The sequence below is a fragment of the Pseudomonas sp. 8(2025) genome (assembly GCF_052665325.1).
This window is the reverse complement of sequence record NZ_JBQOIE010000003.1, coordinates 1-53,431: the sequence shown is the minus strand read 5'-3', so window position 1 is coordinate 53,431 and position 53,431 is coordinate 1. Positions and strand designations below refer to the sequence as shown.

The window sequence follows — 53,431 nt, the reverse complement described above, 5'->3', positions numbered from 1 at the left end:
CGCCATCGCGATCAAGTCGAGGCCGGAGCTACAACGACGCTACGAGGGGATCAGTACAAGGAGTTGCAAGCGTACCGGCAAGCGCTTCGAGACTGGCCGCAGTCGTCGGACTTCCCTGATGTTCAGCACCGCCCTGCAGCACCGCCCTGGATCGCTGAGCAGGTCCAGTAAACGCCCCGCATTGACGGGGCGTTTTCATTTCTAATCTAGAGTTTTTTCTATGCCTATTACAGAACAGCAATTGCTGCAGATCCTTCCCAACGCCCGCCGCCAAGCGGGCGTTTTTGTTCCTGCCCTCAACGCGACCATGAGCAAATACGCAATCGTCACCCGATTGCGTATGGCGGCGTTCCTAGCGCAGATCGGCCATGAGTCCGGTCAACTGCAATACGTGCGCGAGCTGGGCACCGACCAGTACCTGAGCAAATACGACACCGGCAACCTGGCCAAGCGCTTGGGCAATACTCCCGAAGCGGATGGCGACGGCCAAAAGTACCGGGGCAGGGGCCTGATTCAAGTTACCGGCCGGGCAAACTATGAAGCGTGCAGTGAAGCGCTGTTCGGCGACTCGCGACTGCTCAACACCCCCGAGCTGCTAGAAAACCCAGTCTATGCCGCGCTGTCTGCGGGTTGGTTTTGGCAGCGGGCGGCGTTGAACACGCTGGCCGATAAGGGCGACTTCCTCACCATCACCAAGCGCATCAACGGCGGCACCAACGGCCTGGCGGATCGCGAGGCGCTGTATCAGCGCGCATTGAAGGTGCTGGCATGAAGGCCTCGGGCTGGTTGTTGCCAGCCCTGGCCCTGGTGCTGGGGCTCGCCTTAGGCGGCTGGGCGGCCTGGTCCTGGCAGGCGAACGCCTACGGCAAGGCCCTGGCCGAACAGGCCAAAGCGTACAGCACGGACCGGGAGCAGGCCGCTACGGCTGTGATCAACTGGCAGGGCGAGCAGCAAGACGCTCGCCGGGAGCTGGAGGATCGCCTGCAGGTGAATGATGAAACCCACTACAAGGAATTGCGTGATGAACAAACGAAACAGGCTCGCCTGCGTGGTCAGTTGGCTACTGCTGATGTCCGGCTGTCAGTCCTACTCAACGCCACCGCCTCGGGTGGTAGCGGTGGGGTGTCAGCCACCGCCGGCACCTGCGGCATGGTTCATGGAGGAACGCGAGCCGAACTTGACCCAGCGGCTGCTCAACGAATTGTCACCATCACCAGTGACGGTGATCAAGGAATAATCGCTCTGGCAGCTTGTCAGGATTACGTGAGGGGAGTCTTTATAACGAAGTGAAGATGACTAAATTAGAAAACCGCCTGAAAGGCGGCTTTCTATGTTTATTTCTTTTTTGGGGGGGCTTTTGAGTCTTTCGGCGAGTCGTTATTTTCGCTCGATGCTCGTTTCCGCCTTCCGGTAATGAAGGCTATGATTATGCCGCTGAAGCCCACAGCGCCTATAGCGCTGGCAGCAATCTCCCGCCCTTCGAGTGCGAGGTATACAACTGCTGCAATCACCGCAAAAGAAATCAATAAGGCAAACAACTGGCCGACAAGCACCTCTACGACATACCAAGTCGAAAGCTTCTCATCGATAGACATCGCTCTATTTTCGATGCCCTGCCGATGCCCTGTCTGACTTGTTGTCCACCGAACAATTTCTTCTGCTAGTCCAGGAACAACATCATTGTATTCGCGTAGAAGCGAAGGAGGGGGCAGCGGCCCCTGGAAGGCCGTAGTGACGACACCGGTTGTTCGGTGCTTCTGTTCGCGCTCGACTGTGCCTGTACGCGGCTCGCTGCGAGTATCAGGCTTGTTGGGCACTACGGTCTTTGGCTTTGTCGACAAGCTTACGTCCCTGTTCCGCTGCTTTATAGAAATCACGACCAATAGTCTGCACATCCTCTTGCAGAGCTTCATAGTCAGTTCGTGCTAACTCGGATCCTTGGCCACGGTAGTGGCTATAACCTTGTGCTGGGCAAAGCACCAAAACGGACCCGATGCCTGAGAGAATATTCTTGAGCATTCGATTCACATTATTAGTCCAGTGTCAGGAAAAAGGCGCGCAGACTCTACAGGTTTCCTTGGGTTTACGCAATAAATAAGACGGCTTTGAGTCATTTTCGTTCAGTTCCTTTGAAAGTGAGTTGACAAGCGCGTCAACCCAACAATGGCATGGTGTCGGGGGTCTGTACAGTGTAGTTATACACATGCTGTATGTATATACAGTATTTGTGAGGCTCTGCAATCTCTCATTACTGGGAGGGGGCTGTCGTTGGGGGGGGCCATACATGGCTGGTCGGCGGCAAAGTCGTGGGCGCCTCGACATTTAAAGGGGGAATATGGTTGTTGCGTTGGTTCCTCTCAGCGTAGCTTTTCGCGGACGCCAGCGGGTATCTGCCGCCGAAGGTCCTCGTTCGCCCGGTCCTTGCTCCTGACTATCAGTTCAAAGTCGCTGACCTTTTTTCGCAACAGTGCAGCTTCTCCGGCCTTTTCACGCAGGCGGGCCAGGGCCTCGTCGCGGTCTTTCTCTGTCTGCGCCTGCATGTTGACCAGCTTGTAGATGTTCTCCCGGGCTGCGCGCAGCTGCAGGTTCAGCTCTGCCACTTCATTTTCCAGCAGCAAGATGTGCTGTTTGCAGGTTTCCAGGGGCGTGGGGATGCCCAGCCAATCGGCTGTGTCGTCTTCAGTGAGCACGGTATTACCTCGAATTCAAAGCTGTATGTGCATACAGTAATCGAGGCAGGGAATGGCCGCGATTTTAGGCGACGAACTGTTGTTGTTTGGCGTGTTGGGCGGCCCTGAAGACGTTGCGAAAAGCTGTCTAAAACCTTCGATAGCCATCCTTGTTTTGCTAGTCAAAATCTGACCTAAAGATAGCAAAGGTTTTAGACGATATTTCGTTTAACTTATTGTTTTATAATGAATTATTTCGTCGTCTTCTGATACTGCTGCATCATCGGCGTGTGGGAGGACAGATCGGAGGTATTTTTACTCATCGGTATTCAGGCGGATTCGTTGAATGGGTGAAGCAAAGGAGCGCTGGGCTCGGCTTTTTGCAGATGGCGGCAAGGTTACCATGGGTGCCCCGGCCTCGCAGGCACCAAGGCGCTCCTGTGGTTGTCCGGTAAATGCATTACATATATGCAAATCAGCATTTGTCATTGCGCAAAAGATCAAGCAATATGCGTTCTATGCAAATACGCAACGTTTCTACCGTCTTAAGAGAGCTGCTGGATCGTGACGGAATCTCCCCCACGGAGCTTCACCGTCGCACCGGTGTGCCTCAATCCACCCTCTCGCGGATTCTCAGCGGGAAGATCGTCGATCCTTCGGATAAGCACATCTCGCGGATCGCCGAATACTTCCAGGTGAGCACCGACCAGTTGCGTGGGCGCGTGGATATCGCGCCTGCCCGGGCTGCTGCGTCCCGTGACGAGATTCATTCGGAACTCAAGGACATAAGCCTGTGGGACGACGATACCCCTGTCGATGACGACGAGGTGTCGGTTCCCTTTCTGCGCGAGGTTGAATTGGCTGCTGGATCAGGAAGATTCGTCATCGAGGAAAGCGAGCGCGCCAGCCTGCGGTTCGGCAAGCGCAGCCTGCGGCACAACGGCGTGCAGTTCGACCAGGCCAAGTGCGTCACGGTGCGTGGCAACAGCATGTTGCCGGTGCTGCGGGACGGCGCCACGGTGGGCGTCAATGCCGGCAAATGCGCAATTGGCGACATCGTTGATGGCGACCTCTACGCGATCAACCACAACGGCCAATTGCGGGTGAAGCAGCTGTATCGCCTACCTACAGGGATCCGCCTGCGCAGCTTCAACCGCGATGAACATCCGGATGAGGACTACAGCTTCCAGGAGATCCAGGAAGAGCAGATCAGCATCCTCGGTCACGTCTTCTGGTGGGGCATGTACGCCCGCTAAGCCAGCCCTCTTGAACAAAGCCCGCCCTTGAGCGGGCTTTTTTTGCCCGCGAAAAATCCCCAGCCCTTTGTTCATGCGCCTTCCATGCATTCCAGCAAATCCTGTGCATAAATAAATGCATTTACGCATTGACTGCATATGCATGAATGCATAATATGAGCCTCAAGCCGCGAAACAGCGGCTGCAAAGACGCTCTTTAGTGGCAAAGCAAAGGCAGCGATGAACCGGCCTCGACGGTTCAGAGGGTTGGCAACTGGCCCGGGTGTGCAGCGTAAAGCACCAGAAGCAGTTATCCGGCGGACAGGGTCGCGGTCGGAGGAACAATTTGAATGGGTCCGTACCGCACCAGTAGTGCCGAAAGACCAAGGTTTGCATTACTGAAAAGCCCGGGCGACCGGGCTTTTTGGAATGCCTGCCTAACGTGGGCCACCAACAGACAGGGACCCTTTGAAACATCGTTATCAGCCTTCTATCAACCGGCCATTTCGCTGGCCCCAATCCGCACGGGAGACGTGAATGACAAACGAGCAACAAGCGTTGCTGGACATGCCGATCTGGCTGGTCATCGTCCTGGCCCTGGTCGGTGGCGTTTCCGGCGAAATGTGGCGCGCCGACAAGGAGGGCGCCCGTGGCTGGTCGCTGTTGCGGCGCCTGGCGCTGCGCTCCGGGGCCTGCGTGGTCTGTGGGGTCTCGGCGATCATGCTGCTGTATGCCGCCGGCGTGTCGATCTGGACCGCCTGCGCCTTCGGTTGCCTGACCGCCATGGCCGGCGCCGACGTCGCCATCGGCCTTTATGAGCGCTGGGCGGCCAAGCGCATCGGGGTATGCGAACCGCCTTCCCGGGATTCCCATTCGGACCAGCCTTGACTCACCGGGCGGCTACCGCCCTCAACACGGTCGTGCGCCCCGGGCTTTCGCCGCCGGGGCCGCTTCGGCCTGATTCTGGAAGCAGACAATGAGCGTACTGACGCAGCTACCCGAGGCCATCACCTCCACGATCAAGTCGGCCATGCCGCATCTGCATAGGGTCGAGGCATTTCCCGAGACCGTTGATGGCTCCGCCGAGACAGCGATCTACTTTGCAATCACCGGCATGGACCCGGGAGCTGATCCGGGCGACGGCCGTAGTTGCCTGCAGGCGACCTTCGAGGCCCGGGTGCGGGTTGACCCGAGCCTTGCGCAAGCCTCCTTGCAGGCGGTCGTTCTGGCAGCGCAGCTCATGGACCTGCTGCGTTGCCAGTACTGGAATCTTGATTCTGTCGATAGTGCGAAGGCGGTGTGGGCCAAACCAGCCGGCACGGCCGTGGATTCGGCGCCGAAAACCGAGTGGACCGTGCAATGGCAGCAGTCCATCTACCTGGGCCAGGAACAATGGCCCTGGCCCGATCAACCCCCGGGAACACTGGTATTGGGTTTCAGTCCCGACACCGGCCCCGGTCACGAGGGGCACTATCAGGCGCCGGAGCAGATGTCGTGAATTACGTCACCGCAACTCACGACCGAATGCTTTCTGGCCTGATCCTGCCTTGCGCTGTGGTCGGCGTGGACCTTGCCGCGGGCAGACTGCGGGTATCCGATGGCGCGGGCTGGACCAGCGCCTGGGTTCGCTGGCACAGCCAGGCCGCCGGCAAGGCCCGGCACTGGCGGGCGCCGAGCCTGGGGGAGCAGGGCGTACTGATCAGCCCCAGTGGCGAGCCGGCGCAGGGCACCTTCGTTCCCGGCCTGTATGGCGATGCCGGTGCCCAGCCGGATAACCGCGAGCACGTCGAGGTCTGGCGCTTCGATGATGGCGGCTCGCTGGTCTACGACTGGCAGGCCAAGAGCTACAGCATCTCCCTGCCCAGCGGCACGATGACGATTCAGGTCGGCACCAGTTCGGTCGTGGTGACGGACAGCAGCATTACCGGCAACGCCGACAGCATCACCCTGACGGGGGCAATCACCTTGAATGGCGAGGTGAAAATCAACGGTGCGAGCTTGAAGCACAACGGGGTGAATGTCGGCTCGACCCACATCCATCCGGGCGTGATGCCCGGCCCCGGAGCAACCGCTCCACCGCAGTGACGTCTTGGCGATCAACGCCGGCCACCCAACCTACAACCCCGATAAACCCGATCAATCTGCCGAATGCGGATTTTTTGTACCCGGAGAAAAGCATGGCAATCCCGAAAAAAAAGGCCGGCCGCACGGCCAACAGTGGCGCTGCGGTCTTTCGCGACACCCTCTACACCTCGCGCATTCTGATCCTGGCGGATGGCCGCGCGCTGTCGGTGGCCCAGGGCGAGGTATCGGTACCGGTCAGCGACACCCTCGCCCGAGACTACCTGGAGCAGCACCCGGACTTTCAGTTGCAGGAGTAACACGATGATCGGAATGGATCGCCGTACCGGCTTGCCGCTGTCCGGCATCGAGCATTTGCGGCAGTCCATCGAGGACATCCTGACCACGCCCTTGGGCAGCCGGCGGATGCTTCCTGAATACGGCAGCAACCTGCGCCGTTATGTCGACTTGCCGGTGACCGGTGGCTGGAAAAGCGCGGTTCAGGCAGAAGTCGCCCGGGCGCTGTTGCGCTGGGAGCCCCGCTTGAAGCTGGAGCGGGTAAAGGTTGTAGCGGTGGTGGAGGGCCAGGTCAGTTTCCAACTGACGGGCCGCTACCTGGGTAATGACGCGGTTTTGGAGGTGACGGCATGAGCATGCTGGATTTATCGGCACTGCCGGCGCCGCAGGTGCTGGAAACCCTGGATTTTGAAGCGCTGTATCAGGGCAAGCTGGCGACCTTTCGCCGCTACATGGGCGACAACTGGACGGCCAATCTGGAAAGCGATCCGGTCACCAAGCAACTGGAGCTGTCGGCCTACGGCGACATGCTGTTGCGGGCCCGGGTCAACGATGCGGCCAAGGCGCTGCTGCTGGCCCATGCCCAAGGCACGGACCTGGATCAGTTGGCCGCCAACGTCAACCTGCAGCGCCTGGTGATCCAGGCCGGTGACCCGCAAGCGGTACCGCCTGTGGCGCAGGTCAAGGAAGCCGACGACGCACTGCGTGAGCGTGTCCAACTGGCCTACGAAGGCCTGACCACCGCCGGGCCGCGCAACAGCTACATCCTGCATGCCCGCAATGCCTCGGCCCGGGTGGCGGACGCCGAGGCCGAAAGCCCGTCACCGGCCTGCGTCACGGTTACGGTGCTGAGCCTGGAAGGTGACGGCGCAGCGGCGCCGGAACTGCTGGCGACGGTCGCCGCGGCCCTCAATGATGAGGACGTGCGACCGCTAGGCGATCGGGTCACGGTGAACAGCGCCCAGATACTGCCGTATCGCATCGACGCGGTGCTGCACATGAAAGGGCCGGGCCCGGAAAGCGATGCCGCCCTGGCAGAGGCCGAGCGCAAGCTGGCCGCCTGGGTCAACCCACGCCGGCGCCTGGGCATCGAAGTGGCGCGTTCAGCCGTCGATGCCCAGCTGCATGTGGCCGGCGTGGCCCGGGTTGAACTGCGGGGTTGGCAGGACATAGTCCCGAGCAAGGCCCAGGCCGCGTATTGCACCGGCTACAGCGTTACCTTGGGGAGCTGATATGACCAGCCTGCTGCCAAGCAACAGCACACTCTTGGAACGCGCCCTGGAGGCGACCAACAGCAGCGACACCGCCACCATGTTGCGCACCCTGTACAACCCCTCGACCTGCCCGGTGCACCTGCTGCCACAGCTGGCCTGGGCCTGGTCGGTGGATCGCTGGGACCCGCGCTGGAGCGAGACGGTCAAGCGCAATGCCATTCGCGCCTCGTTCTTCATCCATGCCCGCAAGGGCACCATCGGCGCTTTGCGCCGTGTGGTGGAACCGCTGGGCTACCTGATTGAAGTGGTCGAGTGGTGGCAGATGGCTCCCCAAGGCGAGCCAGCCACCTTTGCCCTGAAAGTCGGGGTGCTGGATACCGGCATCACCGAACAGATGTACCAGGAGCTGACCCGGCTGATCGATGACGCCAGGCCGGTGAGCCGGCACATGACGGGCCTTGCCATCAGCCTGGAAACCTCCGGTGTCATCGGTTACGGCGCTTATGTGGACCAGGGTGAAGTACTCGACGTTTACCCCCCGACCCCTCGCGATATTGAAGTGATCGGCCGTTACGGCCAGGTCATGTGCATTGATGAAACAGACACCCTGGATGTGTACTCATGATCGATTCCAACAGTCAGTTCTTCGCCATCCTCACTGCGGTGGGCGAGGCGAAACAGGCCAACGCCACTGCCCTGGGCACGCCCTGGACCTTCAAGGAAATGGCGATTGGCGATGCCAACGGCACCGACCCCATCCCGAACAGAACCCAGACCAAGCTGATCAACGAATGGCGACGCGCCCCGGTCAATCAGGTGCGTACTGATCCGGCCAACCCCAACATCATCATCACCGAACAGGTGATTCCGCCTGATGTCGGCGGGCGCTGGATCCGTGAAATCGGCCTGCTCGACGCAGACGGCGACCTGGTGGCGGTGGCCAACTGCGCACCAAGCTTCAAGCCCCTGCTGGCCCAGGGTACCGGCAAGACCCAGGTCATCCGCATGAACTTCATCGTCGCCAACACTGCGCAGATCGTGTTGAAGATCGACCCGGCGGTGGTGCTGGCGACTCGTCAATATGTGGATGACTCCCTGGTGGCAGCCCTTCCGGCGGATAAGAAAGCGGGAACTTTTCATCAGGTCACGATTGATAAGCGGGGCGTAGTTGTCAGCGGGGGTAACCCGATAACCCTAGCTGGGTATGGCATCACCGATGCCTTCACCAAGCCCGAAACCACTTCAGCCATTCAGCAAGCAATCGCGAATTTGGTGGCAGCATCACCTGCATCACTCGACACGTTGAAAGAGTTGGCTGATGCGCTTGGCAACGATCCAAACTTTGCCACCACGATGACCAACGCCCTGGCCGGAAAGGCTGCGAAGTCCACCACCCTTGGCGGCTATGGCATCACCGATGCCTTCACCAAGCCCGAAACCACTTCGGCCATTCAGCAGGCAATAGCGAGTTTGGTGGCATCGTCACCTGCTGCATTAGACACGCTGAAAGAGTTAGCTGATGCGCTTGGCAACGATCCGAACTTCGCCACGACGATGACCAATGCTCTGGCCAGAAAAGCCGATTTGTCTGCGGTATCTCAAGCCACGGAAAACAGTCGAGGAACCGCCAGAGTTGCATCGCAAGATGCCGTCAACGCCGGAACTGACGATGAATCTTTTGTCACGTCGAAAAAACTACGGTGGGGAATTGCGGTGAGCTTGTCGCCGAATGGCTATGTTGCATTCCCGCCATGGCTCGGCGGCTTTTTACTGCAATGGGGGTATGTGTCTGAGAGTCAGCACGCAACTGATTATCGAGCTTTCACGATTCCTTTTCCTCAAACGTGCCATGGCATTGTGATGGGGTTGGAGGCCTCAACTGCGGGGGGATTCAGTGCCAACTTCGGTGTAGTTACTCAGATTATTGATCGGACAAAATTTTTGTGGGATGCAGGCGGCTCTTGGGGCGGTGGCGGTTTTGCTTTTTATTTTGCATGGGGGAAATAGAAATGGGAGATCGTTACTATCTTGAGGTCGCCGAGGATTCCCGGGTGTTGTTTCGTTTTGACAAAGTTGTCAATCGGGGCTCAATTCCCGACAGTGCAAAACCTGTCAGTCCTGAGGTGTTCGCAAAAACTCTAGAGCGTAGAGACGGGGTGCCGTATCTCTTGGAAGATGGCTCGATTGAGTTCAAATCGTTGGATGGCATGTTGCCTAAAGAGCGGCAGGCGCGTACTGAGCGCGCTTGGCGAGACAACGAACTATTGCGCGCTGGTGGGCTGCGTGACCGCCATCGTGATGAGGAGGAAATAGGAATTGCGTCGACGTTGTCCGATGATCAGTACTTAGAGTTACTTCGCTACATACAGGCGCTACGTGCTTGGCCCCAGTCAGAGTACTTCCCTCTGATTGAGCGCCGCCCGGCAGCTCCATCCTGGATCGCCGAACAAACCCGATAAACGCCCCGCACCGCCGGGGCATTTTCTTTCCCCCTTCCCACTAATCAATCATCCCTACGAGCCCCCTTCACCCGGGGCTTTTTCATGTCTGGAGTTTATCCATGAGTGGTTTTTTCCACGGCGTTACTGTCACCAACGTCGACACCGGCGCACGCACCATCTCGCTGCCCACGTCTTCGATCATCGGCCTGGTGGATACCTTCACCGAAGGCCCTGACTTCAGCGCCAAGGCCAACGACCTGCTGCTGATCACCAACGAGCGTGAGGCTATCGCGGCCTGGGGCCCGGATGCGGCCATCACCAAGGCCTGCCAGGCCATCTACCAGCGGGCCAAGGCGGTGATCGTCGCTTGCGGCGTGGCCAAGGTGGCGGATGCGGCCGAGCAGACCTCAGCTATCATCGGCGGGGTGCTGGCCGACGGCAAGCGTACCGGCCTGCAAGCCTTGCTGGATGGCAAGAGCCGTTTCAACGCCCAGCCGCGGTTGCTGGTGACCCCCAAGCACAGTTCGACCCAGGCGGTCGGTACTGCGCTGGTGGCCCTGGCCGACAAGCTGCGTGGCCTGGCGATCATTGATGGCCCCAACAGCACCGACGAAGCGGCCATGGCGTATGCCAAGCACTTCGGCGCCAAGCGCGCCTACATGGTCGACCCGGGCATTCAGTACTGGGACAACGGCGCCAGCGCCACCGTCGATGCGCCGGCTTCGGCCTGGGTCGCGGGCCTGTTTGCCTGGACCGACAACGAGTACGGCTTCTGGGCCTCGCCGTCGAACAAGGAGTTTGTCGGCATCACCGGCACTGCGCGTGCCATCGAGTTCCTGGACGGCGATGAAACCTGCCGCGCCAACCTGCTGAACAACGCCAACATCACCACCATCATTCGTGATGAAGGTTTCCGCCTGTGGGGCAACCGCACGCTCTCCAGCGATCCGAAGTGGGCCTTTGTCACCCGGGTACGGACCATGGACATCGTCATGGACGCGATCCTCTACGGCCACAAATGGGCAGTGGACCGCTCGATCACCGCGACCTACGTCAAGGACGTCACCGAGGGCCTGCAGGCGTTCATGCGTGATCTGAAGAACCAGGGCGCGATCATCAACTTCGAGGTCTACGCCGACACCGAACTCAACACCGCCAGCCAGCTGGAGCAGGGCAAGGTGTACTGGAACATCCGCTTCACCGACGTGCCACCGGCCGAAAACCCCAACTTCCGCGTCGAGGTCACCAACCAGTGGCTGACCGAAGTCCTCGAACACACCGCTTAAGGAGCAGCAGCAATGGCAATGATTCCCGAAACCCTGGCGAACATGAACCTGTTCGTCGATGGCATCAGCTTTCAAGGCGACGTGCCGAGCCTGACCCTGCCCAAGTTGACCCTCAAGACCGAGGAACATCGGGTCGGCGGCATGGATGTGCCCGTCGAGCTGGACATGGGCATGGAGAAGCAGGAAGCCGGCTTCACCACCACCGGTGTGCGCCGCGAGTCGCTGAAGATGTTCGGCCTGGCCGATGGCAGCGGTTTCAACGGCGTGTTCCGTGGCGCCTTCAAGGGCCTCAAGGGCAAGGTCACGCCGGTGATCGTGACCCTGCGCGGCTTGCTCAAGGAAGTCGACATGGGCGATTGGAAATCCGGCGACAAGGCCGAGGTCAAGCACAACGTGGCCCTGACCTACTACAAGCTGGAAGCCGATGGTCGCTTGATCTACGAGATCGATGCCCTGGGCATGAAGCGCGTGATCAACGGCGTCGACCAACTGGCCGCGCAACGTTCTGCCCTGGGCCTGTAAGGAAAAAACATGTCTCAAGCAATCGACAAGACCCCGTCCTGGATGACCCTGAGCAGCGACAGCGTGGTGCTGGCGCTGAGCAAACCGGTGGAGATGAATGGCGTGGTCTGCGACAAGGTCACCTTGCGCGCCCCTACCGTGCGTGATGTGCGTGCGGCCAACTCCGGAGCTGCCGGCGATGATGAACAGCGCGAACTGATGCTGTTTGCCAGCCTGGCGCAAATCAGTGCCAAGGATCTGGAGGGCATGGCGCTCAAGGACTATCAGCGCCTGCAGGCCGGCTATTTTCGCCTGGTGCAAGACGACGAGCTTTGACCCTGCGGTGATGAAGATGGCGGCGAAGCGGCTCGCCAGCGAGCTGCATTTCGCCGCCGAGGAAATCATGACCATGAGGTTTTCCGACATGGTCTGGTGGCTCACGGATTGAGCCCGTCACCCAAGGAGCAGGAGAAGCAGATGGCGAACAAGCTGGAATCAGGGCTGGTGGTGGTGGGTACCGCCCTCAGTTCGACGTGGGACGCCGCCTTCAAGACGGTGGAAGGCCGGATCAAGCAACTGGAGCAGCAGGGCAGCAAGGCCAGGGTACTGGAAAAGACCATTGGCCAGACCCTGCGCCTGCAGGATGAATGGAAAAAGGCCCATGACACCGGTGCTGCTTCTGCCGCCGGGCTGTTGCGCCGGTTGGAACAGAGCCGTGATGGCCTGCGCCAGCAAGGTGTGCAGGTACATAAACTGCGTCAGGAATATCAGGCGCTGGGTAAGGTGGCCCGGGGCTCCGCTCTGCAGGCCCGGGGGCACCAGCAGATCGACCAGGGCAAGGCCGACTTCAAGGCGGCGTATGGCTTGGCCAAGGACGGGGTCGGCAAGCTGGCCATTCCGGTCAAGATCAATGCCGACTATCAGGCGCTGATCCGTGACATCGCGATCAAGTCCGGTGTGGCCAATCAACCTCAGGAAGCGCAGCTGAGCCGCAGCGTCGTTCAGACTTCACGGAATACGGGAATGGCCCGCAACGAGGTGGCGGCTCTGGTGGGGCAGATGACTGCCAAGGGCATGTCGCTGGACAAGGCGCAAGGTTACGCGGGGCTTGCGGCCAGGTTCGCGGTGGGGCAGGGCGCGGGTATCGAAGATACGGCGAACCTGATGCGGGCCCTTGAGCTGAAGGCCGGGATCAGCGATCCCAAGGTCATGGAGCAGGCCCTGGAGGCCATCGCCTTGCAGGGGCAGGCGGGCAATTTCGAGGCCGCCGACATGGCGCGCTTGCTCCCGGCGCTGCTCGAGAGCGCGAGCGGGGAGGGGCTCACCGGCATGGATGCGGTGAGCCAGCTGGGCTCGATGCTGCAAGTGCAGATGAACACCGCGGGCGGTGCTGATCAGGCCGCCGGTCAACTGCAGAACTGGATCGAGAAAATCGGTTCCAGTGAGGCGGTCAAGGCTTACGAAGATGCCGGCATTGATTATCAGGCGTCGCTGAACACCGGTATCCAGAAGGGTATGTCGAGCCTGGAGGCGAGCTTTGCCCTGGCCATGCGCTATGTCAGGGCCATCGACCCGGCCAAGGCCGCGAAGATGGCCGAGGCCCAGGCGCAGATCAGCAAGGAAACCGATCCGGCGAAGGCCAAGTCCATGTTCGAGGCTCTGGAAGAGTCCCTGCGTACCGGTGACCTGTTCACCGATATGCAGATCAAGGCGGCCTTGCTGGCTCACACCCAGGGCCGGCAGCAATACGAGCAACTGAAGAAGGACTCGTTGAGTGCTTCGGGGGTTATCGACAAGAACCTGGCCGAGCGTCGGCAAGCCTCCGCCCAGCTGTGGAAGGAAACCGCGCAGGCGGTCGACGGTGGCATGCTTGCCGTGGGGAAGGCCCTGCAACCGGCCACGGATCTGGTGGCCCAAAGCATCACGCTGGTGGTCGGCAAGCTGACCGAACTGGCGGAGAAGGCACCCTCATTGGTACTGGGGGTGACTGCCCTGGGCGCCGCTTATGTCGCGGTGAAAAAGCTGATGGCTGTCTACACCATTGGCAAGGGCCTGCTGAATGTCGCTCGAGGTTCACTGCAGGTTGGCCGCAAAATGGCGAAGCGCTCCTCTGGTGGCACTGCGAGCGGTATCGACTGTTGTGCGCCCATGCTCGATTGCGGCCCGGACAAAAAACGCCGCAAGGGCCGTGGCGGGCGCAAGACGCCCAGGCGCGAGCCTCGTTCGAGGGGCATGGGCAGCAAAGGCTTCAAGAGCCCTTTGACGCCCAGCGGCCTGGAGAGAGTGGCCAGAGGGGCTGCCACCTCTGGTGCCGTAATGAAAGGCGCCGGTTCCCTGGCCAAGGGAGTCGCGCCCTTGCTCAAGGGCGGTGCGATCCTTTCGGTGCTCGGTGCAGGCTTCCAGGTGGCGGACACTTACCTGAATGCCCAGACCCAGGATGAAAAAGCCGAAGGCTACGGCGAGGCGGCGGGCAATCTTGCTGGCGCCGCCGCGGGTGCAGCAGCAGGGGCGGCCATTGGCTCCGTGGTGCCGGTGATCGGCACGGTGATTGGCGGGCTGGTGGGCGGCGCCCTGGGTGCCTGGGGCGGTTCGGCCGCCGGTGGCGCCTTGGGTAAAAAGCTGTTCGGCTCCGACGAGTCGCTCAAGCACTTGCCCGCCGCCGGTCCGCTGATGATGCGCAACGCTGGACAGAACATCCCGCCGGTCATGGGCGATATCGCCAAATCCTTCCAGAAAGGCCAGACGCCCCCGCTGATGGGGCAGGCGGCGCGCTCGATGCTCAGCCCATCGTCGTCTGCTGCGGCGCCGGCCACGATCACCGCGCCGGAGTCGCTCAAACCCCAGGTACCTCCAGTCATCGAGCAGCAGTTCAGCTTCGCGCCCTACTTGTCGATCTCGGTCCAGGGTGATGTGCGCGACCCCGCGCAACTGGCCCGGGAACTGGAACCCCACCTGCGCTGGCAGTTCGACGAGTTCAGCCGCCAGGCTGCCGCTCGCCAGCTGTTCGACGCCGCACACGTTTAAGGAGATCGCATGGCTTACATGGAGCAGCTGCAATCGGGGCTGGGTTCCCTGGTGGCGGCAGCGGAAGCGGGGCGGCGCAGTGCTGATGAAATGCTCGGGCCCATGAACGGTGCCATCAGCGACATCAGCGGCGCCGCCCTGGAGCTTGAAAGCCTGCCCGTTGTCGGGCCGGAGCTGGGCGCCAAACTGCAACGCACGATGCGCAGTATCGGTGCGGCGCAGTCGGTGGTGGGGGAAGTCGCGGCCAAGTACAGCCAGGCAGTGACCGTGGCCGGGCAGATGCAGCAGCGTCTTGGCGCCCTGCAGGAACAGGTGGCCAAGGCCGGCGCGGCAATCAATCGGATCGGCGGGCAGATCAGTCCTTCCCTGGGCAACATCTTCCCGACCGCCGCATTTGCCGAACAGACCACTCCGGCGGCCGAGGCGGTGAAGCCCTTCGCGCACCTGTTGATCCTGCAACCGCTCGGGGCGGGCGCCCAGCCTTACTACTTCAACGTCGATACCGCAGCCTTCGAGGCGCTGCGCCGGCAGAGCGGATTCCGCTGGGCCGGTCAGGAGCGCTTGAGCCGCAGTGTCGCCCAGCAGGCGGTGGGCCAGGGTGAAGAGCGGATCTCTCTCAAAGGCACGGTGTTTCCCGGGTTCAAGGGCGGCCTGGGGCAGTTGCAGACCTTGCGCAGCATCGGGCGGCGCTTGCAGCCGCTGAGCCTGACCACCGGCTACGGCGAAGTGCTGGGCACCTGGTGCCTGACCAGCATCGAGGAAGATCAGAGCCACCTGCTGGCCGGCGGTATCCCGCGCAAACAAGGTTTTTCATTGGAGTTCGTAAGCTATGGCGACGACTTGCAGAACGTCTGACGGGGATCTGCTCGATACCTTGTGTTACCAGTATTACGGCCACCTCAACGGCTGTGTCGAAGCGGTGCTGGACGCCAACCAGGGGTTGGCCGACGAGGTACAGCCGTTTCGCGCCGGGCTGCTGATCCGGCTGCCGGAGCTACCGGCCCGGGCCGAGGCCAGGGTCCAGCTATGGGATTGAGCCCCAACCCCTTTACCCAACCCCGTCGAGCACGGGGTTGGCTTTTTCTGGAGTACGGCACATGACCCCAGCGTTTCGCATCGTCGCCGATGGCCGGGACATCACCGCGCAGATCAACGACCGCTTGCTGAGCCTGCGCACCACGGACAAGCCCGGCCTGGAGTCGGATGAATTCGAGCTGCGCATCGATGACCGCGACGGCGCCGTGGCGCTGCCCCGGCGCGGCGCGAGCATTGAAGTGTTCCTCGGTTACGCCGGCCAGGAGCTGACTCGCCTGGGGCGCTACACCGTGGACGAAGTGGTGGTGAACGGGCCGCCCGATACGCTCGAGATCCGTGGCAAGGCCAGCGACATGCGCGGCAGTGGCAAGACCACCCGCAGCGGCAGTTGGGAGAACGTTGCGCTGCAGCTCATCGTCCGTGACCTGGCGGCGCGCAATGGATGGCAGCCGGTCTGCCCGCTCGCCATCAAGGTGCCGCGCATCGATCAGCTCAACGAGTCGGATTTCAACTTCATCACCCGCCTGGCCCGGCAATACGACTGCACCGCCAAGGTGGCCGAAGGCAAGCTGCTGGTGTTGCCCCGCCAGGCCGGACAGAGCGCCAGCGGCAAGGCCCTGGGGGTTGTCACCCTCGGGCGTGGCGATGTCAGCCGCTACCAGTTCCGCCTGAGTGACGGCAGCACCCACAAGGCAGTGCAGACCCGGCACCAGGACCCCAGGAGCGGAAAGCTGCGGGTCATCGACCTGGGGAACGATGGCTCGCCGGATGATTCGCCCGCCGTGCACACCGACCGCCACCTCTACCCGAACCAGTCTGCCGCCGAGCAGGCCGCCAAGGCGCGCCTGGCGGCCTTCAACCGCAGCACCGCCAGCCTGCGCCTGGACCTTGCGGGGCGCACCGATCTGTTCGCCGAGCGAATGATCAATGCCCAGGGCTTCAAGGCCGGGCTCGACGGTGACTATCTGGTGGACTCGGTCGAGCAGTTGTTCACCCAGGCCGGATGGACGACCACGGTCCAGTGCAACGGCGGCAAGCAAGGCAAGGCCAAGGCCAAGGGCAAGCCGCCCCAGGCCCGCAAACCCCTCAGGGTCGAGCAGCTTTGAGCCTTGATCACATTTCCCACTGACGAGGCAACCCGCCCACAGGAGTATTCATGAAACCAGGCATCACCCTGGCGATCCGGCATTTTCTCCGGACCTTGATCGTCGGCTGCAGCTTGCTGCTGGCCGCTGCCGCCCATGCGGCACCCTTTGTCCTGGCCTATACCGACGGCCAGGTCGAAGCGTCCTACAGCAATCTGCAGGCGTTCCACCGCAACCTGTCCGCCGTCGGCCTGGGCAGCACCTACGGCCTGACCGTCACCGGCAAGCTGCATCAGGACGGCATGAACGAAACCACGCAGAACATCATCCGCTTTGCCAAGAGCCAATCCCTGCCGCTGTACCCGACTGTTTCCGACTACAACGAAGACATCGGCGCCTTCGACCCGGCTATTTCCCACTCCATCCTCAACGACCGGGCGTTGAGCGCCGGCACCGTCAAGCAGTTGGTCAAGCTGGCCAAAGAGGGCGGATTCGCCGGCATCAACCTGGACTTCGAGAAGGTCGAACCCAGGAATCGCGCCGCGTTTTGCGCCTTCGTCAAGACCCTGGGCAACGCCCTGCATGCCGGCAACAAGAAGCTGATCATCAGCATCCCGCCCAAGCTCAGCGACACCGAGCCGGAGTACCTGCAAGGCTACGACTACAAGGCCCTGGGCGCGGCGGTGGACTACTTCCAGGTGATGACCTACGACCAGGTCGGGCCGGGCTGGAGCAGCGGCGGCTTTCACAATGAAGCCTGGCCCGGCCCCGAATCGGGCTTCGACTGGCAGCAGGCGCTGCTCAGTTACGCCGTTTCCCGAGTCCCGGCGAGCAAGGTCCTGGCGGGGCTGCCCGCATACGGCCAGGACTACAGCATCGGCAACCGGGTGCACTGGTCGGCCTATCAGGAAATCATTACCGAGCACCGGGCAGCCACTCACCGGGATGCCGCTTCTGCGACGCCTTATGCCACCTGGGGCCCGGTCAAGAGCTTCGCCGATGGCGTGGAATGGACCCCGGAACGAGCGCAACCCGTGCTCTGGTACGACGATGCCGCCAGCGTCAAGACCAAGACCGCCCTGGTGACCAGGTTGGGCCTGGGCGGCACCAGCGTCTGGGCCATGGGCTATGAAAATGCCGGGTTCTGGACCGCGCTGCAGTCAGGGCTCAAGGCCAGCAATGAGCTCTTGCCGACCGGGCGGGAGTGACTGGCCGGATGGGCTCTGGAGCTGGCTGCCACAGATTTTGCAGCACGCCTGGGGCCGTGATTCCAGGGCGCTTTTGCGAAACCCGTCTCGACGGGTTTTTTCATGCCCGGCAGAAACAAGCCTCACCGCAGCCTCATCCCGTTCCAGGAGCCTTGTCATGAAACTCACGGCTGTTCTCGATCAGCTACAAGCACAGTGCCCGAGCTTTACCGGGCGCATCATTGTCGGCACCCATGCCGATTCTGCTTCAGGCGTTGGTGCGCCAATGCCAGTCGCCTATCTGGCGCCCAGCAACGATCTGGCCAGTGCCAGCGCCGGGCAGAACATCATTCGCCAGACCATCCGCGACCGCTTCGAGGTGGTCCTGGCGCTTGGCGCCGCCGAGCCTGCAAAAGCGCTGAATCCGCTGCACGACCTGCGCGCCGAACTCTGGCGCGCCCTGGTCGGTTTCAAACCCGGCGCCGAGTACAACCCGATCCAATACGACGGCGGTGAACTGGTGTCGTTCGACGCCACCCGCCTGCTCTACCGCCTGCGCTTTTTCGCCGAGTTCCAGCTGGGGCGCAACCTGTCCGGCCAGCCGGCGGAAACCTGGCATGAACGTGAACTCGACGGCTTGCCGTCCTTTACCGGGGTCACGGTGCGGGTCGATGCCATCGATCCGGCGGACCCCAATCTGCAACGCCCAGGGCCCGATGGGCGCCTGGAGCTGACTTTTTCAGGAGAGCTGAAGCAATGAGCAAACGCATCACCGTGCTGCCGGTCGCCGGCCGCGCCGTACCGGACCCGGAAGCGGGCGATCTGCTGCCCGCTTCCGGCCGTGAAGTGTCGGACAGCGCCTGGTGGCGCCGGCGTCTGGCCGATGGCGATATCACTAGCAAAGCCGTGAAAGCGGCGAAATCTCAAGGAGCCAAATAATGGCGATCGGTTTCAGCAATATCCCGGCGGACATCCGTGTGCCGCTGTTCTACGCCGAGATGGACAATTCGGCGGCCAATAGCGCGTCCTCGGCCATGCGTCGTCTGATCGTCGCCCAGGTCAACGACAACCAGGCCGGCGACGATCTCGGCAAACTGGTGCTGGTGTCCAGCGTGGCCCTGGCCAGGAGCATCGGCGGCCAGGGCTCGATGCTCGCTTCGATGTACGAAACCTGGCGCAAGACCGACCCGGTGGGCGAGATCTGGTGCCTGCCGCTGCACAGCACCGAGGGCAGCGTGGCCAAGGCCGAGCTGAAGATCAGCGGTAGCGCCAGCGCCGCCGGCCTGCTCAACCTGTACGTCGGTGGGGTGCGGGTGCAAGCCTCTATCGTCAGCGGCGCCAGTGCCGCACAAGCGGCCAGCGCCCTGGCCTTGAAGGTCAACGCTGCAGTAGATCTGCCGGTGACCGCCACCGCGGCCGAGGGCACTGTGACCCTGAACGCCAAGTGGACTGGCGATAGCGGCAACGACATCAGCCTGCAACTCAATCGCCTGGGCAAGAGCAATGGCGAAGAAACCCCGGCCGGCCTGACCCTGGTGCTGGGCAAGATGGCCGGCGGCACCGGCGTGCCGGATCAGGTCGCGGCGCTGGCCGCCCTGGGCGACGAGCCGTTCGAGTTTATCTGCATGCCCTGGACCGACACCGCCAGCCTCAATGCCTGGCAAGCGGTGATGGACGACAACACCGGCCGCTGGTCCTGGGCCAAGCAGCTGTTCGGCCATGTCTACAGCGCCAAGCGCGGCACCGTCGGCACCCTGGTAGCGGCCGGCCAGGCACGCAACGACCAGCACATCACCATCCAGGCCCTGGAAACCGGCGTGCCGCAACCGGTGTGGGTCCAGGCCGCCGCCCTGGCGGCGCGGACTTCGGTGTTCATCTCCGCCGATGCCAGCCGCCCGACCCAGAGCGGCAGCCTGCCGGGCGTCGACCCGGCGCCGGCCAGCGAGCGCTTCACCCTCACCGAGCGCCAGTCGCTGCTGAGCTACGGCATCGCCACCGCCTACTACGAAGGCGGCTACATGCGTATTCAGCGGGCGATCACCACCTACCAGAAGAACGCCTACGGCCAGGCCGACAACTCCTACCTGGACAGCGAAACCATGCACCAGTCGGCGTTCATCGTGCGCCGCCTGCAAAGCGTGATCACCAGCAAATACGGGCGCCACAAGCTGGCTGCCGACGGCACTCGTTTCGGCGCCGGCCAGCCGATCGTTACCCCGAGCACCATTCGCGGTGAGCTGATTGCCCAGTACGCCAAGCTGGAGCTGGAGGGCCATGTGGAGAACGCCGAGCTGTTCGCCGAGCACCTGATCGTCGAACGCGATGTGCAGGACCCGAGCCGGGTCAACGTGCTGTTTCCGCCGGACTACATCAACGGCCTGCGGGTATTCGCGCTGCTCAACCAATTCCGCCTGCAGTACGACGCGGCGGCCTGAGCCGGACCTGCATCGCTGCGCTTTTTCAGCCCGCCTTGAGCGGGCTTATTTTTTGGGAGAAACAACATGGGTCAACTGATAGCGGGCACCTGCTACGTCAAAGTGGACGGCGCTCAACTGACCATCAGCGGCGGCTGCGAAGCACCACTGATGGCCGTCAAGCGGGAAACCGTGGTTCCGGGCTTCTACAAGGAAACCGACCTCACGCCGTCGTTCAAAGTCACCGCGCTGCACACCCCGGACTTTCCGCTCAAGCAACTGATCGAAGGCGTCGACATGACCGTCACCTGCGAGTTCGCCAACGGCAAGGTCTACGTACTGGCCGGTGCCTACCTGGTGGACGAGCCTATTGCCAAGGGCGACGACGCCAGCATCGAGCTGAACTTCGAAGGGCAGAAGGGGACCTGGCAATGAGCAACACGGTGAAGCTGCAGGTGCCCATCGAGGCCCACGGCGAGCCCCTGGCCGAACTCAGCCTGCGCCGCCCGACGGTGCAGGAAGTGCGGGCGATCAAGGCGCTGCCCTACAAGATCGACAAGAGCGAAGAGGTCAGCCTCGACATGGACGTCGCGGCCAAATACATCGCGGTCTGCGCCGGCATTCCACCGTCCTCGGTGAACCAGCTCGACCTGGTGGACCTCAACGCCCTGAGCTGGGCGGTGGCGAGTTTTTTCATGAGTGCGGCATCGCAGCCATCGCCGACCTGATCGCTGTCGCCTATGACCTGGCCTGGTTCTGGAAGGTCGACCCCGAACAGATGATGGCCAGGCCACTGGATGTGCTCCGCGAATCCCTGGAGCACGCGCAACGGATCAATGCGATGCAGCAGGTGCAGTGATGGCAGACACACAAACCGTAGAGAAGAAGTCGGTGCTGTTGACCGGCATAGACCAACTGTCACCCAAACTCGTCGCCCTTCAAGGCAAGGTCGACTCGTTCAAGAAAAACCTTGAGCAGACCGGGCTGGGCAAGCTGGATATCAGCGGGCTGTTCAAGGGCGGCAGCCTGATCACCCCGTTTCTGGACGGGATCAAGGCCTGCGATGCGTTCAAGGGCAAGCTGGCCGAAGTCGGCGACTCCAGCGCGCCGGCTGATGCGGCCAAAGACATGAATGTATTCAGTCAGTCGATGGTCAAGGTGTCCTCGGCCATTGATGCCGCCCTGGCGCCGGCGGTGGGGGCGCTGGTGGTCGGTCTGGAGCCCATGCTCAACAGTGTGGGGACGCTGCTCGACGACAACCCCAAGCTGGTTGAGGGGCTGGCGATGGGCGCCATTGCCTTCTCGGCGATGCAAACCGCCGTGACCGGGGCGACCCAGGTGCTCGATCTGATGGGCACGGTGGCCAAGGCCAACCCGGTGATGTTGATTGCCATGGGCATTGCACTGGCCGCCGGGGTGATCATTGCCAACTGGACGCCGATCTCGGCCTTTTTCGTCAGCCTCTGGGAAGGTGTGCAGAGCTTCGCGGCTCAGGCGATGGAGGTGCTCAGTACTCTGTTTGGCTGGACGCCCCTGGGCATGCTGATTGGCAACTGGGGGGCGATCACGGCGTTCTTTGCCGGGCTCTGGGACAGTATCCAGGTGATGACGGCTTCGATCGTCGGCTTCCTCAAGGAGGTGTTCTCCTGGTCGCCTCTGGGACTGATCATCGATAACTGGGCTGGGTTGACGGGGTTATTCGCCTCTATCTGGGAATCCCTCAAGGCCTTGACAGTGCCGGCGATGGCCTTTCTAAAAGGCCTGTTCGACTGGGTGCCGATGGACATGATCTCCAGGAGCTGGGGGGCAGTCACCGGCTTCTTCGCGTCGATCTGGGCGGGGCTGCAACCGGGTATCGACGGGGTCAAGAAAGTCCTGCACACCCTGTTCGACTTTTCCCCGCTGGTGATCCTCTACAACAACTGGGGCGCGGTCACGGGCTTCTTCGGTTCGATCTGGGCCGAGCTGCAACCGGGTATCGACTCGATCAGGAAGACCATTGAAGCCCTGTTCGACTGGTCGCCGATGGAGCTGATCATGACCAACTGGGCCCCCATCGCCGATTGGTTTTCCGGGCTGTGGAGCAAGCTTCAAGAGCTGATGGCGCCGATCAAGGAGCTGTTCGAGGGCGGCTTCGGCGGGCTGATTGCCACTGTCACCGCCAAGGTCGAAGGCTTTACCGAGGCGCAAAAGCAGATCAACGCCGAGGGTAAAGGCGGGCTGGCATCACCCTTTGCCGCAACCCGGGGCAGCTCACTGACCCAGGGCTCCAGTGCGCTGATCCAGCAGAACGCCGCGAACAACCGCACACAACTCGAAGGCGGTTTGACCCTGCGCTTCGAAAACGCCCCGGCTGGCCTGCGTGCCGAACAGGCCAAGACCAATCAACCCGGCCTGAACGTGGCTTCGACCCTGGGCTATCGCTCACTTTCCCTAGGAGGTTCCCATGGCGGATAACTGGCGTGATCGTTTGTTGCCCGCATCCTTTCGCGGCGTGCCCTTCTGGGTCGACCAGGCGAAAACCCCGGTGGGGCAAAAAGGCCAGTTGCACGAGTACCCGCAGCGCGACCAGCCGTTTTTCGAGGGCCTTGGCCAGCAGGCGAAAGTCCATGACCTGACGGCCTTCATCGTCGGCGCCGATTGCCTGGAGCAGCGCGACAGGCTGCTCAAGGCCCTGGAGGAGGGCAGCGGCGAGCTGGTGCATCCGTGGCTTGGACGGATGCAGGTCAAGGTCGGCGAGTGCGAGATGACCCAGAGCCGCCAGGATGGTGGCCTGGTGACCTTCAGCCTGAAGTTCTACCCGGACCAGCCGCTGCGCTTTCCTTCGGCGGTGGTCAACACCCAGCAGCAGGTACTGGTGGCCAGCGATACCTTGCTGGGCTCGGCGGTGCTGCGGTTCGAGTTCGCCACCAACCTGATCAAGCAGGCGCGGATCGGCGTGGATTCGCTGCGCAAGGGATTGACTGAGGTGTACGCGGTCATCGAACACGAGTTCAAGCCGCTGATCGAGTTGTATGGCGACCTCAACACCCTGGTCAAGGCGGTCAAGGAAATACCCAAGGAGCTGAGCACGGAGTTCAAGGGGTTGCTGGAGGATGTACGCGGGCTCAAGGATTTTGCCCGTACCGGCTATCGGCAGATGCTCGCCGATATTTCCCAGCAGGTGGAGGCGGCCAGGCGCATCGATGCGCCCAAGCTGACCACCGGCAAGGACACCACCGCGGCGGCCGAGGCGGTAGCGAACCTGGTCCAGGATGCGTTGCTGGTGCAGATCGCCCGGTTGGTGTCGGCCTTGCCGGTGGCCACCCCGGTGGTCAAGCTCAAGAGCACGCCGCCCCTGGCGCAGCAGGCCAGCCAGCCGGTGCAGCGCCTGGAGGTGCCGGTGGCCGACGATGTACTGGCCCTGCGTGACCAGCTCAACGAAGTGATCTGGCAAGCCGCGCTCAAGGCCGACCCGATGCATTACCAGGCGCTCAACACCCTGCGCCAGCAATTGCAGGGCCACCTCAATGTAGTGGCTTCGTCCGGGGTACGGCTGGTCAGCCTCAGCCCCACAAGCAGCATGCCGGCGCTGGTCCTGGCTTATGAGCGGTTTGCCGATGCGACGCGTGTCGGTGAAGTGGTACAGCGCAACCGGGTGGCCCATCCGGGCTTCCTGCCGCCGGCCGATCTGCAGATTGCGCGGGAGTGACCCATGGACGAACTGGCAAATATCGTCACCCTGACGGTGGACGGGCTGGACTACAGCGGCTGGAAAAGCGTGGAGATCACGGCGGACCTGGAGCGCCAGTTCCGCACCTTCAGCCTCAACATCACCTGGCAATGGCCGGGGCAGGATGGGCAGGTGCGGATCCGCCCGGGCGCTCGCTGCCAGGTGCGCATCGGCTGCGACCTGGTGCTCACCGGGCATGTCTACAAGGCGCCGGTCAGTTATGACGGCAGGCAGATCAGCCTGAGCATCCAGGGCAGCTCCCTGACCCAGGATCTGGTGGATTGCGCGGCCATCAACCGGCCGAGCCAGTGGCGCCAGCAGGATGTGCTGAGCATCGTCCGCGCCCTGGCCGGCTCTTACGGGGTGGGAGTGCGCAGCGAGATTGCACCCACCAGCAAGTTGCACACCCACAGCATTGTGCCGGGGGAGACGGTGTTTGCCTCCATCGACCGCTTGTTGACCTTGTACCGGGTGTTCTCCACCGATGACGCCGACGGCTACCTGCTGCTGGCGGCACCGGGCAGCGGCGGGCGCGCCAGCGATGCCCTGGAGCTGGGCAAGAACATTCTTTCGGCCAATGCAGCGATGGATTTTTCCGCGGTGTTTTCCGAGTATCGGGTGATCGGCCAGCACAAGGGCAGCGACCAGAGCAGCGGTGTTGCGGTCTGCGAGGTGTCCGGCCAGGCCAGCGATGCCCGGGCTTCGCGCAAACGGGTGACGGTGATCAACGAGGCGGCGCAACTGAGTGCGGAACTGGCTCAGCAGCGGGCTGACTGGGAGTGCGGCACCCGCACCGGCAAGGCGCTGACCACTACCTATCAGGTGCAGGGCTGGCGCCAGAGCAATGGTGATTTGTGGCGACACAACACGTTGGTGAGGGTCATCGACCCGGTGCTGGGTTTCGACCAGGACATGCTGATCTCCAAGGTCACCTGGTCGCTGTCCGACCAGGGCTCCATCACCACCTTGCAGGTGGCGCCGCCGCAGACCTTCGATGCCAACCCGACACCCGCAAAAAACTGAAACCTGCGCCCAACCGCAGGAGCCGGCTGGCCGGCGAAGGCACCCGGCACGAAACCGCGCAATCCCTGTTCGCCGGCAAGCCGGCTCTTCTCCCCCCAAGGAACCCAGCATGAGCCTACTGACACGCCTGTTGGCGCGGGGCACCGTGGTGCTCGCCCATTCGGCCAACAAATTGCAATCGCTGCAAATGCGCCTCACCGCCGGCGAGGTCAACGACGACATGGAGCATTTCGAGCCTTACGGTTTTACCAGCAACCCCCTGGCCGGCGCCGAGGGCATCGCCACCTTCCTCGGCGGCGATCGCTCCCATGGAGTGGTGCTGGTGGTGGCCGACCGGCGCTATCGCCTCAAGGCCCTGGCCGCCGGTGAAGTGGCGATCTACACCGACGAGGGCGACAAGATTCACTTCAAGCGCGGGCGGGTCATCGACATCGACACCGCCACCTTGAATATCCGCGCCAGCAGCGGCGTCATCATCGACAGCCCGACCCTGAGCATGAGCGGCAAGATCGTCTCCCAGGGCGATCAGGTCGCCGCCGGCATCAGCCAGATCAACCACGTCCACAGCGGCGTGCAACCCGGCCCGGGGCAGACCGGCGCGCCGGTGGGAGGTTAAGCATGTTCGCCACTTATGACCTGAAGAACGCCCTGACCCGGGCCGTGGAAATCAGCCTGTTCACCTGGCGCCGCGCCGCCGATGACGACGCCCTGGATGACGACCAGCGCTACGGCTGGTGGGGCGACAGTTTTCCCAGCGTGGCCGACGACCGTATCGGCTCGCGGCTGTGGCTGTTGCGCCGGGTCAAGCTGAGCCGGCAGACCCAGCTCGATGCCGAGTTCTATGCCCGCGAGGCCCTGCAGTGGCTGATCGACGATGGCCACTGCAACGCCGTGGAGATCATGACCGAGCGCCTCGATGCCCAGCGCCTGAACCTGCGCACGGTGCTGATCCTGGCCGACGGCGAGCGCCTGGACATCAACCCCATTCACAGTTGGCAGGTGACCTATGCCGTTTGAAACCCCTTCGCTGCCGGTGCTGATTCAGCGCACCCAAAGCGACCTGGCCAGCGATTCGCTGCGCCAGTCCGATGCCCAAGTGCTGGCCCGCACCCTGAGCGGCGCCGCCTTTGGCCTGTATGGCTACCTGGATTGGATCGCCGAGCAGATCCTTCCGGACAAGGCCGATGAGTCGACCCTGGAGCGCATCGCCGCGCTGCGCCTGAACCAGCCGCGCAAGACCGCCCAGGCGGCCAGTGGCAGCGTCAGTTTCAACGCGGCAGCCGGTGCCGTGCTGGATCTCGGCACCCTGTTGCAAAGCAGCGACGGTCGCAGCTACACAGTGACCGCCGCGCGCACCACCAGCGCAGGCCTCAATAGCACCACGATCCAGGCCGTCGACGGCGGTACCCTGGGCAATGCCGATGCCGGCCTGGAGCTGACCGCGGTGCAGCCGGTGCAGGGCATCAGCAACTCGTTCACCGTCCTGGCCCCGGGCCTGAGCGGTGGCGTGGCCCGGGAAAGCCTCGAATCCCTGCGCTCGCGGGTGATCCGTTCCTATCGGATCATTCCCCATGGCGGCTCGGCGGACGACTACGAAACCTGGGCCATGGAGTGCCCGGGCATCACCCGTGCCTGGTGCCGGCGCAATTACCTGGGGCCGGGCACCGTGGGCTTGTTCGTCATGCGTGACGACGACCTGCAGCCGATTCCCAATGCCGAGCAGCTGGCGCGGGTTCTGGCCTATATCGAGCCCTTGCGCCCGGTAACCGCCGAGGTGCATGTGCTGGCGCCAGTGATACAGCCGGTGATCTACCAGGTGCGCCTGACCCCCGACACCAGTGCGGTGCGGGCCGCGGTCGAGGACCAACTGCGCGACCTGCACAGCCGCGAGGCCGGCCTGGGAGAAACCCTGCTCTTGAGCCACATCCGCGAGGCCATCAGCAGCGCCACCGGTGAACAGGATCACCGCCTGCTGGCGCCGCTGGCCGATGTGCCGGCTAGCAGCAACCAACTGCTGGTATTTGGAGGTTGCCAATGGCTGCAATAAGAAGCGCCGCCCAGTACCAGGGCCAGCTGCGCAGCCTGCTACCCAGCGGCCCGGCCTGGGACCCGGAACGGGTGCCGGAGCTTGAACGGGTGTTGCAGGGCATCTCCCAGGAGCTGGCGCGCATCGACGCCCGGGCCGTGGACCTGCAAAACGAAATGGACCCGGCCAGCGTCAGCGAACTGGTGACGGATTGGGAAAAGGTCATGGACCTGCCCGACCCCTGCCTGGGCCTGACCCCGCTGTTCGAAGACCGGCGCCTGGCCGTGCGCCGTCGTCTGTTGGCGGTGGGCAGCCAGCGCGCCGCCTACTTCGTCGAAATCGCCCGCAGCCAGGGCTATCCCAATGCCAGCGTCACTGAGCTGAGTACCCCGCGCATGGGCCGCTCACGCTTTGGTCACGCGCATTTCGGCACCTGGCGGGCGAACTTCATGTGGACCCTCAATACCGGCGGCCGCCTGCAACTGGGCCGGCGCTTCGGCGCCAGCTATTGGGGCGAACGTTTTGGCATGAACCCGGGCAGCGCCCTGGAGTGCCTTATCCATCGCAGTACACCGGCGCATACACAGGTGTACATCAACTATGACTAGAGAGGACAGGAATACGTGGACTATCCGAAAAGTGTTCCCAGCGTAGGGCTGTTGAACGGAAAGTTTGTCGATGAGAACCCGGTTACGGGCCAAGTGGGTTCACTGATTTCTTCTGATTGGGGGAATGCGGTGACCGACGAATTGCTCAACGTGATTCGTGCGGGAGGGGAAGAGCCGGCCGAGGCCGAGCATGACCAGTTGCTGGCGGCGATCAAGGCGATCGTGCGTGATTCGATTCCACCGGAGAAGATCCGCACCACCCTGGCTGAGTACGGGATCACCGATGCCTATACCAAATCGGTGACCTATACCAAGGCGGAGATCGAGGCGCTGCTGAAGAACATGTCGGCCTTGCCGGTGGGGGCCATGGTGCCGTTTCCCAAGGGCACGGTGCCGGCCGGATTCCTGGAGGTGGATGGCAGTGTGCAGAGCGCTGCGACCTATCCGGATCTGGCGGCTTACCTGGGGACTACGTTCAATACCGGGGGTGAGGGGGCGGGTAACTTCCGCTTGCCTGAGTCGCGGGGTGAATTCCTGCGGGGCTGGGATCATGGACGTGGGGTGGATGTTGGGCGGAATCTGAGTGGTTATCAGCTTGATCAGATGCAAGGCCATGTTCACGAGTATCTGTATAAATCGAACCGGTCGGGCGACTCAGCAATTTTTCCTGAGGGGTACGCTGTATCTGCGGCTGGCTCAGGGGCCAACCTTGCGACGTCGGTGCCTGCTGATGCAGTAAATATAAAGTTCATCGGGAAGCCACTCGTCGATGGTACTAACGGGGCACCGCGTACAGGCTCAGAAACCCGTCCCCGAAATTTGGCTGTCATGTGGTGCATCAAAGCCTGGAGTGCACCAGTCAATCAGGGAAGCATTGATGTGGCTGAACTGGCCTTGGAGGTCCAGAAGCAAAAGCCGATAGCGATTATCGGCGGGCATAGGAACTTGAAGGTTTCGGCTTCGGGCCTGAGTGCGCAAGTGAATGTATCAGCCGATCAGTTGATTGTCGGCACCGGTCAACTGGTGCATTCGCTGAGCGGGATTAACTTTAGCTTTAGTGGCCAGGCAGTGGGGGAAAACGGGATAGACGTGGGCGAAATGGCTCCTTCGACCTGGTACAGCGTTTGGGTGATTTGGGGCGGGAGCGCGCCAGCTGGTTTGTTATCGCTGAATGCAACATCTCCCAAGTTGCCGCCCGGCTATACACATAAAGCACGAGTCAGCTGGATTAAAACAGATGCGACGGCCAACAACTATCCGCTGAACTTTATACAAAGTGGTAAGCGTTGCAGTTACAGAGTAACTCCCGGCAGCAATGTACCAGGCAATATTGTTATATCGGCGGGCGTGCAGGGGCACATCAGCACTCCGATCTATGTCCCGATTCCTGTCGCGCCATTTGTGCCCCCTACAGCCGTCACGATACATATGGCGATGACAGGCACCAACAGCACGCAAATGGTTGCGCCCAATGATAGTTATGGCGGCTACACGAACCTTGCTAATCAACCATTGGTGTTTTATGCATCATCCCAACACCTTGCGCAGTACCAGTTACAGCTGGAAGGTCCGAACATCTATCGTGCCGCCCAGTACGCTGGAGATCGTTTGACGTGTTTGGGATGGGAGGACAGTTTATGAGTTTTGCAGTTCGTAATGATGGACAGGGCTGGCGACCAGTTTCGGGTCCTGAGAATGTAGGTGCTGATGAATGGTATTGCGTCGGTATTCCCCCTGATCCGGTTCCGCTACCTCTCACTGAAGAAGAGCTGGCGGCCAGTGAGCGTTCCTATCGGGACAAAGAACTGGCGAGGGGCGTGTGGTTGCGCGATCGTCACCGTGATCAATTGGAAATCGTAATGATCACAACGCTTTCTGCCGAACAATTCACACAGTTACTGGTGTACATGCAGACTCTACGCGAGTGGCCGCAATCGCCGCACTTCCCCGACTCTCAGTACCGCCCTGTCGCGCCATCCTGGGTTACTGAACAAACTGAATAAACGCCCCGTACCGCCGGGGCGTTTTCTTATCCGACCTTCAAACACTGACCATGCCAATAACCGAAGAACAACTGCTGCAAATCATGCCTAACGCCCGCCGCCAAGCGGGCGTTTTTGTTTCTCCACTCAACACCGCCATGGCCAAGCGGCAGATCGATACGCCGAAGCGCCAGGCGGCCTTTCTGGCTCAGATCGGACACGAATCCGGACAGCTGCAATACGTACGCGAACTGGGCAGTGATCAATACCTGAGCAAGTACGACACGGGCCCTCTCGCCGCGCGCCTGGGCAATACCCCCGAGGCGGATGGCGACGGCCAGCGGTATCGCGGGCGCGGGCTGATCCAGATCACCGGGCGCAGCAATTATCGCCAGTGCAGCCTCGGGCTGTTTGGCGATGAGCGCCTGCTGGAGTTGCCGGAGCTGCTGGAGCAAGCGCAATGGGCCGCCGAGTCGGCGGCCTGGTTCTGGGAGCGCGGTGGGCTCAATGCCCTGGCTGATCGCGATGAGTTCAACAGCATTACCCGGCGGATCAATGGGGGCCTGAATGGCTTGCAGGACCGCCTGCAACTCTGGGCCAGGGCGCGGGCGGTGCTGTGTTCGCCGGTGGTGTGAGGGCTGCCGTCTGAAGGTCCTGCGGACCTTTTCGCAGCCTGCGGCAGCGGCTACAGGTTTTTTTGGCAGGCTGGGTGACTCATTTCCTGCCCGCCTCAGGAGGGCTGATGAATATCCGTGGCTGGCTGGCCATCGCTGTGGCGGCCGGGTTGCTTTATGCACTCGGCTACGTCAGCGGTGCCGGCAGTGAGCGCAGTAACAACCAACGCCTCGATGAGGCTCGTCTCAAACAATCCTTTGAACAAGGCCGGGCCCTGGGCACGGTCAGGGAAAAGGTGGTGGTCGAGTACGTCGACCGTATCGTCAAGGTCTATCAGGCGGGCGCCACCATCACCAAGGAGGTTCCTGTCTATGTTTCGAAAGCGGCTGATAGATCCTGCGTTGTGCCTGCTGGTTTTGTCCGGGTGCACGACGCCGGCGCCGCCAACCTGCCTGTGGCCGGAGGCCCCAGCGTCACTGATGGCGCCGCCTCGGGCCTTGCACTCTCTACCGTCGCCGCCAGCGTCGTCGACAACTACAGCGAATGCCACGCCAATGCCGAGCAATTGAAGGCGTTGCAGCGGTGGGTGCGCGAATCCCAGGCTGTGCTGGGGGGCGCTTCGACAGCCGAGCAACGGCACTGAGAGTAAAGGGACACAACGTTGCCCATAAGTACGGGGTAACAGTCAGGACACCATCAAACGGATGTGCCGATGCTAAAAGAGTGCAGATGCGGTCATTGCAAAAGACTTCTCGCCCGAGTGGGTGAGTTTACCGAGCTCCAGATCAAATGCTCCCGATGCGGGACCTTGAATCATGTGAAGGCTACGAGCCTCGAGCAAACGCCTTTGAGCGATATGAATGCGGATTCTCCGCGCACACTCACTTGACCTAATAAGGTGTAAAAAATGGACGCAGTACCAGTTGGTAACCACTTCGTATCGATTTACCCAATTCCCAGCGGTGTAACTACCATCGTTGACCCGGCCTCTAACACTAACGGAGTTATCATTCGCACGGGTTATATCGCCCCTTCGAATGGAGCTGTTGACGTTTATTGTGGCGTCACCGCACCGAAAATTGTTGGTGATAGAACTGTGCCGATTATCTTCTCTGGTAACGGGAACAGCGCCGCTGGATCGCATTCTGAGGTGGTGTTGCCCTATCCGCTCTTTGTTCCAGCAGGCAAGGGCCTGTGGCTCGGTACTTCAGTGCCTGCAACTACTCCGCGTCCGGCAGGTATTGCCCTGACCTGGGACTTGCTGGCTTGAATCAGGCGTAGCGCTTTGAGCCCTGCCTTTGCCTTCGTGGCAAAGGCTTGGGTTGTAAATTTATTGAGAATTTTGGCAAGAGTTCAGGTTTTGGAAGGTTGTTTAGTCGCCCTACGGCTTGTCACTTGCAAGCCACCTCGCCTGGTGTACGGTAAGCACACGCCAGCCCCATCAGGAGAGGATTGTGAAAGAAATCACCCAGCTTGCCGCTGAACTCGGCAGGCGTTTGCAGGTTCTGAATGCCCACGTCACCACCGCAGAGTCCTGCACCGGGGGAGGCATCGCCGAGGCGATCACGCGGATCCCTGGCAGTTCGGCCTGGTTCGAGGCCGGTTATGTCACCTATTCCAATCGCCAGAAGACCCTGCAATTGAATGTGCCGGCCGATTTGTTCAATTCGGTCGGCGCTGTCAGTCGTGAAGTGGTCGAGGCCATGGTCCGGGGGGCACAGGCCAGGAGTCATGCGCATTTTGCCGTGGCGGTCAGCGGTATCGCCGGGCCGGATGGCGGTTCTGCGCAGAAGCCTGTGGGCACTGTGTGGCTGGCCTGGGGGGCGGGAGAGACGCTGACCACCGAGTGCCGGCACTTTCCGGGGAATCGCGATGAGGTCCGCCGACAAACGGTGAAGGCCGCGCTAGAGGGGTTGCTGCAACATGCTGCGGCAGAAATCGCAAATCAGGGGTAGGCGATCCTCGAGCGCTGTGGAATAATACTGGCTACTTATACAGGTGTTGGCCGTCAGGCCTTATTGATTACGTGAGGACTTTAATGGACGACAACAAGAAGAAAGCCTTGGCTGCGGCCCTGGGTCAGATCGAACGTCAATTCGGCAAGGGTGCCGTAATGCGTATGGGCGATCACGACCGTCAGGCGATCCCGGCCATTTCCACCGGCTCTCTGGGTCTGGACATTGCTCTGGGCATTGGCGGTCTGCCAAAAGGCCGTATCGTTGAAATCTACGGCCCTGAGTCGTCCGGTAAAACTACCCTGACTCTGTCGGTTATTGCCCAGGCGCAGAAAGCCGGTGCCACTTGTGCGTTCGTCGATGCCGAGCACGCACTGGATCCGGAATACGCCGGCAAGCTGGGTGTGAATGTTGACGACCTGCTGGTTTCCCAGCCGGACACCGGCGAACAGGCGCTGGAAATCACCGACATGCTGGTGCGTTCCAACGCGGTTGACGTGATCATCGTCGACTCCGTGGCGGCCCTGGTGCCCAAGGCTGAAATCGAAGGTGAAATGGGCGACATGCACGTGGGCCTGCAAGCCCGCCTGATGTCCCAGGCGCTGCGCAAAATCACCGGTAACATCAAGAACGCCAACTGCCTGGTGATCTTCATCAACCAGATCCGCATGAAGATCGGCGTGATGTTCGGTAGCCCGGAAACCACCACCGGTGGTAACGCGCTGAAATTCTACGCTTCGGTCCGTCTGGACATCCGCCGTACCGGCGCGGTGAAGGAAGGCGACGAAGTGGTGGGCAGCGAAACCCGGGTCAAGATCGTAAAGAACAAGGTGGCTCCGCCATTCCGTCAGGCCGAGTTCCAGATTCTTTACGGCAAGGGCATCTACCTCAACGGCGAGATCATCGATCTGGGCGTGCTGCATGGCTTCCTGGAGAAATCCGGTGCCTGGTACAGCTACCAGGGCAACAAGATCGGTCAGGGCAAGGCCAACTCGGCCAAGTTCCTGCAGGACAACCCGGAAATCGGCAACGCACTGGAGAAGCAGATCCGTGAAAAACTGCTGACTGCATCGCCAGACGTCAAAGCCAACCCGGTCAAAGAGACCGAAGACGATATGGCCGACGCTGATATCTGATTGATCCAATGACCGCCGTACTCGATACCCTCGTCGCGGTGCGGCGAACCGCAATGGACCTGCTCGCAAGACGCGAGCACGGTCGTGTCGAGCTGACGCGTAAACTGCGTCAGCGCGGCGCCCCTCCTGAAATGATCGAAGCAGCCCTTGACCGTTTGACGGAAGAGGGCCTGCTGTCCGAATCCCGTTATCTCGAAAGCTTCGTTTCCTACCGTGCCCGATCCGGTTACGGGCCCATGCGTATTCGTGAGGAACTGGGCCAGCGCGGCTTGCAGCGCAGCGATATTGATCTTGCGCTGCGCGAGTGCGGCATCGATTGGCAGGAGCAATTGCGTGACGTCTGGCAGCGCAAGTTTGCTGGGCGGTTTCCTGTAGATGCTCGAGAGCGTGCCAAGCAAGGGCGTTTCCTGAGTTATCGCGGGTATTCCATGGACATGATCAGCCGCTTGTTGAGTGGCCGAGGCATGGACGACTGAAGCCGTACCCGCTGCATAACGCAGCGGGCTAGGGCTGGGGTCAGTTGGCTTTGCTGGTTTCTCGTGCCCGTTGCGTTGTTTGGGGCTGAGGCCTGGCCCAGTTTTCCGGCAGGTTGATGAAGTCGATCAGCTCGCGCAGGCGACCGTTGTCGCGAGCATTGAAGGCGAATGACAGCCGCGCCAGATGGCTGAACTGCACTTCGTCGTGTTCCTCCCCGCTGTAGGCATGCTGTTGAAACTGACCACTCAGGCACAGGTCGGCGAATGCTGTCTGCATCTGCTCCAGCGCCTGCTCATTGAGGTTGTAGTTCATGCGGATGACGAACTGCTGCTTGAGCCAGCGGCTGGAGTGGAAGTTGGCATAGAACTGCTGGATTTCCTGCACCGCTTCTTCAGTGCTGTGCACCAGGCGCACCAGCTTCATGTCACTGGGCAGAATGTAGCGATTGGCTTCCAGTTGGTTGTGGATGAAGTCCAGGGCGCCTTGCCAGAACTGTCCACCCGGCATGTCCAGCAGTACCACGGGTACCAGCGGGCTTTTGCCGGTCTGAATTAGGGTCAGTACTTCCAGGGCTTCATCAAGGGTGCCAAAGCCGCCTGGGCAAAGCACCAGTGCGTCGGCCTCCTTGACGAAGAACAGCTTGCGGGTGAAGAAAAAGTGGAACGACAGCAGGTTCTCCGTACCGCCAACGGTGGGGTTGGCATGCTGCTCGAAAGGCAGGGTGATGTTGAACCCCAAGCTGTGCTCCAGGCCTGCACCATCGTGGGCGGCGGCCATGATGCCCCCGCCGGCCCCGGTAATGACCATCAGATCCGAGCGGGCCAGGGCCGCGCCCAGCTCCTGGGCCATGGCGTATAGCGGGTGTTCACTGGGGGTGCGTGCCGAGCCGAAGACCGTCACTTTGCGTCGGCCCTTGAACTGTTCCAGGACGCGGAAGGCGTGCTCCAGTTCGCGCAGGGCCTGCAGGGTTATCTTGGCATTCCAGCGATTGAGGTCATCCTCGGCCATACGCAGGACGGTGAGCACCATGTCGCGGTAAAGAGGAAGATTCGGGCTGTTGGGGGCTATCTGGTTGAGTTGCGCTTCGACCTGGTTCGTCAGGTCGACACCGTTGCTCTGAAAATGACGACTTAACAGGTCATTCGATTGGTAAGGCATTCAGCTTCTCCTTCTGCACAGAACCTTGCGCACGATCGAGATATTCGAATGTGCCACGACACTGCCTGTGTCGCTGCCTGCTCAGCCCAGCGAATGAGCGAATTTCCGGACCCGATCACAGCTGACAATCGCTGGGCAGTGTTGGGGTCATCCACAGAGGTCCTGCTTTCCTTTATTTGAGAACATTTGCACAGCAAGACGCACAAGGACGGCCTCTTCAACCGTCCGCAAGCCGTTTCGGACATGGCTTGATCATGTGCCCATAAAGTCTTGGCTGGCAACCGCTTGTTCGCGGTTTTCCCCAGGCTGGCACCGCTGGTCAGGAGGGGCGGCAAGGGATGACGGCTCTGATTTACTAAGGTGCAGCGTCTGGCGCAGGAGCAGGGGCCGGAGAGAGGCAAGCGGGTTCTGGGCCATGCAGGACCAGAGCAGGGAGGCAGGGGATGACCATTGTCACGCTGGAGATTGATCCGCAGTTGTATCAGCTGCTGCAAGCCGCTGCCGCTGACCATCAAATAAGCCTGGAGGAAGAGTGCCGGCGCCGATTGGCAGCACAGGAGCGGCCATCGCGATACCTACAGGCCCTGGTCGCCGAACTGCGCGCCGATGATCAGCAGCGGCGCGCCGCTCGTTCGTGATTACTTTTTCTTGGGCGTGCTTTGCGCCGGGCAATCCGACTCCTGAAAGCGCGCCGAGGCCACCGGGCGATTGGTGCGGTTTTCAGTGAACTCGTAACGCATGATGGCGCCTTTGGCCATCAGCTTGCGGTAGTTGGGATTGCGGCAGACGCTTGCCCCAAGCTGCAGGTAGACCGCCTTGGGATTGGCGCGCATCTGCTCGGCATGGCCAGACTGGACGCTGAGGTGGTTGATCAGTTCCTTGCCTTCAACGGTATAGCCCTGGTCGAGAATGTTCTCGTTGATTTCCCGAGGAGTGCCGACGTTGCTTTCCGCAGCGACCTTCTCCAGCATTTTGCCCAGTTCGAATTCTTGCAGGGACGCAGCTTGGGCACCCAGGGGCAGGGCCAGCAGAAGGGCGACGGTAGGAATGGTAAAGCGCAACATGAAACTCTCCTGGTGCAGTGACTGATGCTTCGACCAGCCACTCGACTGTGCGTTCAGTGGCGACGAATTATAGGGGGAGAGGCCGCAGGGCGGTACAGGTTTGAACAGATAGCTCTGATAAACTTGTCCGACTTTTTACCCTCTTGAGTGTTTGTCGTGTTGATTTCTGTTTCTTGCTGGCATGTCCTGCGATGAGTCATGCGGTTTCCCGTTTACGTGATCTGCGGATGGCGCGCGTGGCCAAGCCCTTTTTCGCACGCGGCTCACGGGCTGAACGCTGCCCCCGCTGCCGAGTGATTCCCAGCCATTGCCTGTGTGCCTGGCGACCGAAAGTCGTTGCCCGGTCAGCCATGTGCCTGGTGATGCACGACGTCGAACCGCTCAAGCCGAGCAATACCGGTTGGCTGATTGCCGATGTGATCGGCGACACGACGGCGTTCAGCTGGTCGCGTACTGAGGTCGATCCGCAACTGCTGGCGTTGCTGGCCGACCCGCAGTGGCAGCCTTATATCGTGTTTCCGGGCGAGTTCGTCGCGCCCGAACGGGTGGTCAGCGAAGTCAGGCAGGAGGAGGGCAAGCGGCCGCTGTTCATTCTGCTGGACGCTACCTGGAGCGAGGCGCGCAAGATGTTCCGCAAGAGCCCTTACCTGGAGCACTTGCCGGTTCTCAGCCTGTCCCCGGAGAAGCTCTCGCGCTACAAGCTGCGTCGCTCCAAGCGTGATGATCACTTCTGTACCGCTGAAGTAGCGGCGTTATGCCTGGAACTGGCCGGCGATGAGCAGGTCAGCCAGGTACTGGATGCCTACCTAGATGTGTTCAGCACCCATTACCTGTCAGCGAAGTTCCAGAAGGCCATCGATCCGGATGACGATGTGCATGCCCGGCTCAAGCCCTTTGTGTAGTCGTGCTGGAATGAGGCTTTTGTGGCCATAGCTGGGCTACCAGCATGCCGCTGAGCATCAGCGCGCAGCCGAAGTAGCCGCGGGCCTGCAGCGACTCATCCAGCAACCAGGCCCCGGCAATGGCGGCAAATACCGCTTCCAGGGACAGAATGATTGCCGCGTGAGAGGCGATTGCGTCCTTTTGGGCAATCACCTGCAAGGTGTAGCCGATACCGACGGCCACCACCCCGCCATAGAGAATGGCCGGCCCGGCGCCGACAATCGCTTCCCAGCGAAGCGGTTCCAGGCACAACGCCAGGATCAGGCTGACCACCGCGCAGGTGGCAAATTGCAGGAACGCCAGGCGAATCGGGTCATGACGGCCGGCGAAAACCCCCACCAGAATCACGTGCCCACCCCAGACGAAGGCGCCAATCAACTGCAGCCAGTCTCCCGAGGCAACGTGGAAGCTGTCGCTGACGCTCAGCAGGAACATGCCCACCACCGCCAGCACGGCGCCGAGCCAGGTACCCAGGCCAGTCTTGTGGCCAATCAGCAGCCCCAGAAGCGGCACTACAATGACATAGAGCCCGGTGATGAAACCTGCATTGGTGACGGTGGTGAACATCAGCCCCACCTGTTGCAGATTGATGCCCAGGGCCAGGGCCAGCCCCATGAGTACGCCGCCCAGTAGCAGCCCACGATTGAGCAAGGGTTCGGGCTGACGATCCGTGAGTGTTTTACGCAGCACCAGCGGCAAGAGGCAGAGTGAGCCCAGGGCGAAGCGCAGGCCGGAATAAAGGAAGGGGCCGATATGATTCATACCGGAAGTTTGTGCGACAAACGCCGAGCCCCAGATCACCGCGGTAATCAGCATCAGGACATCGGCACGCAAGGCTTGGCTGCGCATGATGGCTCTCTTATTAGTTAGCCAGCTAAGATGCCGCAAAGCTTCACGCTTGACCACCCTGGCTTGGCTGGGCATGCTTGGCGCCGATTAGGGCGCCGGCGCTGTTTGAACCACTGTTTTGCTCAGGCTTTTCGCGGCGTTCGTGCTCTTTGGGTGCGGTATTCTGGCGTGCCTCCGTGTTGCTTTGGTGAGGGCTGAATGCATCAGTCCTGCCATGAAAAACAGGATCATTTGAAAAATGGCCACATACGAAATCCTGATTGCCGATGATCACCCGCTTTTTCGCAGTGCACTGCATCAAGCTGTCACCTTGGGCCTGGGCCCCGATGTGCGTCTGGTGGAAGTGGCAAGCATTGCCGAACTGGAAGTGCGACTCACCGAAAAATCCGACTGGGATCTGGTCCTGCTGGACCTGAACATGCCCGGTGCCTACGGTTTTTCCGGTCTGGTGCTGTTGCGCGGGCAGTACCCGCAAATTCCGGTGGTGATGGTTTCGGCGCAGGAAGAAGCCTCCGTCATGGTGCGCTCCCGAGAGTTCGGCGCCAGCGGTTTCATTCCCAAGTCCAGTTCCCTGGAAGTCATCCAGCAGGCCGTGCGCAGTGTGCTCGACGGTGATGTCTGGTGGCCGCCCCAGGCGTTTGAAGAGGTCAGTGTCTCAGCCGAAGCCAAGGCCGCCAGCGAAGGCCTGGCTAGCCTGACGCCCCAGCAGTTCCGGGTTCTGACCATGGTTTGCGAAGGGTTGCTGAACAAGCAGATTGCCTACGAACTGAGCGTGTCGGAAGCCACGATCAAGGCCCACGTGACGGCGATCTTCCGCAAGCTCGGGGTGCGTACCCGGACCCAGGCAGCGCTGCTCTTGCAACAACTTGAGTCAATTTCCAGCCATTAACCGGCTGTTTGTTCACGCTTTTTTGACTTTGGTTGAACTAGCTTCCCCACTTCTTTTTCTTCAGTTGCCCAGCTTATGTCGCCTTTCAAAGGTCAAACCGGTCTCAAACGTATCCTTAACGCCTCCGGCTATTCGTTCGATGGCTTGCGCGCGGCGTTCACTGGCGAGGCGGCATTCCGTCAGTTGGTGCTGCTCAATGTGATCCTGATTCCCCTGAGCTTCCTGCTCAATGTCAGCCGGGTCGAGCGTGCGCTGTTGATCGCCGTGTGCCTGCTGGCGCTGATCGTCGAGCTGCTCAATTCGGCGGTGGAGGCGGCCATCGACCGCATCTCCCTGGATCGTCATCCCTTGTCGAAAAACGCCAAGGACATGGGCAGCGCGGCGCAGTTTGTCGCTCTGAGCATGATCACCATCGTCTGGGCAGTGATCCTGATCTGAATCAGGGAATGCTCGGCAGGACGATCTCGTCGCTGCGTTGCACCCCGGCGGTAAAGGCGCGACACAGTTCCAGGAATTCGCGCATGGCCGAGGTCTGGTACTTCTGCTTGTGCCAGATGAAGTAGAACTGCCGGGCCAGGTCCAGGCCCGGGGTTTCCACTGGCACCAGGCTGCCGCGGCGAAACGCATCGCGCAGGGCCAGCCGGGAAATGCAGCCAATCCCCAAACCCGACTCCACCGCACGCTTGATGGCTTCGGTGTGCTCCAGCTCCAGGCGGATGTTCAGTGCACTTCGGTGGTGACGCATGGCCTGGTCAAAGGTCAGGCGCGTCCCGGAACCCTGTTCGCGAAGGATCCAGGCTTCATGGGTCAGTTCTTCCATGGTGGCGTGGCCGCGCTTGGCCAGTGGATGCTGGGGCGCGCAGAACACCACCAGTTCATCTTCGACCCAGGTCTGGACTTCGATATCCGGATGGCTGCAGTCGCCCTCGATTAGACCCAGATCAATTTCGTAGTGGGCCACCTGTTGCACGATATGCGCAGTGTTCTGCACATGGAGCTTCACCTGGCTCTCCGGGTGCACCTGCATGAAACTGCCGATCAGCAGGGTGGCCAGGTAGTTGCCGATGGTCAAGGTCGCACCTACCGAAAGCGAGCCGAACCCGGACTTGCCGTTGAGCAGGTCTTCGATCTCCTTGGCCTGGTCCAGCAGGGCCACTGCCTGTGGCAGCAGCTGTTTGCCCAGGGCATTGAGGCTCAGGCGCTTGCCCGCGCGATCGAACAGCTGGCAACTGGATTGGCGCTCGAGTTCGGTGATCGAGGTACTGGCGGCCGATTGCGAGAGGGACAGCAGCCCCGCAGCACGAGAAACGCTCTCTTGCTGGGCGACGGCGACGAAGACTTGCAGTTGACGGAGAGTAAATCGCATATCGATATAACCGATAACCCTTATCTTAATAATCCAGTTAACAGATATTGTCGCCGCCATTAGAATGCTGTGCAATTGCGCTCATGGTCAGCGCAGGCAATTTCTAGGAGCCCCCGTACATGAGCAACATGAACCACGAGCGTGTCCTCAGTGTTCATCACTGGAATGACACTCTGTTCAGCTTCAAGTGCACCCGCGATCCGGGTCTGCGCTTCGAGAACGGTCAGTTCGTGATGATCGGCCTGCAACAGCCTAATGGCCGTCCGCTTATGCGTGCCTACTCCATTGCCAGCCCGAACTGGGAAGAGCATCTCGAATTCTTCAGCATCAAGGTTCCAGACGGTCCGTTGACTTCCCAGTTGCAGCATCTGAAGGAAGGCGACGAGATCATCATCAGCAAGAAGCCAACCGGTACCCTGGTACTGGATGACTTGAAGCCCGGCAAACACCTGTACCTGCTCAGCACCGGCACCGGCCTGGCGCCGTTCATGAGCGTGATCCAGGATCCGGAAACCTACGAGCGTTTCGAAAAAGTGATCCTGTGCCACGGCGTACGCTACGTCAACGAAGTCGCCTACCGCGAGTTCATCACCGAGCACCTGCCGCAGAACGAGTTCTTCGGCGAAGCCTTGCGTGAAAAGCTGATCTACTACCCCACCGTGACCCGCGAGCCGTTCGAGAACGAAGGCCGCCTGACCGACCTGATGCGCAGCGGCAAGCTGTTCCGCGACATCGGCCTGCCGCCGATCAACCCGCAGGACGACCGCGCCATGCTGTGCGGCAGCCCGAGCATGCTGGATGAAACCAGCGAAGTGCTCAACAGTTTCGGCCTGACCGTTTCGCCGCGCATGCGCGAGCCGGGTGACTACCTGATCGAGCGTGCATTCGTCGAAAAGTAGGAGCGAGCGTGCTCGCGAAGACCGTCCAGGCAGCGCATTGGTGCTGACTGGGCGGATTCTCCCGGACACAGAAAAGCCCGCGTTGCCTGGAAAGGCAGCGCGGGCTTTTTCGTTTCCGGGGTTCAGCCCGCCGGGACCACTTCCAGCACCCGGATTACCCCGGGCTCTGGGTAATGCCAGCGCACGTCCAGATCCCAGAACTGGGCGCCGTACTCACGCTCGGTCGTGGGCACCTGGTAGGCCGGACGCGGATCCTGAGCCAGGCACTGCTCGATCAGCTCCACCAGGGGCTCCTGGAGTCGCTGAGCGTGGATCTGAGCCTGTTGCAGGGCATTGTCCTGCCACTGCACCGGAATAATCTGCGGCGCGGCGCTGGCGATCTCATTGCTCGCGGTGGCAATGATGTCGGCGTAGGGCACGTAGGGCTTGATATCGAGGATCGGCGTACCGTCCAGCAGGTCGATGCCGGAGATCCACAGGCGGTTGGCCTCGACCTTGTCCAGCTTGACCACCGACTGGCCGATGCCATTGGGGCGATGGGTGGCGCGGGTGGCGAAGACCCCCATGGACTTGTTGCCCCCCAGGCGCGGCGGGCGCACCTTGAGTCGCGGCTTGTCCTCCAGGGCCTGGTGAAACAGGAACAGCAGCCAGACGTGGCTGACCTGCTCCAGCCCTTGCACCGCGTCGCCCTGGTCGAAAGGCGCCACCAGTTCCAGCACCCCGCGCGCGGCCGGAGCCAGTTGCGGTTGGCGCGGGATGGCGAACTTCTCCTTGAAGCAGGAGCGCACGAAGCCGATGGGGGAAACGCTGTAGGTCATGTTCTGGGGTCGAGGCTGTAAGGGGAGGGCATGATAACCCGTTCGCTGGCAAGCCAGCTCCTACAACACCCGCGCCACCTGTAGGAGCCGGCTTGCCGGCGAATTGCACAACATAGATCAGAGACTGAAGCCGCCATCCAGAGGAATGATGTTGCCGGTCATGTAGGCCCCCGCAGTGCTTGCCAGGCTGATGGCCAGGGCGGCCATTTCCTCTTCCCGGCCCCAGCGTTTCATCGGGATCAGCGCCACGTCTTCGGCCAGGGCCTGTTCATCGTTACCGATGTGCTGGGTCATCTTGCTGGGAAAACGTCCCGGCGCGATGACATTGACGTTGATGTGCTGGCTCACCAGCTCCCGGGCGAGGATCCGCGACATCTGGTGCAGCGCCGCCTTGCTCGGGCCATAGGCGTAGGCCTGTTCGCCGAAGGAGCTGATTCCGGCCACCGAGCCGATATTGATGATGCGCGCCGGATGGGCCGCCGAGCCGGCACGGCGCAGCAGCGGCAGCAACTGCTGGATACAGCTGAACACCGAGGTCACGTTCAATTGCATGACCTTTTCCCAACCCTTGGCCGGGTAGCTTTCCAGTGGCGCGCCCCAGGTCGTGCCGGCGTTGTTCACTAGGATATCCAGGGAGTCGAGTTGCTGGCCCAAAGTGGCGGCAAGCTGCTGCACGCCTTCCTCACTGGCCAGGTTGGCGGCCAGCCCCCGGCACTCTCCGAATGCGGCCAGTTCCTCGGCGACCTGCTGGCAGGCGTCGGGATCACGGGCGCAGATATACACCCGGGCGCCGGCTTCGACAAAGGCCTTGGCAATCATCTTGCCGATACCACGGGTGCCGCCGGTCACCAGGGCGGTGCGGCCTTGCAGGGAGAAATAGGGATGCATGGGAAGTCCTGAGCAGATAGGTGTGTGCCTACCCTAGTCTTCAGGCGCTTGCCGGGGAGCCACTATTGCCTGGGGCAATAGCGGCTCATCAGGGCCGCTGAGAATGTACAGCGGCCGCGCAAGGGGTTCAGCCGCGTACGCGCAGGGTCAGGCCCTTGAGAAAGTTGCGCAGCAGCTGATCGCCGCACGGGCGGTAGTTGGTGTGGCCGAACTTGCGGAACAGTGCGCTCAGTTCCGGCTTGGACACCGGGAAGTCGGCCGCCTTGAGCACGGCGTGCATGTCGTCTTCCTTGAGTTCGAAGGCCACTCGCAGCTTCTTCAGGATGATGTTGTTGGTGACCGGCAGTTCGATCGGCAGCGGGGGACGGCTTTCGTCCTTGCCGCGCTTGAAGATCACCAGGCCATCGAGGAAGTGCGCCATGACTTCGTCCGGGCAATGCACAAAACCTTCTTCCTCATCCTTCTTCAGGTAGCTGACGACATCGTCCAGGCTGACCTTGAAACCGGTGAGCTTGATGATCTCGACGACCTTCTTGTCGCTGATGTCGAGCATGTAGCGCACGCTGCGCAGTAAATCGTTATGAATCATGGTTACAGTCCTGATCAATGCGCGTGGAGCGCCGCGCAAGGGCACGGCGTCTGAATGGGGGCGGCTTTAGAACTTCTCTTTGGCCGACAGGTAGCGCCACTGGCCCAGCGGCACCTTGCCGATGGACACGCCGCCGACTCGTATGCGGCGGATGGCGACGACCTTGAGGCCGACGGCCTGGCAAAACAGCGCAATCACACCCGGCTGCGGGTTCTTCATGGCGAAGCGCAGGCGGTTCTCGTTCTGCCAGCTGGCTTTTACCGGTGGCAGCTCGCGGCCTTTGTAGGTCAGGCCGTGGTTCAGGCGGTTGAGCCCGTGGTCGATCATCTCGCCTTCGACCTCGACCACGTATTCCTGCTCGATCTTGGCCACGTCGGCAGTCAGCTTGCGCAGCACTTTCCAGTCCTGAGTGAACACCAGCAAGCCGCTGGCGTTGGGCTGCAGGTCATCGCTGGCGGTCAGGCGCAGGAAATGCCCGCGCAATGGACGTTTGCCGTAGCGGTGTTCTTCGGACAGGCTGTCGGCGCCAATGGACTGCATGGCGCTGTCCAGGTCCTGGCCGGCAGGCACGTTGAGCAGGATGGTCACAGGCTCCGGCGCGGTGGCCTTGGCCTCGGGGTCCAGAGCGACGGTTTGCGCGCCGACCTTGAACTGCGGTTCGTCGATGACTTCGCCGTCTACGGTGACCCAGCCGCCCTCGATGAACAGCTCAGCCTCCCGGCGGGAGCAGCCGACCAGTTCGATGAGGCGTTTGGAGAGACGAATCGGGTCAGTCATGACAGGGGCCGTAACAAAAGAGGGCAGCTATTGTACCTGCCTGGCGCCGGTTAATCGCGGGTCCATTTGCCGGCTGTGGCTTTTAGCCGCGCCGGGCCTGCAGTTGTGCCTGTTTCAGGCGCATGTGCAGCAGCGGGTAGGGCTGGCCCATGCCGTCCTGCTCCGAGCGCCCGACCACTTCGAAGCCTTGCCTGAAGTAGAAGCCCAGGGCTTGGGGGTTCTGCTCGTTGACGTCCAACTGCTGGGCATTGAGGTGTTCCACCGCGTACTGCAGCAGCTGGCGGCCCAGGCCTTGGCCCCGGTGGGCCGGGTCGATGAAGAGCATTTCCACCTTGCCCGCCGCGACCCCGGCAAAGCCGGTGATGCGTTGGCGTGCATCGCGGGTGCAGATCAGCATCACCGCGTCCAGGTAGCGGGTCAGCACCAGTTTGCGCAGCAACTCTATATAGCTGTCCGGGAGAAAGTCGTGGGTGGCACGTACCGAGGCTTCCCAGACCTGGGTCAGTTCCGGGTAATCGCTGAGTTTGGGTGTATGCACGACCGAGTGTTGGCGCATGCCGCCTGCCCCTGAAGTGATAGGCCGCAGTGATTGCAGGCCTGGCAGAGCAAACGATAGACCGAAAAAAGCCCCGCATCTCGTAGCGAGAGCGGGGCTTGGCAGTTTTTTTACGCCTTACAGGGTTTCGGCCCAGAGGTCGTATTCGTCGGCGTCGGTCACCCGGCACCAGACCTTGTCGCCCGGCTTCAGGTCGCCCGCGCCGTCGATGAACACATTGCCGTCGATTTCCGGGGCATCGAAGAAGCAGCGGCCCACGGCGCCATTCTCGTCGACTTCATCGATCAGCACTTCGATTTCCTTGCCGATGCGCTGTTGCAGGCGTGCCGAGCTGATTTCCTGCTGGTGCGCCATGAAGCGCTCCCAACGGTCCTGCTTGACCTCGTCCGGGACCACTTCCAGGTCCAGGTCGTTGGCTGGAGCGCCTTCCACCGGCGAGTACTGGAAGCAGCCGACGCGGTCCAGTTGAGCTTCGGTCAGCCAGTTCAGCAGGTACTGGAAGTCTTCTTCGGTTTCGCCCGGGAAGCCGACGATAAAGGTCGAACGGATGATCAGTTCAGGGCAGATCTTGCGCCAGTTCTTGATTCGCGCCAGGGTCTTGTCTTCGAAGGCCGGGCGCTTCATGGCCTTGAGCACTTTCGGGCTGGCATGCTGGAACGGGATGTCCAGGTACGGCAGGATCTTGCCGGCGGCCATCAGCGGAATCAGCTCGTCCACGTGCGGGTAGGGGTACACGTAGTGCAGGCGAACCCATACGCCCAGGGTGCTCAGGGCTTCGCAGAGCTCGGTCATGCGGGTCTTCACCGGTGCGCCGTTCCAGAAGCCGGTGCGGTACTTGACGTCGACGCCATAGGCGCTGGTGTCCTGGGAGATCACCAGCAGTTCCTTGACCCCGGACTTGACCAGGCGCTGCGCCTCGTCGAGCACATCGCCCACCGGGCGGCTGACCAGCTTGCCGCGCATCGACGGGATGATGCAGAAGCTGCAGCTGTGGTTGCAGCCTTCGGAAATCTTCAGGTAGGCGTAGTGTCGCGGGGTCAGCTTGATGCCTTGCGGCGGCACCAGGTCGATCAGCGGGTTGTGGTCCTGTTTCGGTGGCACCACTTCGTGCACGGCGTTGACCACCTGCTCGTACTGTTGCGGGCCGGTGACCGCCAGCACGCTAGGGTGCACGTCACGGATATTGCCTTCTTCCACGCCCATGCAGCCGGTGACGATGACCTTGCCGTTTTCCTTGATGGCTTCGCCGATCACTTCCAGGGATTCGGCCTTGGCCGAGTCGATGAAACCGCAGGTGTTGACCACCACGACGTCGGCGTCCTGGTAGGTGGAGACCACGTCATAGCCTTCCATGCGCAGTTGAGTGAGGATGCGCTCGGAGTCGACCAGAGCTTTTGGGCAACCCAGGGATACGAAGCCGACTTTCGGGTTGGCCGGCGCGGAGGGGGTGGACATGTCTAACCTCGGTATTGGGTGTCGAGCCACTTGGGGGGCAAGTGCGACGGTTGGGCGCTGGCTGCGCCTCTGATCAAAAAGTGCGCAATTCTAGCGATGGTCGAAGCGCTTGACCAGCTTTATGCGGGGGAAATACGACGAGCGCTGGGCTATGCTTCCTCCCGTTATGCCTGGTGGTTTTCATACGACGTTAGTTAAGGCCTTAGTGGTAATAAAAACCTGCAAGTTGCAGGGCAAACTGCACAAGTTTAGAGAATAGCGCTTGTATAACCTTGCGCTTTCTATATAAGAAGCCCCGGTCTTGGTAGTAGGAGTCATTGATGGGTCAGGCAAGTAGTCAGGCGGCGAGTGGCGAGCACTCCGGGGTCAAGCCTCTGGGGATGCTGGTAGCGGCGGTGGGGGTGGTGTACGGCGATATCGGCACCAGCCCGCTCTATACCCTTAAAGAGGTGTTTTCCGGCAGTTACGGCGTGCAGGTCAATCACGATGGGGTGTTTGGCATCCTGGCGCTGATTTTCTGGTCGCTGGTCTGGGTCGTTTCGATCAAGTATGTGCTGTTCATCCTGCGTGCCGACAACCAGGGCGAAGGCGGGATCATGGCTCTGACCGCGCTGGCCCGGCGGGCTTCGGCTTCTTACCCGCGATTGCGCTCGGTGCTGGTGATCCTGGGCCTGATCGGGGCGTCGCTATTCTATGGCGACAGCATGATCACCCCGGCGATCTCGGTATTGTCGGCGGTAGAAGGGCTGGAGTTGGCATTCAGCGGCCTGGAGCACTGGGTGGTGCCCCTGGCGCTGGTGGTGCTGGTGGCGCTGTTCCTGATCCAGAAGCACGGCACCGACCGTATCGGCAAGCTGTTCGGCCCGGTGATGGTGGCGTGGTTCCTGGTGCTGGGGGGCTTGGGGATCAACGGCATTCTCCAGCACCCGGAAGTGCTGCAGGCGCTGAACCCGGTATGGGGCGTGCGCTTCTTCATCGTTCATCCCGGCATGGGCGTGGCGATTCTGGGGGCCGTGGTGCTGGCCTTGACCGGTGCCGAAGCCCTGTATGCCGACATGGGCCACTTCGGCCGCAAGCCGATTGCCCGTGCCTGGTTCGCCCTGGTGCTGCCGGCCCTGGTGCTGAACTACTTCGGCCAGGGCGCGTTGCTGCTGGAGAACCCCGAGGCGGCGCGCAACCCGTTCTACCTGCTGGCGCCGGGCTGGGCTCTGATCCCGCTGGTGGTACTGGCGACCCTGGCCACGGTGATTGCCTCCCAGGCGGTGATTTCCGGGGCCTTCTCCCTGACCCGCCAGGCGATCCAGCTGGGCTACATTCCGCGCATGCACATTCAGCACACTTCCAGCGCCGAACAGGGCCAGATCTACATCGGCGCGGTGAACTGGTCGCTGATGGTGGGGGTGATCCTGCTGGTGCTGGGCTTCGAGTCCTCCGGGGCCCTGGCCTCCGCCTATGGTGTGGCGGTGACCGGCACCATGCTGATCACCAGTATCCTGGTAGCGGCGGTCATGCTGTTGCTGTGGAAATGGCCACCGGTGTTGGCGGTGCCGGTGCTGGTGGGCTTCCTCCTGGTGGACGGGCTGTTCTTCGCCGCCAACGTGCCGAAGATCGTCCAGGGCGGTGCCTTCCCGGTGCTGGCGGGGATCGTGCTGTTCATCCTCATGACCACCTGGAAGCGCGGCAAGGAATTGCTGGTGGACCGCCTGGACGAAGGTGGGCTGCCGCTGCCAATCTTTATCGGCAGCATCCGCGTACAGCCGCCGCATCGGGTGCAGGGCACTGCCGTGTTCCTCACCGCCCGTCCAGACGCCGTGCCCCACGCCTTGCTGCACAACCTGTTGCATAACCAGGTGCTGCACGAACAAGTGGTGCTGTTGACGGTGGTCTACGAGGACATTCCGCGAGTGCCTGCAAATCGGCGCTTCGAGGTGGACTCCTATGGTGAAGGTTTCTTCCGGGTGATCCTGCACTTCGGCTTCACTGACGAGCCGGATGTACCGGAAGCCCTGAAACTGTGCCACCTGGATGAACTGGACTTCAGCCCGATGCGGACCACCTACTTCCTCAGCCGCGAGACGGTGATCGCCTCCAAGCTGGTGGGCATGGCCCGCTGGCGCGAAGCGCTGTTCGCCTTCATGTTGAAGAACGCCAACGGCAACCTGCGCTTCTTCAAGCTGCCGGTGAACCGGGTGATCGAGCTGGGCACCCAGGTCGAGATGTAACCCCGAGCCAACAAAAGCCCCCGCTGCCGAAAGGCAACGGGGGCTTTTTCGTTTCACGGCCCTGTAGGAGCGAGCTTGCTCGCGATAACGGACCGGCCATCGATATCGATGCTAATGACGGGACGGTTTCTCCCGGAGCTCACCGGCCCCGAGATCGCCCTTGGTCGTTACGCGGCTAACGCCTGCACCACATCGTCCACCACCGCCTTGCCCATGGCGCTCAGGTAGTACGCTGCCCAGGCGTGACGATCGCTGTCCTTGCTGTAGGCGGCGTCCTTGGCAAAGGCCTTGGCCAGGGGCGGCAGGTCGGAGGCTTCCCACAAACCTAATCCGTCCCCAATCAGTGAGGGCATTTGTACCGTCGATGTAAAAAAGCCCCCGCAACCTGAGGCTGCGGGGGCTTTGTCGGGCGAGGCTCGGCTCACTCTTGAGCGGTGGCCTGATCCTTGGCCTGGCGCTTCTCGATGGCATCCACCAGGCGCTTGGCCAGTGCCGGGTAGTTCTCATCGAAGTGATGGCCCCCTGGCAGCTTCATGGCTTCACCAACGGCGGTCTTGTCGGTGCAACCGCTTTCATCGACCTCTTCCACGCCGTAGATGCACACCACCTTGGCGGCCGGCAGCTTGGCCATTTCCGGGCCGGTAGCGGCTTCCTTGCCGGCGTTGCCCAGCCAGCCTTCGACTTCAATCTCGAAGCTGCCGGTGCGGGCGAAGGCCAGCAGGATAATGGCGTCGACACGCTGCTGCTCGGCTTCCGGCAGGCGATTGTAGATGGCAGGCAGCACGTCGGCGCCGAAGGAGTAGCCGGTCAGCACGAAGCGCTTGGTGCCCCATTTCTGCCGGTAGTGCTGCATCAGCTCGGTGAGGTCGATGGCGCTCTGTTCCGGGGTCTTGTGCTGCCAGTAGTAGCGCAGGGTGTCGATGCCCACCACCGGGTAGCCGATCTTGGCCATCTCGCCCGCTACGTCGCGGTCCAGGTCGCGCCAGCCGCCGTCGCCGGAGAGGAACAGGGTCACGGTGTCCTTGGCCTGGCCGGCCGGAACTTCCACCACGGGGATGCTCAGGCCGCCGTTTTCCGAACCCACCAGCAGCTTGCGCAGCTCGTTGTTCAGCACCTGGGGCAGGTGGATGTCGTAGTCGCTGATGCTGGTGGTGGCATTGGGGGTGTCACGCACGAAGCCGGCGCTTTCGTCATCCGGGTTGTCGTTCCAGGCCACCAGCCAATGGCCGTGGGCCAGGGTCTTGGGCAAGGGATCGGTGCAGCCGGGCGCCGGGTCGATGGTAAAGCCTACCGACACGGCCTGGGCCTTGTCGTCGTTCTGGCTGGCGATCCAGCGCCAGGCCAGGGCTGCGCCCGGGCCGATGCCGCTGACCAGGGTGGCCGGGCCGGCGAGTTGCGGCAGGGCGCTTTGCAGGGCTTGTTCCTGCAGCTTGCAGTCGTCCTTGGGCAGGACCACCTGGACGATCTGCGCCGCGCCGCTGCGGCTCAGGGCCAGCAGTTGCTTGTCGGTCAGGGTCGCGTCAGGCAGCACTGCCACCACTACCCGGGCCTTGGCCTGGGTACCTGGGGTCACGCGGGTCAGGGTCGAGCCGTCGGCCTGAGTCAGTTGTTCCAGGGTCGGTTCGGGAGCGGGGCGGTTCCACCACCAGTAGCCGCCACCTGCAATCAGAGCCAGCACCACCAGGGTCGCCAGCAGGTACCGCCAAGAGCGTTGAATCATTAGCGTTTCACCAATCCAGTCAAGCCGCCTGCGATCAGGGCGGCAGTGTCGGCCAGTGCAACCAGCGGGTCCAGCCCTGCCGGCACGGCCATGTAACGGGGTTCCCAGTCAGGCTGGAACTTGTCTTTGAAACGGCGCAGGCCCTGGAAGTTGTACAGCTGTTCGCCACGGCGGAACACCATCGAGCCCAGGCGCTGGGTCAGCGGTGCGCCACGCCGTGGTTGCAGGCCGGACAACGGCACCATCCCCAGGCTGAAGCGGGCATATCCATGATTTTTATAATGCTGGATCAGGCCGACCATCATGAACTCCATGGTCAGCTTCGGCGCGTCCGGGTGTGCGCGCATCAGGTCGAGGCTGGCCAGGTCGTGGCTGTAGGTCTCGAGCAGGTTGGCGAAGGCCACCGGGCGCCCTTCAAAACGAATGATGGCGATGCGGAAGTGCTTGAGGTAGTCGTCGCTGAAGCGGCCCAGGGAGAAGCCTTTCTCGCGGACATTCTTGCCGGTCAGCCAGGCGTCGGAGATCACTTTCAGCTCGTCCATCGGCGCTTGGCCCGGCTCGTGGATCTCCAGCGACAGGCCGTCGCGGGTGCCACGGTTCCAGGTGTAGCGCAGGTCCTTCATCTCCTTGCCCTTGGCTTCGAGATCAAAGCGCTGCAAGTCGACCCGGGCTTCTTCGCCGAGCTTGATCGCGGTCAGGCCGATGTCCATGTAGTAGGGCAGGTTCTCCGCCCGTACCTGGTAGAACACCGGGCGCGCGTGGTGCACGTCGCACAGGTCGCGGAACTGCCAGATCATTTCCGCGCGTTGCTGGGTCGGGCCGATGGGGTCGTACAGCGCCACCAGGCTGCGGCCGCGGCGGGCGTACATGAGGAAGGCGTCGTCGTTGGGGTGGAACAGCAGCGCCTTGTCGCCGGTCAGGGCCAGTCCGCCATCGGGTTGGGACGAGGCCATGAGGATCTTCGCAGCTTTGTCCAGCTCCTCGCTGGTGGGCAGGTGGATCACCGGGCGCGCGGTGCGCAGCAGCCAGGTCAGGGACACCACCAGCAGCAGCACCGCGGCGCCCAGCAGCGAGCGCAGGCCACGGGGGGCGTCGGCGTCGAGAGTGAACTGCCACCACAGCTGATGGCTGTAGGGCACGTCCTGATAGGCGAACAGCAGCAGCCAGATGGAAGCCCCCAGCACACAGACGCTGGCCACCAGGTACAGCGGCGAGAACGGCAGTTCGGTGAGGCGGCTGGGGCGATAGAACGAGCGGCGGAACACGGCCAGCAGGCTGGCGGTGAGGGTCATCAGGCAGGCTTCTTCCCAGTCAAAACCCTTGAGCAGGGAGAGCAGGGCACCCACCAGCAAGAGAATGGTGGTCAGCATCCAGGCCGCCGACAGGCGCCGGCGCAGGCCCTGGGCCAGCAGCAGGCAGAGCACGCCGATCAGGCTGGCGCCGAAGTGCGAGGCATCCACCAGGCGATGGGGAATCAGGAAGCCGATGTGTTGCAGGCGGGTATCGATTTCCGGGGTGGCGCCGGAAAACAGCAGCACCACACCGGAGAGGAACACCAGCACCGCGAGGATTGGAGCGGCCAGGCCGGACGCCACCCGCAGCGATTGCCGGGTCTGGAACAGGCGCTGGGCTTCGTTGATCAGCAGCAGGACGCAGGCCACCAGCATCGGCAGCACCACGTAGATCAATCGGTACAACAGCAGTGCCGCAGCCAGGGGCGCGGCACCGAGCTTGTCGGCGAAGGCCGCCAGCAGGATGGCTTCGAACACCCCGACGCCGCCGGGCACGTGGCTGAGCACACCTGCGGCCAGGGCCAGCAGGTACACCAGCAGGAAGGCGCCGAACGGCGGTGCTTCGGGCAGCAGCAGATAAAGCACTGTGGCGGCCGCAGCGACGTCCAGGGCGGTGATGATCAGTTGCAGGAAGGTCAGGCGGCGTCCGGGCAGGCGCAGGGTGCGGCGGCCGACGCGCACCAGCAGGTTGTCGCGCAGGGGCTGTTCCGGCAGGCGCCGGCGATAGATGCCGATGGCTAGCACCGCTCCCAGCACCAGGATGGCCAGGGCGATACCCGCCAGCAGGCTTTCCGGCAGGCGCAGGGCCGCGGAGGCTGCCGGCAGGTTGCTCAGTGTGGCCAGGGCTGCCAGCGGAGGCAGGGCACAGCCCAGGGACAGGCTGGCGAACAGGGTCATGTGGGCCACATCGGCGGCCCCCAGCCCATGGCGGGCGTACAGCCGGTAGCGCACTGAACCGCCGGAGAGCAGCGACAGGCCTATGGCATTGCCGATGGCGAAGGCCGTGAAGCCGCCCAGGGCCAGGGTGCGGCCGGGCAGGTTGACCCCGGCATAGCGGCTGGCGGACCACTCGTAGCCCAGCAGGATGATGAAGCCGACGATGGTCGCGCCCAGGGCGCCGAGTAGGGCCGGCTTGGGCACGTCGAGGATCGAGTCGTGCAGTGCGTAGAAGTCCAGCTCGCTGAGCAGGTGGCGACAGGCGATCAGGGCAATGGCGAACAGTAGCAGGGTCACGGCCAGGCCCAGCGGCTGGCGGTATTTGCTCAACAGGTCCAGCCAGCGCAAGCGAGTGACTGTAATGGGTTGAGTGGCAGTTGCGGTATCGGCGTCTTGTGAATCAGACATGTTGGCGCGCATCAATCACCTCGTGGATTGTGCGCGACAGGATGGGGGTATCCAGCCAAGTTACCAATCCCTGTAGAAAAAATAATTTCAAATATTAACGCGTCTCACCGTGGCCCGGCGAGCCTGCGTGATCAACGCAAGGTGGTTGCCCCGAGACAGAGCATAGCTTGCATGGTGAAGAGTCGACGCGCTGCTAAAGGTTCGCAACACATTGCCAGATCATTGTTGCCAAAGGACTTTTTCGACAGATACAAAAAAGGCCACTCTTTCGAGCAGCCTTTTTTGATGTTTGGTTGCGGGAGCCGGATTTGAACCGACGACCTTCGGGTTATGAGCCCGACGAGCTACCAGACTGCTCCATCCCGCGTCTGTGTGGCGGCATTCTACAGGCGAACGACCGAGTGTCAACCGTTAATGGTCCCAGAGGTCAAATTAACGTCGAAAACCTGGCTGGCCGACTTAAGTCATGGACCTGCAAGGAGTTTTACAGGGCGTGAAGGTAGGGAAAAACACGCGCGCACAAAAAAGGCCACTCTTTCGAGTAGCCTTTTTTGATGTTTGGTTGCGGGAGCCGGATTTGAACCGACGACCTTCGGGTTATGAGCCCGACGAGCTACCAG

At 61.8% G+C, this 53,431-nt stretch carries 64 protein-coding genes, 1 tRNA gene and 1 pseudogene (1 of these 66 cut by a window edge); 49 read left to right on the top strand and 17 right to left on the bottom strand.

Going from position 1 to position 53,431, the window contains the following annotated elements; translation table 11 throughout:
* The 3 genes in view from ACUXVH_RS07070 to ACUXVH_RS07060 are tightly spaced (at most 49 nt apart) and all read left to right on the top strand, a layout consistent with a single transcriptional unit that may run on beyond the window.
* Positions 1-171, top strand: partial view of a phage tail assembly chaperone gene (locus tag ACUXVH_RS07070; RefSeq protein ID WP_445494347.1) — the 3' portion only. It extends 273 nt beyond the left edge of the window; 171 of the gene's 444 nt are visible here — the last part of the coding sequence; its start codon lies off the left edge, out of view; it ends in the stop codon at positions 169-171.
* A 49-nt stretch (positions 172-220) separates the two neighbouring features.
* A complete protein-coding gene (locus ACUXVH_RS07065) occupies positions 221-772 on the top strand; it encodes a glycoside hydrolase family 19 protein (RefSeq protein ID WP_445494345.1) in 552 nt (183 codons plus the stop codon).
* A complete protein-coding gene (locus tag ACUXVH_RS07060; RefSeq protein ID WP_445494343.1) occupies positions 769-1,290 on the top strand; it encodes a lysis system i-spanin subunit Rz in 522 nt (173 codons plus the stop codon). Before ACUXVH_RS07065 ends, ACUXVH_RS07060 begins: the two co-directional genes overlap by 4 nt.
* Before the next feature lie 44 nt (positions 1,291-1,334).
* Here ACUXVH_RS07060 and ACUXVH_RS07055 read toward each other — a convergent pair whose 3' ends face one another.
* The 3 genes from ACUXVH_RS07055 to ACUXVH_RS07045 form a co-directional block, all read right to left on the bottom strand.
* Entirely contained in the window at positions 1,335-1,817 is a 483-nt protein-coding gene (locus tag ACUXVH_RS07055; protein ID WP_445494341.1) for a DUF2335 domain-containing protein, read from the bottom strand.
* Entirely contained in the window at positions 1,801-2,019 is a 219-nt protein-coding gene (locus ACUXVH_RS07050) for a hypothetical protein (protein WP_445494339.1), read from the bottom strand. The genes ACUXVH_RS07055 and ACUXVH_RS07050 overlap by 17 nt, the downstream gene beginning before the upstream one ends.
* A gap of 338 nt (positions 2,020-2,357) precedes the next feature.
* On the bottom strand, positions 2,358-2,618 hold the full coding sequence (locus tag ACUXVH_RS07045; protein ID WP_445494337.1) for a hypothetical protein: 261 nt from the start codon (positions 2,616-2,618) through the stop codon (positions 2,358-2,360).
* Positions 2,619-3,015: 397 nt separating this feature from the next.
* Here ACUXVH_RS07045 and ACUXVH_RS07040 point away from each other — a divergent pair, with 397 nt between their 5' ends.
* The 40 genes from ACUXVH_RS07040 (at position 3,016) to recX (ending at position 33,982) form a co-directional block, all read left to right on the top strand.
* Positions 3,016-3,237: a hypothetical protein gene (locus ACUXVH_RS07040; protein WP_176707074.1), complete on the top strand. Its 222-nt coding sequence runs from the start codon at positions 3,016-3,018 to the stop codon at positions 3,235-3,237.
* Positions 3,179-3,925, top strand: a complete 747-nt coding sequence (locus tag ACUXVH_RS07035; RefSeq protein ID WP_065364492.1) for a LexA family transcriptional regulator — start codon at positions 3,179-3,181, stop codon at positions 3,923-3,925. The genes ACUXVH_RS07040 and ACUXVH_RS07035 overlap by 59 nt, the downstream gene beginning before the upstream one ends.
* Positions 3,926-4,441: 516 nt before the next feature.
* Entirely contained in the window at positions 4,442-4,792 is a 351-nt protein-coding gene (locus ACUXVH_RS07030; RefSeq protein ID WP_011059558.1) for a phage holin family protein, read from the top strand.
* An 88-nt stretch (positions 4,793-4,880) separates the two neighbouring features.
* Positions 4,881-5,402 (top strand): hypothetical protein, encoded by a 522-nt coding sequence (locus tag ACUXVH_RS07025; protein WP_065364491.1) that lies wholly within the window; start codon positions 4,881-4,883, stop codon positions 5,400-5,402.
* Positions 5,399-5,989 carry a phage baseplate assembly protein V gene (locus ACUXVH_RS07020; protein ID WP_065364490.1) on the top strand — a complete coding sequence of 197 codons (591 nt, stop codon included), beginning with the start codon at positions 5,399-5,401 and terminating at the stop codon, positions 5,987-5,989. The genes ACUXVH_RS07025 and ACUXVH_RS07020 overlap by 4 nt, the downstream gene beginning before the upstream one ends.
* A gap of 92 nt (positions 5,990-6,081) precedes the next feature.
* Positions 6,082-6,285, top strand: a complete 204-nt coding sequence (locus ACUXVH_RS07015; RefSeq protein WP_015634348.1) for a hypothetical protein — start codon at positions 6,082-6,084, stop codon at positions 6,283-6,285.
* A gap of 4 nt (positions 6,286-6,289) precedes the next feature.
* Complete coding sequence (locus tag ACUXVH_RS07010; protein ID WP_015634349.1) at positions 6,290-6,616, top strand: GPW/gp25 family protein; 327 nt, start codon at positions 6,290-6,292, stop codon at positions 6,614-6,616.
* The gene (locus ACUXVH_RS07005; RefSeq protein WP_019093191.1) at positions 6,613-7,494 is read left to right on the top strand and encodes a baseplate assembly protein; all 882 of its coding nucleotides are present in this window, start codon (positions 6,613-6,615) and stop codon (positions 7,492-7,494) included. The genes ACUXVH_RS07010 and ACUXVH_RS07005 overlap by 4 nt, the downstream gene beginning before the upstream one ends.
* Before the next feature lies 1 nt (position 7,495).
* The gene (locus ACUXVH_RS07000) at positions 7,496-8,101 is read left to right on the top strand and encodes a phage tail protein I (RefSeq protein WP_019093190.1); all 606 of its coding nucleotides are present in this window, start codon (positions 7,496-7,498) and stop codon (positions 8,099-8,101) included.
* Positions 8,098-9,483, top strand: a complete 1,386-nt coding sequence (locus ACUXVH_RS06995; RefSeq protein WP_255313391.1) for a phage tail protein — start codon at positions 8,098-8,100, stop codon at positions 9,481-9,483. Before ACUXVH_RS07000 ends, ACUXVH_RS06995 begins: the two co-directional genes overlap by 4 nt.
* Before the next feature lie 2 nt (positions 9,484-9,485).
* On the top strand, positions 9,486-9,935 hold the full coding sequence (locus ACUXVH_RS06990) for a phage tail assembly chaperone (RefSeq protein WP_255313392.1): 450 nt from the start codon (positions 9,486-9,488) through the stop codon (positions 9,933-9,935).
* A gap of 101 nt (positions 9,936-10,036) precedes the next feature.
* The gene (locus ACUXVH_RS06985) at positions 10,037-11,203 is read left to right on the top strand and encodes a phage tail sheath subtilisin-like domain-containing protein (RefSeq protein ID WP_015634354.1); all 1,167 of its coding nucleotides are present in this window, start codon (positions 10,037-10,039) and stop codon (positions 11,201-11,203) included.
* Positions 11,204-11,215: 12 nt separating this feature from the next.
* Positions 11,216-11,725: a phage major tail tube protein gene (locus tag ACUXVH_RS06980; RefSeq protein WP_065364489.1), complete on the top strand. Its 510-nt coding sequence runs from the start codon at positions 11,216-11,218 to the stop codon at positions 11,723-11,725.
* Between the two features lie 9 nt (positions 11,726-11,734).
* Positions 11,735-12,040 (top strand): phage tail assembly protein, encoded by a 306-nt coding sequence (locus ACUXVH_RS06975; protein ID WP_015634356.1) that lies wholly within the window; start codon positions 11,735-11,737, stop codon positions 12,038-12,040.
* Between the two features lie 141 nt (positions 12,041-12,181).
* On the top strand, positions 12,182-14,728 hold the full coding sequence (locus ACUXVH_RS06970; protein ID WP_065364488.1) for a phage tail tape measure protein: 2,547 nt from the start codon (positions 12,182-12,184) through the stop codon (positions 14,726-14,728).
* Positions 14,729-14,737: 9 nt separating this feature from the next.
* Positions 14,738-15,583, top strand: a complete 846-nt coding sequence (locus tag ACUXVH_RS06965) for a phage tail protein (protein WP_065364487.1) — start codon at positions 14,738-14,740, stop codon at positions 15,581-15,583.
* A complete protein-coding gene (locus tag ACUXVH_RS06960; protein ID WP_015634359.1) occupies positions 15,558-15,764 on the top strand; it encodes a tail protein X in 207 nt (68 codons plus the stop codon). The genes ACUXVH_RS06965 and ACUXVH_RS06960 overlap by 26 nt, the downstream gene beginning before the upstream one ends.
* Positions 15,765-15,825: 61 nt before the next feature.
* Positions 15,826-16,869: a phage late control D family protein gene (locus ACUXVH_RS06955; protein ID WP_053156574.1), complete on the top strand. Its 1,044-nt coding sequence runs from the start codon at positions 15,826-15,828 to the stop codon at positions 16,867-16,869.
* Positions 16,870-16,919: 50 nt separating this feature from the next.
* Complete coding sequence (locus ACUXVH_RS06950; RefSeq protein ID WP_065364486.1) at positions 16,920-18,056, top strand: glycosyl hydrolase family 18 protein; 1,137 nt, start codon at positions 16,920-16,922, stop codon at positions 18,054-18,056.
* A 157-nt stretch (positions 18,057-18,213) separates the two neighbouring features.
* Entirely contained in the window at positions 18,214-18,795 is a 582-nt protein-coding gene (locus ACUXVH_RS06945) for a phage tail terminator protein (protein WP_065364485.1), read from the top strand.
* Positions 18,792-18,974 carry a DUF2635 domain-containing protein gene (locus tag ACUXVH_RS06940; RefSeq protein WP_011059562.1) on the top strand — a complete coding sequence of 61 codons (183 nt, stop codon included), beginning with the start codon at positions 18,792-18,794 and terminating at the stop codon, positions 18,972-18,974. Before ACUXVH_RS06945 ends, ACUXVH_RS06940 begins: the two co-directional genes overlap by 4 nt.
* Complete coding sequence (locus tag ACUXVH_RS06935; RefSeq protein ID WP_053149318.1) at positions 18,974-20,470, top strand: phage tail sheath subtilisin-like domain-containing protein; 1,497 nt, start codon at positions 18,974-18,976, stop codon at positions 20,468-20,470. Before ACUXVH_RS06940 ends, ACUXVH_RS06935 begins: the two co-directional genes overlap by 1 nt.
* Before the next feature lie 66 nt (positions 20,471-20,536).
* Positions 20,537-20,884, top strand: coding sequence for a phage tail tube protein (locus ACUXVH_RS06930; RefSeq protein ID WP_011059564.1), 348 nt, complete (start codon positions 20,537-20,539; stop codon positions 20,882-20,884).
* On the top strand, positions 20,881-21,177 hold the full coding sequence (locus ACUXVH_RS06925) for a phage tail assembly protein (RefSeq protein WP_011059565.1): 297 nt from the start codon (positions 20,881-20,883) through the stop codon (positions 21,175-21,177). Before ACUXVH_RS06930 ends, ACUXVH_RS06925 begins: the two co-directional genes overlap by 4 nt.
* Before the next feature lie 130 nt (positions 21,178-21,307).
* Positions 21,308-22,906 (top strand): phage tail protein, encoded by a 1,599-nt coding sequence (locus tag ACUXVH_RS06920; RefSeq protein WP_065364484.1) that lies wholly within the window; start codon positions 21,308-21,310, stop codon positions 22,904-22,906.
* Positions 22,896-24,140 carry a DNA circularization protein gene (locus ACUXVH_RS06915; RefSeq protein WP_065364483.1) on the top strand — a complete coding sequence of 415 codons (1,245 nt, stop codon included), beginning with the start codon at positions 22,896-22,898 and terminating at the stop codon, positions 24,138-24,140. Before ACUXVH_RS06920 ends, ACUXVH_RS06915 begins: the two co-directional genes overlap by 11 nt.
* A 3-nt stretch (positions 24,141-24,143) precedes the next feature.
* On the top strand, positions 24,144-25,184 hold the full coding sequence (locus tag ACUXVH_RS06910; RefSeq protein WP_015634366.1) for a phage baseplate assembly protein: 1,041 nt from the start codon (positions 24,144-24,146) through the stop codon (positions 25,182-25,184).
* A 109-nt stretch (positions 25,185-25,293) separates the two neighbouring features.
* Positions 25,294-25,800 (top strand): phage baseplate assembly protein V, encoded by a 507-nt coding sequence (locus ACUXVH_RS06905; RefSeq protein ID WP_011059569.1) that lies wholly within the window; start codon positions 25,294-25,296, stop codon positions 25,798-25,800.
* A gap of 2 nt (positions 25,801-25,802) precedes the next feature.
* A complete protein-coding gene (locus ACUXVH_RS06900; protein ID WP_011059570.1) occupies positions 25,803-26,201 on the top strand; it encodes a phage GP46 family protein in 399 nt (132 codons plus the stop codon).
* On the top strand, positions 26,191-27,231 hold the full coding sequence (locus ACUXVH_RS06895) for a baseplate J/gp47 family protein (RefSeq protein WP_019093485.1): 1,041 nt from the start codon (positions 26,191-26,193) through the stop codon (positions 27,229-27,231). Before ACUXVH_RS06900 ends, ACUXVH_RS06895 begins: the two co-directional genes overlap by 11 nt.
* Entirely contained in the window at positions 27,219-27,818 is a 600-nt protein-coding gene (locus ACUXVH_RS06890; RefSeq protein WP_011059572.1) for a YmfQ family protein, read from the top strand. The genes ACUXVH_RS06895 and ACUXVH_RS06890 overlap by 13 nt, the downstream gene beginning before the upstream one ends.
* 15 nt (positions 27,819-27,833) lie before the next feature.
* On the top strand, positions 27,834-29,459 hold the full coding sequence (locus ACUXVH_RS06885) for a phage tail protein (protein WP_065364482.1): 1,626 nt from the start codon (positions 27,834-27,836) through the stop codon (positions 29,457-29,459).
* Positions 29,456-29,821 (top strand): phage tail assembly chaperone, encoded by a 366-nt coding sequence (locus ACUXVH_RS06880; protein WP_255313393.1) that lies wholly within the window; start codon positions 29,456-29,458, stop codon positions 29,819-29,821. Before ACUXVH_RS06885 ends, ACUXVH_RS06880 begins: the two co-directional genes overlap by 4 nt.
* A gap of 50 nt (positions 29,822-29,871) precedes the next feature.
* Positions 29,872-30,435, top strand: a complete 564-nt coding sequence (locus tag ACUXVH_RS06875) for a glycoside hydrolase family 19 protein (RefSeq protein ID WP_065364481.1) — start codon at positions 29,872-29,874, stop codon at positions 30,433-30,435.
* Between the two features lie 107 nt (positions 30,436-30,542).
* Complete coding sequence (locus tag ACUXVH_RS06870; protein WP_065364480.1) at positions 30,543-31,058, top strand: hypothetical protein; 516 nt, start codon at positions 30,543-30,545, stop codon at positions 31,056-31,058.
* Positions 31,059-31,127: 69 nt separating this feature from the next.
* Positions 31,128-31,304, top strand: a complete 177-nt coding sequence (locus ACUXVH_RS06865) for a Com family DNA-binding transcriptional regulator (RefSeq protein ID WP_073698946.1) — start codon at positions 31,128-31,130, stop codon at positions 31,302-31,304.
* Between the two features lie 18 nt (positions 31,305-31,322).
* Positions 31,323-31,685: a hypothetical protein gene (locus tag ACUXVH_RS06860; protein WP_141679908.1), complete on the top strand. Its 363-nt coding sequence runs from the start codon at positions 31,323-31,325 to the stop codon at positions 31,683-31,685.
* A gap of 184 nt (positions 31,686-31,869) precedes the next feature.
* Positions 31,870-32,370, top strand: coding sequence for a CinA family protein (locus ACUXVH_RS06855; RefSeq protein ID WP_011059578.1), 501 nt, complete (start codon positions 31,870-31,872; stop codon positions 32,368-32,370).
* Positions 32,371-32,453: 83 nt separating this feature from the next.
* Complete coding sequence (gene recA / locus ACUXVH_RS06850; protein WP_011059579.1) at positions 32,454-33,506, top strand: recombinase RecA; 1,053 nt, start codon at positions 32,454-32,456, stop codon at positions 33,504-33,506.
* An 8-nt stretch (positions 33,507-33,514) separates the two neighbouring features.
* The gene (recX, locus tag ACUXVH_RS06845; protein WP_019093478.1) at positions 33,515-33,982 is read left to right on the top strand and encodes a recombination regulator RecX; all 468 of its coding nucleotides are present in this window, start codon (positions 33,515-33,517) and stop codon (positions 33,980-33,982) included.
* A 40-nt stretch (positions 33,983-34,022) separates the two neighbouring features.
* Here the strand turns inward: recX and ACUXVH_RS06840 are convergent, their stop codons facing one another.
* The gene (locus ACUXVH_RS06840; protein ID WP_015634374.1) at positions 34,023-35,141 is read right to left on the bottom strand and encodes an LOG family protein; all 1,119 of its coding nucleotides are present in this window, start codon (positions 35,139-35,141) and stop codon (positions 34,023-34,025) included.
* A 443-nt stretch (positions 35,142-35,584) separates the two neighbouring features.
* Here ACUXVH_RS06840 and ACUXVH_RS06835 point away from each other — a divergent pair, with 443 nt between their 5' ends.
* On the top strand, positions 35,585-35,779 hold the full coding sequence (locus ACUXVH_RS06835) for a hypothetical protein (protein WP_041116270.1): 195 nt from the start codon (positions 35,585-35,587) through the stop codon (positions 35,777-35,779).
* On the opposite strand, the gene ACUXVH_RS06830 is transcribed toward ACUXVH_RS06835, so the two are convergent.
* Positions 35,780-36,205 carry a quorum-sensing-regulated virulence factor family protein gene (locus tag ACUXVH_RS06830; RefSeq protein ID WP_011059583.1) on the bottom strand — a complete coding sequence of 142 codons (426 nt, stop codon included), beginning with the start codon at positions 36,203-36,205 and terminating at the stop codon, positions 35,780-35,782.
* A gap of 191 nt (positions 36,206-36,396) precedes the next feature.
* Here ACUXVH_RS06830 and ACUXVH_RS06825 point away from each other — a divergent pair, with 191 nt between their 5' ends.
* Positions 36,397-37,107 carry a tRNA-uridine aminocarboxypropyltransferase gene (locus ACUXVH_RS06825; RefSeq protein ID WP_011059584.1) on the top strand — a complete coding sequence of 237 codons (711 nt, stop codon included), beginning with the start codon at positions 36,397-36,399 and terminating at the stop codon, positions 37,105-37,107.
* Here ACUXVH_RS06825 and ACUXVH_RS06820 read toward each other — a convergent pair.
* Positions 37,091-37,996 carry a DMT family transporter gene (locus ACUXVH_RS06820; protein WP_065364478.1) on the bottom strand — a complete coding sequence of 302 codons (906 nt, stop codon included), beginning with the start codon at positions 37,994-37,996 and terminating at the stop codon, positions 37,091-37,093. The two genes, ACUXVH_RS06825 and ACUXVH_RS06820, sit on opposite strands and share 17 nt — an antisense overlap.
* A gap of 238 nt (positions 37,997-38,234) precedes the next feature.
* Here ACUXVH_RS06820 and erdR point away from each other — a divergent pair, with 238 nt between their 5' ends.
* Positions 38,235-38,885, top strand: a complete 651-nt coding sequence (gene erdR / locus ACUXVH_RS06815; protein ID WP_011059586.1) for a response regulator transcription factor ErdR — start codon at positions 38,235-38,237, stop codon at positions 38,883-38,885.
* A gap of 75 nt (positions 38,886-38,960) precedes the next feature.
* On the top strand, positions 38,961-39,323 hold the full coding sequence (locus ACUXVH_RS06810) for a diacylglycerol kinase (RefSeq protein ID WP_065364477.1): 363 nt from the start codon (positions 38,961-38,963) through the stop codon (positions 39,321-39,323).
* 1 nt (position 39,324) lies between these two features.
* Here ACUXVH_RS06810 and ACUXVH_RS06805 read toward each other — a convergent pair whose 3' ends face one another.
* Positions 39,325-40,251, bottom strand: a complete 927-nt coding sequence (locus ACUXVH_RS06805) for a LysR family transcriptional regulator (protein ID WP_011059588.1) — start codon at positions 40,249-40,251, stop codon at positions 39,325-39,327.
* A gap of 119 nt (positions 40,252-40,370) precedes the next feature.
* Between ACUXVH_RS06805 and fpr the strand changes: the two genes are divergently transcribed.
* On the top strand, positions 40,371-41,150 hold the full coding sequence (fpr, locus tag ACUXVH_RS06800) for a ferredoxin-NADP reductase (RefSeq protein WP_003198368.1): 780 nt from the start codon (positions 40,371-40,373) through the stop codon (positions 41,148-41,150).
* A gap of 122 nt (positions 41,151-41,272) precedes the next feature.
* On the opposite strand, the gene tsaA is transcribed toward fpr, so the two are convergent.
* From tsaA to rimO, 6 genes are all read right to left on the bottom strand, one after another.
* Positions 41,273-41,968 (bottom strand): tRNA (N6-threonylcarbamoyladenosine(37)-N6)-methyltransferase TrmO, encoded by a 696-nt coding sequence (gene tsaA / locus ACUXVH_RS06795; protein ID WP_065364476.1) that lies wholly within the window; start codon positions 41,966-41,968, stop codon positions 41,273-41,275.
* 117 nt (positions 41,969-42,085) lie between these two features.
* A complete protein-coding gene (locus tag ACUXVH_RS06790) occupies positions 42,086-42,856 on the bottom strand; it encodes an SDR family oxidoreductase (protein ID WP_053149360.1) in 771 nt (256 codons plus the stop codon).
* Between the two features lie 127 nt (positions 42,857-42,983).
* Positions 42,984-43,445: a YehS family protein gene (locus ACUXVH_RS06785; RefSeq protein WP_065364475.1), complete on the bottom strand. Its 462-nt coding sequence runs from the start codon at positions 43,443-43,445 to the stop codon at positions 42,984-42,986.
* A 66-nt stretch (positions 43,446-43,511) separates the two neighbouring features.
* Complete coding sequence (locus tag ACUXVH_RS06780) at positions 43,512-44,222, bottom strand: rRNA pseudouridine synthase (protein ID WP_011059592.1); 711 nt, start codon at positions 44,220-44,222, stop codon at positions 43,512-43,514.
* A gap of 82 nt (positions 44,223-44,304) precedes the next feature.
* Positions 44,305-44,778, bottom strand: a complete 474-nt coding sequence (locus ACUXVH_RS06775) for a GNAT family N-acetyltransferase (protein WP_011059593.1) — start codon at positions 44,776-44,778, stop codon at positions 44,305-44,307.
* 117 nt (positions 44,779-44,895) lie between these two features.
* Positions 44,896-46,233: a 30S ribosomal protein S12 methylthiotransferase RimO gene (gene rimO, locus ACUXVH_RS06770; RefSeq protein ID WP_065364474.1), complete on the bottom strand. Its 1,338-nt coding sequence runs from the start codon at positions 46,231-46,233 to the stop codon at positions 44,896-44,898.
* Positions 46,234-46,613: 380 nt separating this feature from the next.
* On the opposite strand from rimO, the gene ACUXVH_RS06765 reads away from it, so the two are divergent.
* Entirely contained in the window at positions 46,614-48,455 is a 1,842-nt protein-coding gene (locus ACUXVH_RS06765) for a potassium transporter Kup (RefSeq protein ID WP_370505853.1), read from the top strand.
* A 167-nt stretch (positions 48,456-48,622) separates the two neighbouring features.
* On the opposite strand, the pseudogene ACUXVH_RS06760 reads toward ACUXVH_RS06765, so the two are convergent.
* The 4 genes and pseudogenes from ACUXVH_RS06760 to ACUXVH_RS06745 all read right to left on the bottom strand — a co-directional run.
* Positions 48,623-48,778: pseudogene (locus tag ACUXVH_RS06760) on the bottom strand (DUF3077 domain-containing protein); the annotation flags it as partial.
* 98 nt (positions 48,779-48,876) lie between these two features.
* Entirely contained in the window at positions 48,877-50,175 is a 1,299-nt protein-coding gene (locus ACUXVH_RS06755; RefSeq protein ID WP_065364472.1) for a virulence factor family protein, read from the bottom strand.
* Positions 50,175-52,823 (bottom strand): bifunctional lysylphosphatidylglycerol flippase/synthetase MprF, encoded by a 2,649-nt coding sequence (mprF, locus tag ACUXVH_RS06750; protein ID WP_019094458.1) that lies wholly within the window; start codon positions 52,821-52,823, stop codon positions 50,175-50,177. The genes ACUXVH_RS06755 and mprF overlap by 1 nt, the downstream gene beginning before the upstream one ends.
* A gap of 278 nt (positions 52,824-53,101) precedes the next feature.
* Positions 53,102-53,178: transfer RNA gene (locus ACUXVH_RS06745), tRNA-Met, on the bottom strand.
* Positions 53,179-53,431 lie beyond the last annotated feature (253 nt).

What these genes read in the sequence shown, in the direction of transcription:
- ACUXVH_RS07065 (WP_445494345.1), top strand. Translation starts at nt 221, where the DNA reads ATGCCTATTACAGAACAGCAATTGCTGCAGATCCTTCCCAACGCCCGC.
- ACUXVH_RS07060 (WP_445494343.1), top strand. Translation starts at nt 769, where the DNA reads ATGAAGGCCTCGGGCTGGTTGTTGCCAGCCCTGGCCCTGGTGCTGGGG.
- ACUXVH_RS07050 (WP_445494339.1), bottom strand. Translation starts at nt 2,019, where the DNA reads ATGCTCAAGAATATTCTCTCAGGCATCGGGTCCGTTTTGGTGCTTTGC.
- ACUXVH_RS07040 (WP_176707074.1), top strand. Translation starts at nt 3,016, where the DNA reads ATGGGTGAAGCAAAGGAGCGCTGGGCTCGGCTTTTTGCAGATGGCGGC.
- ACUXVH_RS07035 (WP_065364492.1), top strand. Translation starts at nt 3,179, where the DNA reads ATGCGTTCTATGCAAATACGCAACGTTTCTACCGTCTTAAGAGAGCTG.
- ACUXVH_RS07030 (WP_011059558.1), top strand. Translation starts at nt 4,442, where the DNA reads ATGACAAACGAGCAACAAGCGTTGCTGGACATGCCGATCTGGCTGGTC.
- ACUXVH_RS07025 (WP_065364491.1), top strand. Translation starts at nt 4,881, where the DNA reads ATGAGCGTACTGACGCAGCTACCCGAGGCCATCACCTCCACGATCAAG.
- ACUXVH_RS07015 (WP_015634348.1), top strand. Translation starts at nt 6,082, where the DNA reads ATGGCAATCCCGAAAAAAAAGGCCGGCCGCACGGCCAACAGTGGCGCT.
- ACUXVH_RS07010 (WP_015634349.1), top strand. Translation starts at nt 6,290, where the DNA reads ATGATCGGAATGGATCGCCGTACCGGCTTGCCGCTGTCCGGCATCGAG.
- ACUXVH_RS07005 (WP_019093191.1), top strand. Translation starts at nt 6,613, where the DNA reads ATGAGCATGCTGGATTTATCGGCACTGCCGGCGCCGCAGGTGCTGGAA.
- ACUXVH_RS07000 (WP_019093190.1), top strand. Translation starts at nt 7,496, where the DNA reads ATGACCAGCCTGCTGCCAAGCAACAGCACACTCTTGGAACGCGCCCTG.
- ACUXVH_RS06995 (WP_255313391.1), top strand. Translation starts at nt 8,098, where the DNA reads ATGATCGATTCCAACAGTCAGTTCTTCGCCATCCTCACTGCGGTGGGC.
- ACUXVH_RS06990 (WP_255313392.1), top strand. Translation starts at nt 9,486, where the DNA reads ATGGGAGATCGTTACTATCTTGAGGTCGCCGAGGATTCCCGGGTGTTG.
- ACUXVH_RS06985 (WP_015634354.1), top strand. Translation starts at nt 10,037, where the DNA reads ATGAGTGGTTTTTTCCACGGCGTTACTGTCACCAACGTCGACACCGGC.
- ACUXVH_RS06980 (WP_065364489.1), top strand. Translation starts at nt 11,216, where the DNA reads ATGGCAATGATTCCCGAAACCCTGGCGAACATGAACCTGTTCGTCGAT.
- ACUXVH_RS06975 (WP_015634356.1), top strand. Translation starts at nt 11,735, where the DNA reads ATGTCTCAAGCAATCGACAAGACCCCGTCCTGGATGACCCTGAGCAGC.
- ACUXVH_RS06970 (WP_065364488.1), top strand. Translation starts at nt 12,182, where the DNA reads ATGGCGAACAAGCTGGAATCAGGGCTGGTGGTGGTGGGTACCGCCCTC.
- ACUXVH_RS06965 (WP_065364487.1), top strand. Translation starts at nt 14,738, where the DNA reads ATGGCTTACATGGAGCAGCTGCAATCGGGGCTGGGTTCCCTGGTGGCG.
- ACUXVH_RS06960 (WP_015634359.1), top strand. Translation starts at nt 15,558, where the DNA reads ATGGCGACGACTTGCAGAACGTCTGACGGGGATCTGCTCGATACCTTG.
- ACUXVH_RS06955 (WP_053156574.1), top strand. Translation starts at nt 15,826, where the DNA reads ATGACCCCAGCGTTTCGCATCGTCGCCGATGGCCGGGACATCACCGCG.
- ACUXVH_RS06950 (WP_065364486.1), top strand. Translation starts at nt 16,920, where the DNA reads ATGAAACCAGGCATCACCCTGGCGATCCGGCATTTTCTCCGGACCTTG.
- ACUXVH_RS06945 (WP_065364485.1), top strand. Translation starts at nt 18,214, where the DNA reads ATGAAACTCACGGCTGTTCTCGATCAGCTACAAGCACAGTGCCCGAGC.
- ACUXVH_RS06940 (WP_011059562.1), top strand. Translation starts at nt 18,792, where the DNA reads ATGAGCAAACGCATCACCGTGCTGCCGGTCGCCGGCCGCGCCGTACCG.
- ACUXVH_RS06935 (WP_053149318.1), top strand. Translation starts at nt 18,974, where the DNA reads ATGGCGATCGGTTTCAGCAATATCCCGGCGGACATCCGTGTGCCGCTG.
- ACUXVH_RS06930 (WP_011059564.1), top strand. Translation starts at nt 20,537, where the DNA reads ATGGGTCAACTGATAGCGGGCACCTGCTACGTCAAAGTGGACGGCGCT.
- ACUXVH_RS06925 (WP_011059565.1), top strand. Translation starts at nt 20,881, where the DNA reads ATGAGCAACACGGTGAAGCTGCAGGTGCCCATCGAGGCCCACGGCGAG.
- ACUXVH_RS06920 (WP_065364484.1), top strand. Translation starts at nt 21,308, where the DNA reads ATGGCAGACACACAAACCGTAGAGAAGAAGTCGGTGCTGTTGACCGGC.
- ACUXVH_RS06915 (WP_065364483.1), top strand. Translation starts at nt 22,896, where the DNA reads ATGGCGGATAACTGGCGTGATCGTTTGTTGCCCGCATCCTTTCGCGGC.
- ACUXVH_RS06910 (WP_015634366.1), top strand. Translation starts at nt 24,144, where the DNA reads ATGGACGAACTGGCAAATATCGTCACCCTGACGGTGGACGGGCTGGAC.
- ACUXVH_RS06905 (WP_011059569.1), top strand. Translation starts at nt 25,294, where the DNA reads ATGAGCCTACTGACACGCCTGTTGGCGCGGGGCACCGTGGTGCTCGCC.
- ACUXVH_RS06900 (WP_011059570.1), top strand. Translation starts at nt 25,803, where the DNA reads ATGTTCGCCACTTATGACCTGAAGAACGCCCTGACCCGGGCCGTGGAA.
- ACUXVH_RS06895 (WP_019093485.1), top strand. Translation starts at nt 26,191, where the DNA reads ATGCCGTTTGAAACCCCTTCGCTGCCGGTGCTGATTCAGCGCACCCAA.
- ACUXVH_RS06890 (WP_011059572.1), top strand. Translation starts at nt 27,219, where the DNA reads ATGGCTGCAATAAGAAGCGCCGCCCAGTACCAGGGCCAGCTGCGCAGC.
- ACUXVH_RS06880 (WP_255313393.1), top strand. Translation starts at nt 29,456, where the DNA reads ATGAGTTTTGCAGTTCGTAATGATGGACAGGGCTGGCGACCAGTTTCG.
- ACUXVH_RS06875 (WP_065364481.1), top strand. Translation starts at nt 29,872, where the DNA reads ATGCCAATAACCGAAGAACAACTGCTGCAAATCATGCCTAACGCCCGC.
- ACUXVH_RS06870 (WP_065364480.1), top strand. Translation starts at nt 30,543, where the DNA reads ATGAATATCCGTGGCTGGCTGGCCATCGCTGTGGCGGCCGGGTTGCTT.
- ACUXVH_RS06865 (WP_073698946.1), top strand. Translation starts at nt 31,128, where the DNA reads ATGCTAAAAGAGTGCAGATGCGGTCATTGCAAAAGACTTCTCGCCCGA.
- ACUXVH_RS06860 (WP_141679908.1), top strand. Translation starts at nt 31,323, where the DNA reads ATGGACGCAGTACCAGTTGGTAACCACTTCGTATCGATTTACCCAATT.
- recA (WP_011059579.1), top strand. Translation starts at nt 32,454, where the DNA reads ATGGACGACAACAAGAAGAAAGCCTTGGCTGCGGCCCTGGGTCAGATC.
- recX (WP_019093478.1), top strand. Translation starts at nt 33,515, where the DNA reads ATGACCGCCGTACTCGATACCCTCGTCGCGGTGCGGCGAACCGCAATG.
- ACUXVH_RS06840 (WP_015634374.1), bottom strand. Translation starts at nt 35,141, where the DNA reads ATGCCTTACCAATCGAATGACCTGTTAAGTCGTCATTTTCAGAGCAAC.
- ACUXVH_RS06835 (WP_041116270.1), top strand. Translation starts at nt 35,585, where the DNA reads ATGACCATTGTCACGCTGGAGATTGATCCGCAGTTGTATCAGCTGCTG.
- ACUXVH_RS06830 (WP_011059583.1), bottom strand. Translation starts at nt 36,205, where the DNA reads ATGTTGCGCTTTACCATTCCTACCGTCGCCCTTCTGCTGGCCCTGCCC.
- ACUXVH_RS06825 (WP_011059584.1), top strand. Translation starts at nt 36,397, where the DNA reads ATGAGTCATGCGGTTTCCCGTTTACGTGATCTGCGGATGGCGCGCGTG.
- ACUXVH_RS06820 (WP_065364478.1), bottom strand. Translation starts at nt 37,996, where the DNA reads ATGCGCAGCCAAGCCTTGCGTGCCGATGTCCTGATGCTGATTACCGCG.
- erdR (WP_011059586.1), top strand. Translation starts at nt 38,235, where the DNA reads ATGGCCACATACGAAATCCTGATTGCCGATGATCACCCGCTTTTTCGC.
- ACUXVH_RS06810 (WP_065364477.1), top strand. Translation starts at nt 38,961, where the DNA reads ATGTCGCCTTTCAAAGGTCAAACCGGTCTCAAACGTATCCTTAACGCC.
- ACUXVH_RS06805 (WP_011059588.1), bottom strand. Translation starts at nt 40,251, where the DNA reads ATGCGATTTACTCTCCGTCAACTGCAAGTCTTCGTCGCCGTCGCCCAG.
- fpr (WP_003198368.1), top strand. Translation starts at nt 40,371, where the DNA reads ATGAGCAACATGAACCACGAGCGTGTCCTCAGTGTTCATCACTGGAAT.
- tsaA (WP_065364476.1), bottom strand. Translation starts at nt 41,968, where the DNA reads ATGACCTACAGCGTTTCCCCCATCGGCTTCGTGCGCTCCTGCTTCAAG.
- ACUXVH_RS06790 (WP_053149360.1), bottom strand. Translation starts at nt 42,856, where the DNA reads ATGCATCCCTATTTCTCCCTGCAAGGCCGCACCGCCCTGGTGACCGGC.
- ACUXVH_RS06785 (WP_065364475.1), bottom strand. Translation starts at nt 43,445, where the DNA reads ATGATTCATAACGATTTACTGCGCAGCGTGCGCTACATGCTCGACATC.
- ACUXVH_RS06780 (WP_011059592.1), bottom strand. Translation starts at nt 44,222, where the DNA reads ATGACTGACCCGATTCGTCTCTCCAAACGCCTCATCGAACTGGTCGGC.
- ACUXVH_RS06775 (WP_011059593.1), bottom strand. Translation starts at nt 44,778, where the DNA reads ATGCGCCAACACTCGGTCGTGCATACACCCAAACTCAGCGATTACCCG.
- rimO (WP_065364474.1), bottom strand. Translation starts at nt 46,233, where the DNA reads ATGTCCACCCCCTCCGCGCCGGCCAACCCGAAAGTCGGCTTCGTATCC.
- ACUXVH_RS06765 (WP_370505853.1), top strand. Translation starts at nt 46,614, where the DNA reads ATGCTGGTAGCGGCGGTGGGGGTGGTGTACGGCGATATCGGCACCAGC.
- ACUXVH_RS06755 (WP_065364472.1), bottom strand. Translation starts at nt 50,175, where the DNA reads ATGATTCAACGCTCTTGGCGGTACCTGCTGGCGACCCTGGTGGTGCTG.
- mprF (WP_019094458.1), bottom strand. Translation starts at nt 52,823, where the DNA reads ATGCGCGCCAACATGTCTGATTCACAAGACGCCGATACCGCAACTGCC.